General features: G+C 66.0%; 55 protein-coding genes and 1 pseudogene (1 of these 56 running past the window's edge). 21 read left to right on the forward strand and 35 right to left on the reverse strand.

All coding sequences use genetic code 11. The features are described 5' to 3' along the window. The 5 genes and pseudogenes from ASG86_RS02340 to ASG86_RS02360 all read right to left on the reverse strand — a co-directional run. Window positions 1-349 (reverse strand): annotated as a pseudogene (locus ASG86_RS02340) (HNH endonuclease signature motif containing protein); the annotation flags it as partial. Between the two features lie 89 nt (window positions 350-438). Further along, window positions 439-1,638: an N-acetylglucosamine-6-phosphate deacetylase gene (locus ASG86_RS02345; protein WP_056329732.1), complete on the reverse strand. Its 1,200-nt coding sequence runs from the start codon at window positions 1,636-1,638 to the stop codon at window positions 439-441. A gap of 3 nt (window positions 1,639-1,641) precedes the next feature. Then, window positions 1,642-2,442: a copper homeostasis protein CutC gene (locus tag ASG86_RS02350; RefSeq protein ID WP_056329735.1), complete on the reverse strand. Its 801-nt coding sequence runs from the start codon at window positions 2,440-2,442 to the stop codon at window positions 1,642-1,644. Continuing rightward, complete coding sequence (gene nagB, locus ASG86_RS02355) at window positions 2,427-3,206, reverse strand: glucosamine-6-phosphate deaminase (protein ID WP_056329738.1); 780 nt, start codon at window positions 3,204-3,206, stop codon at window positions 2,427-2,429. Before nagB ends, ASG86_RS02350 begins: the two co-directional genes overlap by 16 nt. Window positions 3,207-3,256: 50 nt before the next feature. Next, entirely contained in the window at window positions 3,257-4,507 is a 1,251-nt protein-coding gene (locus ASG86_RS02360; protein ID WP_056329740.1) for a PTS transporter subunit EIIC, read from the reverse strand. 230 nt (window positions 4,508-4,737) lie between these two features. Between ASG86_RS02360 and ASG86_RS02365 the strand changes: the two genes are divergently transcribed. Then, entirely contained in the window at window positions 4,738-4,968 is a 231-nt protein-coding gene (locus ASG86_RS02365; RefSeq protein ID WP_050053469.1) for a glucose PTS transporter subunit EIIB, read from the forward strand. Beyond that, window positions 4,968-5,426 (forward strand): PTS sugar transporter subunit IIA, encoded by a 459-nt coding sequence (locus ASG86_RS02370; RefSeq protein ID WP_056329743.1) that lies wholly within the window; start codon window positions 4,968-4,970, stop codon window positions 5,424-5,426. Before ASG86_RS02365 ends, ASG86_RS02370 begins: the two co-directional genes overlap by 1 nt. 9 nt (window positions 5,427-5,435) lie before the next feature. Here the strand turns inward: ASG86_RS02370 and ASG86_RS02375 are convergent, their stop codons facing one another. Together ASG86_RS02375 and ASG86_RS02380 are read right to left on the reverse strand one after the other, a co-directional pair. After that, window positions 5,436-6,188 (reverse strand): GntR family transcriptional regulator, encoded by a 753-nt coding sequence (locus ASG86_RS02375; RefSeq protein ID WP_056329746.1) that lies wholly within the window; start codon window positions 6,186-6,188, stop codon window positions 5,436-5,438. Window positions 6,189-6,298: 110 nt separating this feature from the next. Further along, a complete protein-coding gene (locus ASG86_RS02380; RefSeq protein WP_056329749.1) occupies window positions 6,299-7,597 on the reverse strand; it encodes an MFS transporter in 1,299 nt (432 codons plus the stop codon). Between the two features lie 168 nt (window positions 7,598-7,765). On the opposite strand from ASG86_RS02380, the gene ASG86_RS02385 reads away from it, so the two are divergent. Next, complete coding sequence (locus ASG86_RS02385) at window positions 7,766-8,650, forward strand: IclR family transcriptional regulator (RefSeq protein ID WP_235565067.1); 885 nt, start codon at window positions 7,766-7,768, stop codon at window positions 8,648-8,650. 121 nt (window positions 8,651-8,771) lie between these two features. Next, entirely contained in the window at window positions 8,772-9,650 is an 879-nt protein-coding gene (locus ASG86_RS02390; RefSeq protein WP_235565068.1) for a hypothetical protein, read from the forward strand. Window positions 9,651-9,734: 84 nt separating this feature from the next. Here the strand turns inward: ASG86_RS02390 and ASG86_RS02395 are convergent, their stop codons facing one another. The 3 genes from ASG86_RS02395 to ASG86_RS02405 form a co-directional block, all read right to left on the reverse strand. After that, a complete protein-coding gene (locus ASG86_RS02395) occupies window positions 9,735-10,331 on the reverse strand; it encodes an AAA family ATPase (protein ID WP_056329754.1) in 597 nt (198 codons plus the stop codon). Between the two features lie 158 nt (window positions 10,332-10,489). Then, complete coding sequence (locus ASG86_RS02400) at window positions 10,490-11,980, reverse strand: SLC13 family permease (RefSeq protein WP_442854284.1); 1,491 nt, start codon at window positions 11,978-11,980, stop codon at window positions 10,490-10,492. 10 nt (window positions 11,981-11,990) lie between these two features. Further along, window positions 11,991-13,109 carry a PrpF domain-containing protein gene (locus ASG86_RS02405; protein WP_056329757.1) on the reverse strand — a complete coding sequence of 373 codons (1,119 nt, stop codon included), beginning with the start codon at window positions 13,107-13,109 and terminating at the stop codon, window positions 11,991-11,993. A gap of 239 nt (window positions 13,110-13,348) precedes the next feature. Here ASG86_RS02405 and ASG86_RS02410 point away from each other — a divergent pair, with 239 nt between their 5' ends. From ASG86_RS02410 to ASG86_RS02420, 3 genes are all read left to right on the forward strand, one after another. Next, window positions 13,349-14,287, forward strand: a complete 939-nt coding sequence (locus ASG86_RS02410) for a LysR family transcriptional regulator (RefSeq protein ID WP_056329760.1) — start codon at window positions 13,349-13,351, stop codon at window positions 14,285-14,287. Window positions 14,288-14,357: 70 nt separating this feature from the next. Continuing rightward, the gene (locus ASG86_RS02415; protein WP_056329763.1) at window positions 14,358-14,621 is read left to right on the forward strand and encodes a hypothetical protein; all 264 of its coding nucleotides are present in this window, start codon (window positions 14,358-14,360) and stop codon (window positions 14,619-14,621) included. 3 nt (window positions 14,622-14,624) lie between these two features. After that, window positions 14,625-15,557, forward strand: a complete 933-nt coding sequence (locus tag ASG86_RS02420) for a threonine/serine dehydratase (protein WP_056329766.1) — start codon at window positions 14,625-14,627, stop codon at window positions 15,555-15,557. Window positions 15,558-15,624: 67 nt separating this feature from the next. Here ASG86_RS02420 and ASG86_RS02425 read toward each other — a convergent pair whose 3' ends face one another. Then, window positions 15,625-15,975 carry a hypothetical protein gene (locus tag ASG86_RS02425; RefSeq protein WP_056329769.1) on the reverse strand — a complete coding sequence of 117 codons (351 nt, stop codon included), beginning with the start codon at window positions 15,973-15,975 and terminating at the stop codon, window positions 15,625-15,627. Window positions 15,976-16,131: 156 nt separating this feature from the next. Here ASG86_RS02425 and ASG86_RS02430 point away from each other — a divergent pair, with 156 nt between their 5' ends. After that, the gene (locus ASG86_RS02430; protein ID WP_056329772.1) at window positions 16,132-17,049 is read left to right on the forward strand and encodes an SMP-30/gluconolactonase/LRE family protein; all 918 of its coding nucleotides are present in this window, start codon (window positions 16,132-16,134) and stop codon (window positions 17,047-17,049) included. 76 nt (window positions 17,050-17,125) lie between these two features. On the opposite strand, the gene ASG86_RS02435 is transcribed toward ASG86_RS02430, so the two are convergent. From ASG86_RS02435 to hisC, 3 genes are all read right to left on the reverse strand, one after another. Continuing rightward, window positions 17,126-17,767, reverse strand: a complete 642-nt coding sequence (locus ASG86_RS02435) for an NADPH-dependent F420 reductase (protein ID WP_056329775.1) — start codon at window positions 17,765-17,767, stop codon at window positions 17,126-17,128. Window positions 17,768-17,837: 70 nt separating this feature from the next. After that, window positions 17,838-18,512 carry a YitT family protein gene (locus ASG86_RS02440; RefSeq protein WP_056329776.1) on the reverse strand — a complete coding sequence of 225 codons (675 nt, stop codon included), beginning with the start codon at window positions 18,510-18,512 and terminating at the stop codon, window positions 17,838-17,840. Beyond that, window positions 18,509-19,627: a histidinol-phosphate transaminase gene (hisC, locus tag ASG86_RS02445; RefSeq protein ID WP_156386107.1), complete on the reverse strand. Its 1,119-nt coding sequence runs from the start codon at window positions 19,625-19,627 to the stop codon at window positions 18,509-18,511. The genes ASG86_RS02440 and hisC overlap by 4 nt, the downstream gene beginning before the upstream one ends. Window positions 19,628-19,710: 83 nt before the next feature. On the opposite strand from hisC, the gene ASG86_RS02450 reads away from it, so the two are divergent. Continuing rightward, on the forward strand, window positions 19,711-20,190 hold the full coding sequence (locus ASG86_RS02450; protein WP_056329779.1) for an Lrp/AsnC family transcriptional regulator: 480 nt from the start codon (window positions 19,711-19,713) through the stop codon (window positions 20,188-20,190). 416 nt (window positions 20,191-20,606) lie between these two features. Further along, on the forward strand, window positions 20,607-22,583 hold the full coding sequence (locus ASG86_RS02455; RefSeq protein WP_082566644.1) for a rhamnogalacturonan lyase: 1,977 nt from the start codon (window positions 20,607-20,609) through the stop codon (window positions 22,581-22,583). A gap of 226 nt (window positions 22,584-22,809) precedes the next feature. Here the strand turns inward: ASG86_RS02455 and ASG86_RS02460 are convergent, their stop codons facing one another. The 6 genes from ASG86_RS02460 to ASG86_RS02480 form a co-directional block, all read right to left on the reverse strand. Then, on the reverse strand, window positions 22,810-23,643 hold the full coding sequence (locus tag ASG86_RS02460; RefSeq protein ID WP_056329785.1) for a hypothetical protein: 834 nt from the start codon (window positions 23,641-23,643) through the stop codon (window positions 22,810-22,812). Between the two features lie 62 nt (window positions 23,644-23,705). Continuing rightward, complete coding sequence (locus ASG86_RS02465) at window positions 23,706-24,527, reverse strand: hypothetical protein (protein WP_235565069.1); 822 nt, start codon at window positions 24,525-24,527, stop codon at window positions 23,706-23,708. Window positions 24,528-25,188: 661 nt separating this feature from the next. Beyond that, a complete protein-coding gene (locus ASG86_RS02470; RefSeq protein WP_056329791.1) occupies window positions 25,189-26,181 on the reverse strand; it encodes an SRPBCC family protein in 993 nt (330 codons plus the stop codon). Window positions 26,182-26,359: 178 nt separating this feature from the next. After that, on the reverse strand, window positions 26,360-29,002 hold the full coding sequence (locus tag ASG86_RS02475) for an exo-rhamnogalacturonan lyase family protein (RefSeq protein WP_056329794.1): 2,643 nt from the start codon (window positions 29,000-29,002) through the stop codon (window positions 26,360-26,362). Between the two features lie 138 nt (window positions 29,003-29,140). After that, on the reverse strand, window positions 29,141-29,290 hold the full coding sequence (locus ASG86_RS20715) for a hypothetical protein (RefSeq protein WP_200946107.1): 150 nt from the start codon (window positions 29,288-29,290) through the stop codon (window positions 29,141-29,143). A gap of 244 nt (window positions 29,291-29,534) precedes the next feature. Next, entirely contained in the window at window positions 29,535-30,011 is a 477-nt protein-coding gene (locus ASG86_RS02480; RefSeq protein WP_056329797.1) for a sensor histidine kinase, read from the reverse strand. Between the two features lie 169 nt (window positions 30,012-30,180). Here ASG86_RS02480 and ASG86_RS02485 point away from each other — a divergent pair, with 169 nt between their 5' ends. Then, window positions 30,181-30,933, forward strand: a complete 753-nt coding sequence (locus tag ASG86_RS02485) for a ZIP family metal transporter (protein WP_056329798.1) — start codon at window positions 30,181-30,183, stop codon at window positions 30,931-30,933. Between the two features lie 98 nt (window positions 30,934-31,031). Here the strand turns inward: ASG86_RS02485 and ASG86_RS02490 are convergent, their stop codons facing one another. Together ASG86_RS02490 and ASG86_RS02495 are read right to left on the reverse strand one after the other, a co-directional pair. Next, a complete protein-coding gene (locus tag ASG86_RS02490) occupies window positions 31,032-31,733 on the reverse strand; it encodes an ABC transporter ATP-binding protein (protein WP_056329801.1) in 702 nt (233 codons plus the stop codon). A 27-nt stretch (window positions 31,734-31,760) separates the two neighbouring features. Next, complete coding sequence (locus ASG86_RS02495; RefSeq protein WP_056329803.1) at window positions 31,761-32,864, reverse strand: ABC transporter permease; 1,104 nt, start codon at window positions 32,862-32,864, stop codon at window positions 31,761-31,763. A 166-nt stretch (window positions 32,865-33,030) separates the two neighbouring features. Here ASG86_RS02495 and ASG86_RS02500 point away from each other — a divergent pair, with 166 nt between their 5' ends. Genes ASG86_RS02500 through ASG86_RS02510 form a run of 3 tightly spaced genes read left to right on the forward strand, consistent with a single transcriptional unit; the run spans window position 33,031 to window position 36,671 of the window. Beyond that, window positions 33,031-34,350 carry a sensor histidine kinase gene (locus tag ASG86_RS02500; protein ID WP_200946109.1) on the forward strand — a complete coding sequence of 440 codons (1,320 nt, stop codon included), beginning with the start codon at window positions 33,031-33,033 and terminating at the stop codon, window positions 34,348-34,350. Beyond that, window positions 34,343-35,002, forward strand: coding sequence for a response regulator (locus ASG86_RS02505; protein WP_056329806.1), 660 nt, complete (start codon window positions 34,343-34,345; stop codon window positions 35,000-35,002). The genes ASG86_RS02500 and ASG86_RS02505 overlap by 8 nt, the downstream gene beginning before the upstream one ends. A 55-nt stretch (window positions 35,003-35,057) precedes the next feature. Further along, a complete protein-coding gene (locus ASG86_RS02510) occupies window positions 35,058-36,671 on the forward strand; it encodes an AMP-binding protein (RefSeq protein ID WP_056329809.1) in 1,614 nt (537 codons plus the stop codon). Window positions 36,672-36,763: 92 nt separating this feature from the next. On the opposite strand, the gene ASG86_RS02515 is transcribed toward ASG86_RS02510, so the two are convergent. Further along, window positions 36,764-37,957 (reverse strand): rhamnogalacturonan acetylesterase, encoded by a 1,194-nt coding sequence (locus tag ASG86_RS02515; protein ID WP_235565070.1) that lies wholly within the window; start codon window positions 37,955-37,957, stop codon window positions 36,764-36,766. 281 nt (window positions 37,958-38,238) lie between these two features. Between ASG86_RS02515 and ASG86_RS02520 the strand changes: the two genes are divergently transcribed. After that, on the forward strand, window positions 38,239-38,421 hold the full coding sequence (locus ASG86_RS02520; RefSeq protein ID WP_056329812.1) for a hypothetical protein: 183 nt from the start codon (window positions 38,239-38,241) through the stop codon (window positions 38,419-38,421). A gap of 200 nt (window positions 38,422-38,621) precedes the next feature. Here the strand turns inward: ASG86_RS02520 and ASG86_RS02525 are convergent, their stop codons facing one another. Together ASG86_RS02525 and ASG86_RS02530 are read right to left on the reverse strand one after the other, a co-directional pair. Further along, the gene (locus ASG86_RS02525) at window positions 38,622-38,924 is read right to left on the reverse strand and encodes an antibiotic biosynthesis monooxygenase family protein (RefSeq protein WP_056329813.1); all 303 of its coding nucleotides are present in this window, start codon (window positions 38,922-38,924) and stop codon (window positions 38,622-38,624) included. A 37-nt stretch (window positions 38,925-38,961) separates the two neighbouring features. Next, window positions 38,962-39,480 (reverse strand): GNAT family N-acetyltransferase, encoded by a 519-nt coding sequence (locus tag ASG86_RS02530; RefSeq protein ID WP_056329817.1) that lies wholly within the window; start codon window positions 39,478-39,480, stop codon window positions 38,962-38,964. Between the two features lie 124 nt (window positions 39,481-39,604). On the opposite strand from ASG86_RS02530, the gene ASG86_RS02535 reads away from it, so the two are divergent. Further along, window positions 39,605-40,849, forward strand: coding sequence for a GAF domain-containing sensor histidine kinase (locus tag ASG86_RS02535; RefSeq protein ID WP_056329819.1), 1,245 nt, complete (start codon window positions 39,605-39,607; stop codon window positions 40,847-40,849). A gap of 68 nt (window positions 40,850-40,917) precedes the next feature. On the opposite strand, the gene katG is transcribed toward ASG86_RS02535, so the two are convergent. After that, entirely contained in the window at window positions 40,918-43,212 is a 2,295-nt protein-coding gene (gene katG, locus ASG86_RS02540; protein WP_056329822.1) for a catalase/peroxidase HPI, read from the reverse strand. Between the two features lie 157 nt (window positions 43,213-43,369). Here katG and ASG86_RS21100 point away from each other — a divergent pair, with 157 nt between their 5' ends. Continuing rightward, window positions 43,370-43,504 carry a hypothetical protein gene (locus ASG86_RS21100; protein ID WP_268760560.1) on the forward strand — a complete coding sequence of 45 codons (135 nt, stop codon included), beginning with the start codon at window positions 43,370-43,372 and terminating at the stop codon, window positions 43,502-43,504. Window positions 43,505-43,600: 96 nt separating this feature from the next. After that, on the forward strand, window positions 43,601-44,689 hold the full coding sequence (locus ASG86_RS02545; RefSeq protein ID WP_056329825.1) for an SDR family oxidoreductase: 1,089 nt from the start codon (window positions 43,601-43,603) through the stop codon (window positions 44,687-44,689). 27 nt (window positions 44,690-44,716) lie between these two features. Here the strand turns inward: ASG86_RS02545 and ASG86_RS02550 are convergent, their stop codons facing one another. The 3 genes from ASG86_RS02550 to ASG86_RS02560 form a co-directional block, all read right to left on the reverse strand. Continuing rightward, on the reverse strand, window positions 44,717-45,043 hold the full coding sequence (locus ASG86_RS02550; RefSeq protein WP_056329826.1) for a DMT family transporter: 327 nt from the start codon (window positions 45,041-45,043) through the stop codon (window positions 44,717-44,719). Then, entirely contained in the window at window positions 45,040-45,396 is a 357-nt protein-coding gene (locus ASG86_RS02555) for a DMT family transporter (RefSeq protein WP_056329830.1), read from the reverse strand. Before ASG86_RS02555 ends, ASG86_RS02550 begins: the two co-directional genes overlap by 4 nt. A gap of 113 nt (window positions 45,397-45,509) precedes the next feature. Then, window positions 45,510-46,148, reverse strand: a complete 639-nt coding sequence (locus ASG86_RS02560) for an isochorismatase family protein (protein ID WP_056329831.1) — start codon at window positions 46,146-46,148, stop codon at window positions 45,510-45,512. Between the two features lie 137 nt (window positions 46,149-46,285). Here ASG86_RS02560 and ASG86_RS02565 point away from each other — a divergent pair, with 137 nt between their 5' ends. Next, window positions 46,286-47,254 carry a GlxA family transcriptional regulator gene (locus ASG86_RS02565; RefSeq protein WP_056329834.1) on the forward strand — a complete coding sequence of 323 codons (969 nt, stop codon included), beginning with the start codon at window positions 46,286-46,288 and terminating at the stop codon, window positions 47,252-47,254. Here the strand turns inward: ASG86_RS02565 and ASG86_RS02570 are convergent. From ASG86_RS02570 to ASG86_RS02595, 6 genes are read right to left on the reverse strand one after another with little or no spacing between them, the layout of a single operon-like run. Further along, window positions 47,203-48,351, reverse strand: coding sequence for an amidohydrolase (locus tag ASG86_RS02570; protein ID WP_156386108.1), 1,149 nt, complete (start codon window positions 48,349-48,351; stop codon window positions 47,203-47,205). The genes ASG86_RS02565 and ASG86_RS02570 overlap by 52 nt on opposite strands. Further along, entirely contained in the window at window positions 48,348-49,472 is a 1,125-nt protein-coding gene (locus ASG86_RS02575; RefSeq protein WP_200946111.1) for a mandelate racemase/muconate lactonizing enzyme family protein, read from the reverse strand. Before ASG86_RS02575 ends, ASG86_RS02570 begins: the two co-directional genes overlap by 4 nt. Window positions 49,473-49,517: 45 nt before the next feature. Further along, on the reverse strand, window positions 49,518-50,327 hold the full coding sequence (locus ASG86_RS02580) for an amino acid ABC transporter ATP-binding protein (protein WP_056329842.1): 810 nt from the start codon (window positions 50,325-50,327) through the stop codon (window positions 49,518-49,520). Next, entirely contained in the window at window positions 50,324-51,325 is a 1,002-nt protein-coding gene (locus ASG86_RS02585; protein WP_056329844.1) for an amino acid ABC transporter permease, read from the reverse strand. The genes ASG86_RS02580 and ASG86_RS02585 overlap by 4 nt, the downstream gene beginning before the upstream one ends. Then, on the reverse strand, window positions 51,322-52,263 hold the full coding sequence (locus tag ASG86_RS02590) for an ABC transporter substrate-binding protein (RefSeq protein ID WP_056329847.1): 942 nt from the start codon (window positions 52,261-52,263) through the stop codon (window positions 51,322-51,324). Before ASG86_RS02590 ends, ASG86_RS02585 begins: the two co-directional genes overlap by 4 nt. Window positions 52,264-52,286: 23 nt before the next feature. After that, window positions 52,287-53,153 (reverse strand): hypothetical protein, encoded by an 867-nt coding sequence (locus ASG86_RS02595; RefSeq protein ID WP_056329850.1) that lies wholly within the window; start codon window positions 53,151-53,153, stop codon window positions 52,287-52,289. 104 nt (window positions 53,154-53,257) lie between these two features. On the opposite strand from ASG86_RS02595, the gene ASG86_RS02600 reads away from it, so the two are divergent. Both ASG86_RS02600 and ASG86_RS02605 read left to right on the forward strand, forming a co-directional pair. After that, window positions 53,258-54,856 (forward strand): PucR family transcriptional regulator, encoded by a 1,599-nt coding sequence (locus tag ASG86_RS02600; protein WP_056329852.1) that lies wholly within the window; start codon window positions 53,258-53,260, stop codon window positions 54,854-54,856. 217 nt (window positions 54,857-55,073) lie between these two features. Then, window positions 55,074-55,298, forward strand: partial view of an ABC transporter ATP-binding protein gene (locus ASG86_RS02605; RefSeq protein ID WP_056329855.1) — the start only. The gene runs 1,509 nt beyond the window's last position; only the first 225 of its 1,734 coding nucleotides appear in the window; its start codon is at window positions 55,074-55,076; the stop codon falls past the right edge of the window.

Consider the following 55,298-nt stretch of genomic DNA (forward strand, 5'->3'; position numbering starts at 1 on the left):
CCCCGGCGGCGCCGGAGCTGACGGTCAGGACCCCGGCAATTTCCTCCACCGCCGACATCTCGGCGTAGGTGCGTTCCTGTACCGGGGCGTCCGGGGCAAGCATTGCGTGCTGGAACCCAACCGCCTCCGCAGCGTCGCGTGCCTTCATCGCGGCGAGCTGCGCCTCCAAACGGGACACAACCTCCAGCCGTTCCAGCCGGAGTTCGTACCGCCGCTGCAACACATCCACACCGGCACCAACACCAACCCCGGCAGCCAGGAAAGCGTCCTCAGCAGCCAGCGCATCAAGGGCGGCAACGGAGGCATGAACACCCTCCAAAACCACCTCACAACCGCTGCCGATTCCCATGGAAACATCATCCATCGAGGGGCCGACAATTACGGTTTCCAGGCATCAAGCCGCGGCCAGAACGACCGGGACTTGCCGTATCGGGGCACTCAGTTTGGCGCGGTGGCCCAAGCACCCTTTCGCAACACCCCGGCCAGGTTCAGTTCCTGATCAACCAGGACCACATCGGCGGGCATCCCAGGCCGCAGATCGCCTGCCCTAGCTGAAAGACCAAGCACGGCGGCGGGGACGGCGGTCGCGGACGTCACCGCATCCCGCAGGGAAACGCCAGCAGCAACGGTGGCCCGGACAACGTCCAGCAAAGCGCTGGTCCCGCCGGCGATGGCCCCCGTGCCATCCACGCGCGCCACGCCTCCGCTGACTGTCACGGAGAGGGAACCCAGCCGGTACCGCCCGTCGTCCAGGCCGGTGGCGGCCATGGCGTCGGTCACCAGGGCGATGTTCTCCGCACCCACAAGGTCGAACACCAGCTTCACAATTTCCGGGGCCAGGTGCACGCCATCAGCAATCAGTTCCACCACTGCTTTTCCAGCTTTTGCCGCGCTGAGGCTCGCCGAGACAGGGCCGGGGGAGCGGTGGTGCAGGGGAGGCATGGCATTGAATAAGTGCGTTACCGTCGGGCGGTTCCTCCCGGTGGAATTGCCGGCCGAGTCCAAAGCGGCCGCCGCGCGCGCCAGGAAGGCTGCCGAGGTCGTATGGTCCGCCGCGGTGTGGCCCAGCGAAGGAATGATGCCGCGGGCGGTGAGCAGGTCAGCAAGTTCGGAGGCGCCGGGCAGCTCGGCCGCCAAGGTCATGGAGGCCAAGGTTGGCCCTGCCGCGGCCAGCATGCGGGCCACCACATCCGGGTCGGGGTCCAGCAGCAGCGCGGGATTGTGGGCTCCGCACTGCTGGCCCGAGAGGAAAGGACCCTCCAGGTGCGATCCGGCAATCAGCCCCAGTCCTGCCAGCTCCCGCAACACCCCAAGGTTCCGGACCAGGTCCCCTGGCTCTCCGGTGACCAGGCTGCCCACCAGTGTGGTGGTTCCACGGCTGTGCAGGTAGCGTGCAGCCCGCTCGGCGCCGTCGCGATCGCCCTCCGAGAAATCCGAACCATACGCGCCATGGCAGTGCACGTCCACCAGGCCGGGTATCAGGACGCGGCCGGCGGGTGCGTCCGGCGGAACTACCCCGGGAAAGTCCCGCGCAGGGCCCGCGAAGGTGACCAGGCCGCCGTCGGCCGCCACCACCCCGTCCGCAATATCCAGCGACGCGGTGACGATACGCCCGCGAAGAAACAGTTCATTGCCCATCGTTTACTGTCCTTCATTCGTCGGTTGCATCAGCGGTACGGCGGCCACGGCGGCTGCCATGCGGGCGGCCAAGCCTTGGTCCGCGGCGCCAGCCCGGTCCCCGCCCCCGTGCCGGGGCCGCGCCGAGGTGTGTACGGCATGGACTCCCACTTCAAGGAGCGACGGTACCAGCGCCAGGGTGACACCCCCGCCTGCCATGATCTGGACCGAAGGAGCGCTCCGGCGTCCCTGCTGCACAATCCTGCCCAGCATCTCCAAGCCCGCGGCGCAGTTGGGGCCACCACCACTGGTGAGGACCCGGTCCACCCCGGCCTCCTCCAGCCGGGAGAGCGCCTCGGCGGGGTCCAGGCCGGCGGCCAGGGCTGCGTCGAACGCGCGGTGGAACGTGACTTCGGCGTCCGGCCTCACGGCCCGCGCTGCTGCCACGACGCGCCGGATAGCCTGGACATCCGGGCCGCCGTCGGATGCCAGGACACCAACCACCACGCCCGCCGCTCCGGCACCCAAAGCCGCAGCGGCATCGCGCTCAATGACATCGAGCTCGCCGGGTGAATAGGTGAAGTTGCCCGGCCGCGGACGCACCAGGACATGGACGGGAAGGCCCAGCCCGCACGCCTGCTCGATGGTGCCGATGCTTGGCGTGATGCCCTCCGTCTCCGCCAGGGCGGCGCAGAGTTCAACCCTGGCCGCGCCCACGGCGGCGGCCAGCCGGACGCCGTCGGCGTTTTCCACGGCAAGTTCCAGCTGCGGGCGGCGGACAGCAACCACCGGCGTGCCCTGGCCCGTGCTCAAAGCCCCTGCCACGCCGGCTTCCGTCCGAACGTATCCGTGTAGTAGTCCCGGTGGGCCAGCCGCGAGGCTGCGGCCTCGTCCACCAGGACCGAGACGTGCGGGTGCAGCTGGAGCGCGGATGCGGGGCAGTTGGCGGCGACTGGGCCCTCGACGGCGGCCGCGATGGCTTCCGCCTTGGCCTCGCCCATGGCGAGCAGCAGCAGGTGCCGGGCCTCGCGGATGGTGCCCAGCCCCTGGGTCAGGACGTGGTCCGGCACGGCGTCCGCGGAGTCGAAGAAGCGGGCGTTGTCCTGGCGCGTCTGGCGGGTAAGGGTCTTGATCCGGGTGCGCGAGCCGAGCGAGGACATCGGTTCGTTGAAGCCCACATGCCCGTCCGTGCCGATGCCAAGGATCTGGAGATCCACCCCTCCTGCAGCTGCAATCCGCGCCTCGTACTGCTCCGCCTCGGCCTGCAGGTCCTCCGCTATGCCGTCCAGGCCATGCACCGCGTCGGCGCCGAAGTCCACGCTTGCCGTGAATTCCTCCCGGATGACCGAGTGGTATGACTGCGGATGCCCGGCGGACAGTCCCACGTACTCGTCCAGCAGGAACGCCCGGGCCTCTGCGAAGCTCAGGCCGCCGCTGCGGTGCCGTTGGATGAGTTCCTGGTAGGTGCCCAGTGGTGTGGACCCGGTGGCCAGTCCCAGGACGGACGGGCCGCGACGGACCTGGTCCTCGATGGCGTCCGCGGCCGCGCGGGCGACGTCGGCAGGGGTGGGCAGAATGATGATTTCCATGCGGTCTTGGTGCTTCCGGTTGCAGTTGCGGGAGGTAAGGACGGAGGCCGCTACTTCGCGGCCTCTGTCTCCACAGTGACTTCGTCGTCCTCACGGCCAGGGGTTCGCAGGTTCCAGCGCTTGATGACGAAGGAGAAGAGGAAGTAGTAGATCACTGCGTAGCCCAGTCCTATGGGGATGAGCAGCCAGCCGTTCTGTGATTTGCCGAAGTTGAGGACAAAGTCGATCAGGCCTGCTGAAAACGTGAACCCGTGATGGATTCCCAGCGCGTTGACCAGGGCCATGGACGTTCCGGTCAGGGCGGCGTGGACGATGTAGAGCGGGAAGGCCACGAACATAAAGGAGTACTCAAGCGGTTCGGTGATGCCGGTGAAAAAAGCGGTCAACGCGGTGGAGAGCATGATGCCGCCGACGATCTTCTTCTGCGAGGGCTTGGCGTGGCGCCAAATGGCAAGTGCTGCTGCAGGCAGGCCGAACATCATGATGGGGAAGAAACCGGTCATGAAGATGCCCGCGCTGGGGTCCCCGGCGAAGAAGCGGTTGAGGTCACCGCGGACCAGGTGGCCCGAGGCGTCGGTGTAGTCACCGATGAGGAACCAGACGCCGGAGTTCAGGATGTGGTGCAGTCCTGCGGGAATCAGCATGCGGTTGGCGAAGCCGTAGATGCCTCCGCCGGCCACAGCGTTGCTGGCCACTGCCTGGCCCACCGCGGAAAGGCCGGCGTTGAACAGCGGGTAGGCCAGGGCAAGGAGGACGCCGGCGACCAGGCTGGAGACGGAGGTCAGGATTGGCACCAATCGGCGGCCGCTGAAGAAGCCAAGGAAGTCCGGCAGTTTTGTGCGGTAGAACCGCTGCCACAGCGTTGCGGAGAGCAGACCCACCACAATGCCGGCCAGGACGCCGTAGTTGATCATCGCTTGCTTGCCGGCCGGGTCAACCTGTCCGGCCAGGACCAGCGGGGACATGGCCTTGAAGACCCCGTCGATCACCATGTAGCCAACGACGGCGGCCAAAGCAGTGGAACCATCGGCCTTCTTGGCCCAGCCGATGGCGATGCCGACTGCAAAAATGAGCGGCAGCCAAGTGAAAACGGCATTGCCGGCTGCGGAGATGACGGCGGCGCCACCTTCAAATCCAGGGATGGCGCCGAGCAGGTCGGCCTGGCCAATGCGCAGCAGGATGCCTGCGGCGGGGAGAACAGCGATGGGCAGCATCAGGGTGCGGCCCAGGCGCTGCAGTGTGGCAAACGCCTTGTTTGGCTTCTTTTCGGAAGCCAGGGCGGCGGTCTCGGATGTTGACATGGTTGCACCTCTGCGGGTTCTGGTGGGGCTTGTAAAGGAGGGGTTCCAGCCGGTACTGTCTGGTTATGACCAGTTTAGTGTGATCCATCCCACGAGCGCCTGTCAAGGCAATGGGAAATCCTGCCGGGCCATTCAAAAGGCCGGTGGTGGAAGCCATAATTGGTCGCACTTGGGCCGCCGGCCCGGTGAGGAAGCAGTGCTCCGAGTGGGCACCGTCAGAAAGGGCAACCATGTCCAAAGCAGAAAAGATCATTGAAGGACTGGGCGGAGCCGGCAACATCGTGGAGATTGAAGCCTGCATTACCCGCCTTCGCACTGAGGTTAAAGATGGTTCCCTCGTGAACGAGGCCTCCTTGAAGGCGGCCGGAGCCCACGGCGTGCTGGCCTCCGGCACGGCTGTCCAGGTCATCGTTGGCCCCGAGGCCGACACCTTGGCCGAAGACATCGAGGACCTCCTCTAGTGGCGCAGCCCCTGGTGGTCCTGGCGCCCATCGCCGGCACCGTGATTCCCCTTGCCGAGGTCCCGGACCCTGTTTTCGCCGGCCAGATGGTGGGTTCCGGCGCGGCAGTGGAACCGCCCGTAGGCGAGATGTTCGACGTCGTGTCTCCGGTGGCGGGAAAGGTGATCAAGCTGCTGCCGCATGCCTTTGTAGTGGTTGAGTCCTCAGGGCGCGGTGTGCTCACCCATGTGGGCATCGACACGGTCAAGCTCAAAGGCGAAGGCTTTAAGCTGCTGATTGCCCAGGGAGACACTGTGGACGCCGGCGCTGCCGTGATGCGCGTCGATCCCACCGCCGCCCTCGCGGCCGGTTACTCGATGGTGAGTCCCGTCGTCGTCCTCGACACCAAGCCGGACACGGCAACCTTGGTCGGAGCCGGCACTGTCACCGCCGGGCAGCAGCTGTTCTCGCTCGATTAGGGCTGAGCGCTAGAGCCGGACTTCCATGTTCAGGGAGTAGCGGTCGGAGCGGTACCACGAGCGTGAATGCTCGATGGCAAGGGGCCCTGAATAGGACACCCGGTCGAAGGCCAGCACCGGCGCCCCTGTGCCGGTTCCGAGGAGCGCCCCCACGTCCGCGGGGGCGCCCTCGGACCTCACGCTCTGCCGGGCCCTGTCGATCTGGTGCCCGAACTGCGCGGCGAGGGCTTTGTAAACCGAGCCTGTCAGGTCGATATCCAGAAGTCCGCGGGCATGCTCAGGGTTGTACCAGGCGTCATCCACGCTGACCGGCCGGCCGTCTGCAAGTCGGAGGCGCTTCAGATGGATGGCCTCGGAGCCCGGTGGCAGGCTGAGCGCTTCGGCCGTATCCGTGGGGGCAGCGCCGGCTTCGGCCACCAGCACCACCGTGCTGGGCACGTGTCCCATCGCCTCCATTTCCTGCGTGAACGAGGCAAGGTGCAGTGTTGACTGCACGGGGGAATCCGCCACAAACGTGCCCTTGGCCGGAACCCGCACCAGGTGCCCCTCGTTGACCAGGCGGCCGATTGCAGCGCGGACGGTTATGCGGCTGACGCCGTAGGAGTCCATGAGCGTTCGCTCGCTGGGAAGCCGGGCTCCGGGGTCCAGTTCCTCTTTGGCGAGCTTGAGTATGATCAGCCGCAGTTGCTCGTGCTTGGGGACCTGGGTGTTATTGATGGCTGCGGCCGCTGCTCCCGCGGTGCTCCTTGATGTGGCGGACAATTGACGCCCCTCCTGCTGCTGGATAAGTCCGGTCCGGACCACCTGCTTGGATTATTCCACAGGCGCGGGCCGTGGGGAGCCGCCCGCCCACCTTTGTTGCGGGCCGGGCGTCAGCCCACCAGCTCCGCGTCCTGGGCAATGGCGGGCCGGCGTACTGCCCTGGCGCGCAGGGCGAGCATGAGCATGGCGCCCAGCAGTGCCGGCGCCGCGAATGCGATGGCGGCTACGGGGACGCCGCCCCCGAAGCCGACCAGCAGGGCGCCGTAGGTTGGGCCTGCGATGGCCCCGATGCGTCCCACGGCCAGCGCCCAGCCAAGGCCGGTGGCCCGGGTGGCGGCAGGGTAGAACTGTGCGATGTAGTCGTTAATCATGTTTTGCGTCCCCAGCCCGCCAAAACCTGCGACGGCGGCGAGTATGGTCATGAGCGCGGCCGGCGGGTTGGTGGACATCAGGAGCAGGGCCGCCGCTGCACTGACGAAGCCCACCACGACCAGCGGCCGAGGCCCGAACTTCTGGCTGGCAACAGATGCAAGGACAGTGCCGACCACGGCACCCACCGAGTACGCCAGCAGGAATGACACGGAGGATCCGACGCCGAACCCGGCGGTGCGCATGATCTGCGGCAGCCACGTGCTGACGCCAAAGATGGTCAGCAGGCTCAGGACGGTGATGGCCCACAGCAGGACAGTGGTTCCGGCGGTGCCATTGGCGAAGAGGGCGCGGGTGGGGGAGACGCGAACGGCAGCGGCCGGGACATCCAGGGTACGGGGCAGCCCGTAAGCGGCCTCGATCCGGTCTGCCTCGGATGTGCGGAGCTGGGTCCGCAGGAACGAGGGCGACTCCGGCAGCAGGAGCCAGGCGAAGGGAACGATCAGCAGGCCTGCAGCTCCGATCGCGTATACCGGGCGGAACCCGCTGGACTCCAGGACAGCCAGGGACGTCAGCGAGGCGGCAACCGTGCCCGTCGCCGGCCCCGTGAGCACGGCGCCCAGGACCAGCGACTTCTTCCCGGGCGGGGCGAACTCATTGGTGAGGGCCACCGCCGTCGGCAAAAGGCCGCCCACGCCGAAGCAGGCGATGAAGCGGAACGCTGCGAAGAGTTCCCAGCCCGGTGCCATGGCGCAGGCAAGCATGGCCAGCGAAAACAGCGCCAGCGCGCCTACAAAGATCCGACGGCGGCCCAGCCGGTCCGTCAGAGTACCCACGATCAGTGAGCCGAGCAGCATTCCCACCAGCGCCAGGGATCCCACCGCCCCGGCCCCGGCAGGCGTGACATTGAAGGGTGGCTGTCCGATCAGGGCGGGCAGGGTTGCACCGTAGACATAGAGGTCGTAGCCGTCGGCAAGCAGGCCAAGCCAGCACAGCACGAAGATTCCGGCCAGGGATTTGCTGGGGGCATCGGAGTTCATCATTGATTCCAATCGGGTCAAGGGACGCTGGCTGGATGCCTGCGGGACGTCCTTCAGCTTCGCCCCACGGTACTTGCCCTGTGGCCGGTCTTTTCACTGGGTGAAAATCCTCTTTGTGGCGGAGCCCACATTGTCCAAGCTTGATGGAGGCAACAGATGGAGGCGGACATGGCCGGAGCAGGCAGGCAAACAGCAGCCGCGCCCAGCGACGCTGCGCCTGCACTTCCCGGCACGCCCGTGCTGGTGCGGGCCCTGAGCCTGCTGGCCCAGTTTACGGAACAGCGCCGGGCCCTGAGCCTGTCCGAACTGTCCCGCCAGGCCGGCCTTGCCCCGGCAACGGCGCTGCGGCTGGTGAGGCACCTGACCGAGTGGGGTGCACTGGAGCGCCTCGAGGACGGCCGCTACGTGGTGGGGTTACGCCTCTGGGAAATCGCCTCGCTTTCACCGCGGGGCCACGGGGTGCGGCAGATCGCCCTGCCGTACCTTGAGGACCTTTACGAGGTCACGCGGCATCATGTGCTGCTGGCCGTCCGCGAAGGCACGGACGCAGTCCTGATCGACAGGCTCTCCTCGCGTACCGCGACTGAGGTGGCTTACCGGGTTGGAGGCCGAATGCCTTTGCCCACCACCGCCGTCGGGCAGGTCCTGCTTGCCTCCGCCGGCCCGGAACTGCTGCAGGAACTGCTTGCCCAGCACACGGAATCGCACGCGGTCGCGGGCGGAGTTCCGGATTCCGGCAGCCTTCCTGCGGCCCGGCTTCGCGGCGTCCTGGCAAACGTCAGGCAATCCGGCGTCGCGGTGGTCCGCCGGGACCGTCCGTCCCGCACTGTCTCCGTTGCCACACCCATTCACGGGGCGGACGGCGGCGTGGTGGCTGCGCTGTCCATCGTGGTCCCGGATGCCCAGACGCCGGCCCATGAGCTGGTACCGCTGGTCCGCGCCGCCGCGCGTGCCATCTCCCGGAGCCTTGGGTACCAGGCGAAAGCCAGCGGAGCCTGGCGGCACACGCAGCCGCACCCGCAGCCTCTGGAGCCGGGGCACTTCCCCGCCTGAGCCGCAGTCAACTGCGGGTGACCCCGCCGGATTTGAAATCATTCCGTTATTTCCGTCCCCGCCCTTCACCCTTTACGCTTAGAACTACTAAGCATGCTGTCGATTCTGGAGGGTAATCCTGATGCGAAAAGTTTCTGCGCTTGGAGTTGTGACTGCGGCGATGCTGGCTTTGGCAGGCTGTTCCGGAGGAGGCGGCGGTACTGCCACTCCGTCAGGCACGGCAACGACGTCCGCTTCTGCTTCCGCCACACAGACCGCAAACGCCAAGGTGTATTCGGAGGATGAGCTCCGCAACCTCATCTCCGGCAAGAAGGATGCCGATGGGAACGAACTCAAGCTGTACTCCAAGGAACAGGTTGACCAGGGTGGAAACATCGCCAACCTGCTCATGAGCACGGCAACCATCGACCCCAAGGACTGCAAGGACATCGCCACCGCCGGTCTGCTGGACAAGGTGGAAAGCGGTGACGTGGCCGTGGCACTCTCCGAGGGCAACCAGCCGCGCACACTGTCCGCCCAGTCCGGCAGCGAGGGCCCTGACGCCGTCAAGACGCTGAACGACATCAGCGGCAAGATGAACCAGTGCGCCAAGTTCTCGGTCTCGGCCCTGGGCCAGAAGTACGACGTTTCCAGCCAGGAACTGAAGGCGGACACTGACGCTGAAAAGACCTTCGCTACCGTCAGCACCCGCAGCGGCGACAACCAGCAGAAGCTGATGCAGGTTTCCGCTGCCGAAGGCCGCCTGCTGGTGGTTGCCACGAAGAGCGGCACGGACCTGGGCGACCAGGACCAGAAGGAGCTCGAGGAGCTCATTGACGACGTGTTGAAGGCGGCCGAAAGCGGCGCGACGTCGAGCCCCACCTCCACCAGCTCGTCCGGTTCGGCCGGTATGTCCTCGCCGAGCAGCTCGGCTTCGTCCACCGCCTCGTCCACCTCGTCGGCGACGATGTCCTCGGGCAGCGGCTCGTCGTCGTCGGCCTCTCCCACGGCGTCGCGGTAGCGGCACCCACTCCGCAACCTTTGAAAGGGGGCGGGCCGGGACTTTACTGTCCCGGCCCGCCCCCTTTCTGTGTGACTACGGCGCCTACGCGGATAAAGCCGAGTCTGTATCCACGCCCACGGCGGCCAGCCGCGAGAGCAGCTCCGCCAGCAACTGCTCTTTCGGGGCGGAGGCGTCCACCTTCACGAACCCCGCGTACTCCGGCAGATCGCGGTACCCGGCCTGGAATGCGGCGAGATCGTCAAGGCTCTCGGAATCCGTTCCACGCGCAACGATGCGCCGGTGCGCCTCGGCGGGGTCGATATTCAGGTGGATGACGGCGTCCGGCTGCGGCAGGCGGGCCAGCAGCCAGGGCAGGAACCGCCCGCGCGGCAGTCCGCTGGCGGAACGCAGCGCCAGCTGGCAGTGGAGGTGCCGGTCCATCACCACCAGGCCATCGAAGCGGCTGGCGCGCAGGTGTGAGACCAGGGCGTTGCCCACCCTGAGGGCGGTTTCGACGGCGTCAGAGAGTCTGGCGGGCAGGCGCACTCCCAGCCTGGCAGCCACCAGGGACATGACCCGCCGGCCTGCATGGTTGCTCAGGAGCAGGGCCCTGCCGCCCTTCGCCCGCACGGACGACACCAAGGCCTGGGCCGCCGTCGACTTTCCCGATCCGTCGATGCCCGTCAGCACAATGATCACGTGGCCTCCTTCCGCCGTTCCGTTTTAACGCCGGGGGTGGGCGCAACGTCCCGGGTGGGCTGCAATTCACAGGCAGGAGACAGAATCGGACCGAGGAGCGGAAAAGCCAAACGGCCCGCCAGCACATGCTGACGGGCCGCCGGTGGTGAAGAGCCGACTTACATGATGCCGGTGGGTACCAGCAATGCCCAGGCCAGGGCGGGGGCCACCAGCACCACGCCGCCCGCGTAGAACATGAGCTGCTTGTACACGCGCTGCCGGTCGTCGTCGCGGGCGTTGGCTACCACCAGCGCGCCGTCGGTGGAGAAGGGGGAGACGTCGACGACGGTGGCCGCGATGGCCAGCGCGGCCACCGTTCCGGAGGCGCTGAGGGAGCTCGTGGCCAGCAGCGGGCCGGCGAGGGGAATGAACGCGGTCAGCAGTGCCGTGGACGAAGCGAAGGCGGAACCGACGCCGATCACGTAGCACAGGACGAGGGCGATCAGCAACGGCGCACCCAGGGCCAGGGCCTGCTCGGCGAGGGTATCGATGACGCCCACGTGCTCCAGCAGGGATACATAGGTGATCATGCCGGCAACCAGCAGGACGGTGGACCAGGAGATGCCGCCAATGAAGGTTTTGTGCTCCTTGATGTTGATGAAGGCCAGCAGCAACCCGGCGGAGAGGGCAACGAAGCCGATCGGCATGCGGAAGCCCAGGGTGCACACCAGCATCGCGGCAATCAGTGCCAGCGTCAGGATCTGCTGGCCGTGCGGGCGGCCGGCGGGGGACGTGTCGATATCGACGTGCACGCCGCTGGCGCCGTCACGCAGCTTGCCGATCAGTGCGAAGACAACGATCGTCAGCACTGAGAGGATGAGGTTCAGGGCGAAGCTGGCGAGGAACAGGCCGCCCTGGGAGATCGGGAAGTCGTTCTTCACTGCAATGTTGTGAACCAGGACGCCGGCCACGGATAGCGGGGAGAAGCCGCCGGCGTGTGCGCCGTTGATGATGAAGGCGCCCATGACCACCGGGTGGATGCGCGATTCGTACGCGAATCCGATCGCGGCCGGTGCCAGCAGTGCGATGGCGGCGGGGGAGAATGTTCCGAGCGAGGTCAAGGCGGCGGCGATCAGGAAGAACACCCACGGCAGCAGCAGGGTCTTGCCGCGGACCATCCGGACGCAGCCCTTGACGATGATGTCGATGGTGCCGTTCCGCTGGGCCATGCTGAAGAAGTACGTGACGCCGATGATGGTCAGCACGATGCTGGCGGGGAACTCTTCGAGGATCTGCTTATCGGACATCCCCAGCATGAAATATCCGACGCCGAATGACGCCACGAGCCCCATCACGCCAATGTTCAGCGGCCATTTGGTGGCCACGACGAACATCACCACGAGGATCACCAGCGGGATGATCTGGACAGCGGTCATGGTCGGCTCCGGGTCCGTGACGGCTCCCTGGTTGAAGATGCCGCCGACAACGAGGGCAATCACACCCAGGATGGCCAGGCCGGCCACCACCCACAGCAGGATACGACGACGCCGGGAGGAAGCGCGCGCGGGGCGCTTATCCAGCGTTTCGGGTACAGGCGCTGCTTTGGGCTCCGCGCCTTGGGTTGATACGTCTTTGGTCTGCGTTTCTTCTTTTTGGGCAGTCTCAGTCATGACAGTCTCCTCAGAGGGTAGCGCCCACGAGGGCTGCAGCGGCGGCGCTGCCGGAGACCTCGGGGAGATGGATGATGGTGGTGGCGATGGTGCGGGCCGTGCGATCGACGCCGACGAGCAGGCTTCCGTCGTGGTCCTCGGTCCACGTTTCGATCACCCCGGCAGGGGTGCGGAGACGCAGTGTCGCGCCCAGGTGGCGGCCGGTGATGGCGTGCAATACAGTTCCGGGCGTCCGGGCAGCCAGGGTCAGGGCGATGCTCCCGGTGATGGCCAGTGCGGGGTGCGGCTTGCCCATTGAAAGCATCATGACGTTCACATCGCTGGCCGGGTCCCGGTCAGTGGGAGGTCCGACGACGGCGAGCTTGGGGATGGCGCGGGCCGCACCGGCGATGGTGGGAGTCAGTCCCATCCGCACGGCTGCCTGCCGCCGGATCTGTTCCAGGACCTCGAGTTGTTGTTCGATGCCGGTCTGCCAGGTTTCGTAGCGGGACGGGTCCAGGCCGAGTTCAGAAGCCTGGACGATCACCACCGGGGCTCCGGCATCCACCATCGACACCGTCCAACGCGTCCCGCCGGCTGTAATGGTGTCGGTTGCGGCGCCGGTGGGAAGCAGGGCTCCGGTGGTCTTCCCAGCCGGATCCTGGAAACCCAGCCCCACCAGGTGGCCGGGAAACGGCACGCCAGGCATGTGCGCCGACGGTACGTCCGGCAGTTCTCCGGACGGAGTGGCCACGCGCTGGACGATGACCTGGCCGGTGTTCGTGTTCCGGGTGACAACGCGGGTGACGTCGCCTTCCGGAACCACCCATCCCTTCTCGATGGCGTACAGGCCAACCACTGCTGAGCAGTTTCCGCAGTTGCTGCCCCAGTCCACGGTGGCCTCTTCGATGCCCACCTGGGCGAAGGTGAACTCGATGTCCACGCCGTCCCCGGCCGGCCGATGCAGGATCACAGCCTTGCTGGTGGTGGACGTGGCTCCACCCACGCCGTCTATTTGCCGGGAGTCGGGGCTGCCGTACAGCCGCGGCAGCAGCACATCCAGGCTGGCGCCGCCTTCCTGAAGGTGCCCGGCCTCGAACACCCAGCATTTGCTGGTGCCCCCGCGCATCCATTCCGCTTCAAACTTCATTGCTTCCCACATCTCCTTGTGCCTGGTTTTCGTTGTGGCGCCTGAATCGAGAATGAGCCAGATCACAACTGAAGACAATGTGCAATAGTTGAAGAGGGATGTAGTGTTGCTTCAATCAGTTGCAGTAAAAGGCGTCGCGAGCAGTAAAACCTACGCCTGGTGCTGTGGAAGTTCCGCAGCAGTCAGGTTTTCATCGAGCAATTGCAGTTGGTGAATTAAATCCGCGGAAGGGTTAAGAGTTGCTTCACGATGAAGAGGACTATTTGTTCGACATCCGGCGGCTCGCCCTGCTGCTGGAGGTGGTGGAGCAGGGATCCATCACCGCGGCAGCCGAGCTGAAGATGTACAGTCCGTCAGCCGTGTCCCAGCAGCTCCGGAAGCTGGAGCAGGAGGTGGGCCAGCCACTGTTGAACCGCCGCTCGCGTGGGGTGGTTCCCACCGAGGCAGGACAGATGCTGGCCGGCCATGCACGCAAGATCGTGCGCCAGATGCGGGCAGCGCAGTCCGACCTGAACCAGCTGGCAGGACTGAACCGCGGCTCCCTGACGGTAGGTACCTTTCCAACGCTGGCGGGATCCTTCCTGCCCCTCGTCATCCGCGCCTTCAAGAAGCGCTACCCGGCCATCGGCCTGTCCCTGCGCAGCGCCCGGTTCGACGAACTCGTAGCGGACCTCGAATCCGGGGTCACCGGGCTGTGCCTGCTCTGGGACTACCCCTGGAATCCGTTCCACGATGACGCCATCCGCGTCACGGAAGTCTTCCGTGAGAGCACCGTTGTCCTGGTGGCCCGGGGGCACCGGCTGGCGGACCGGGAGGAGGTCAGCATGGAGGACCTCCGCACCGAATCCTGGATTGTGCGGGCGGAGGCGCACCCGGTGGTGGAGGTGCTTCAGCGCTCCGCCCACGACGCCGGGTTCGAGCCGGTGATTGCCTTCCAGGCGAACGACTACCAGGAGGCGCAGGCGATGGTGAGTGTGGGGATGGGGGTGGCAATGGTCCCCAAGACTGCGGTGGCACTGCAGCATCCCGATGTGCGGGTATTGAGCCTGGGTGAGGCTGCGCCGCTGCGGCGGGTATTGCTGGCGCAGCGGCAGGACAAGGTGTACGCCCCGGCTGAGGTCGCCTTCCACTCAACGCTGCTGGAAATCGCGCGGGAACGGGCCGGCGACTATCTGTAGACCGTAGGCTGGAGGCCGGGCGGGGTTATCCGGCCGGTTGCACAGCAGTTCCCAGGTGAAAGGCAGGACCATGACCGTTTCCAGCGACGATCCCCAGAACACCGCAGACCTTCGCGGACCGGGCGACCCGGACGAGGCCAGGAACGAAGCGAAGGAGGCGCCGCAGGCCGGCATGCACCCGGAGCAGCCCGGTGCGTCGAACATCCGGGAGGAACAGCAGGCGCATGCTGCCGGAACCGTCCCGGCGTCGTATGTGGGCGGCGAGGAAGCAGCCCGGGAGCCCGAGCCGGAAGACGCACTTAAGGAGACGGGTACCTGGGATGACGAAGTCTGACGGATGATCACCCGCGCTGACGTCGACCAGGCCGCACAGCGGACCGCGGGCCTCATCCGCAGGACCCCCGTCATGGAGGCGGACCCGGGCGCGTTCAATGGCCCGGTCTGGTTCAAATGCGAATTCATGCAGCACACGGGCACGTTCAAGGCCCGCGGTGCGCTCAACCGGATCCTGGCCAGCAAGGAGCGGGGTGAATTGCGGGCGGACGTGGGCGTTGTTGTGGCGTCGGGCGGAAACGCTGGCCTGGCCAACGCCTATGCGGCCAGGCAGCTCGGCGTGCCCGCAACCGTGTTCGTTCCTCAAACCGCGCCGGCAGTCAAAGTCAGCAAACTGAAGGCGATCGGCGCCACGGTGGTCCAGGGCGGTGCGGAGTATGCGGCCGCCTACCAGGCCGCTGTGGTGCACGCGGAGACCACCGGCGCCATCTACTGCCATGCCTATGATCAGCCGGAAATCGCCGCGGGTGCCGGGACGGTTGGCTCCGAGTTACTGGAACAGGTGCCGGCTGTGGACACGGTCCTGGTGGCCGTGGGCGGTGGCGGGCTGATGGCGGGAGTTGCTGCCGCCGTCGAAGGCTTTGCCAAAGTAGTGGCCGTTGAGCCCAAAACCGCCCCCACCCTGCATGCTGCGCTGGCGGCGGGGAATCCGGTGGATGTCCCGGTCTCCGGCATCGCCGCCGACTCCCTGGGTGCCCGGCGCGTTGGCGACATCGGGTTCTCCGTCGCGGTCCGCTGCGGCGTCGAAAGCGTCCTGGTCTCCGATGAACAGATCATTGCCGCACGTTCGGCGCTGTGGAACGACTACCGGATCGTGGTGGAGCACGGCGCCGCAGCTGCCTACGCGGCACTGACCTGCGGCGCCTACGTGCCGCGGAAGGATGAACGCGTTGCGGTCATCCTGTGCGGCGCCAACACGGATCCGGCCACGCTCTAGGCCCGGACACGAAAAAAGGACCGGCCGCCTGTCCGCAGGCGGCCGGTCCCCTTTGTACGCGGGTTGTTTAGCCGCCGGCCTGGCCGCAGAACTTGCTGTACGTGCTGCCTGCCTCCTGGTAGCGCGACTGGAGATCGGCCAGCTTGTCCTTGTCCGGGTTTTCCTTGGCCTGCTCGTCCGTGTACGCAAGGATCGAGGCCAGGGCGGGCTTGAGATCGTCCGAGGCGACCGCGTGGATGGGGCGGATCTGGTTTGCGAGGTTGTTCATGCCCGTCTTGCCGGCGTTGTTGGCGGGGTTCGACACAACGGCCTGGATCCGCTCGCAGGTTTCAGCGGTGGACAGTTGGTGCGTGGCGGAGCAGGCCGTGGCGGAAGCAACGAGGCCGGCGGCAAACAGGGCTGTGGCGAATTTCTTCATGGGTCCCTCAGTAGTGGTCAGAGGTTTCGATTGTAAGCAGATTGGGTAGCCCCATGCCTTCGCAAGCCCAATACGGGCGCTTAAACTGGCAGCACCAATCGTGCGGAGCTTCCGCAGATGGGCCCCGCGCGCATCGACCCAGACTAAGGAACCAGCATGCGCCAAACAGTACGCCGCCGTGCCGCCGCCGGGCTCGTGGCCTCATTTTCATTGCTTCTTCCCACGGCCCTTCCGGCGCTGGCCGCGCCGGATCCCAGGGAGATAGTGCTCGACGGCGCCACCTCCGCCGAGGGCATCGCGGCAGGGGAGGGCAAGACTTTCTATGCAGGTGAACTCACCACCGGCGACATCTTCCGCGGCGATATCCGCAAGGGCACCGCAAGCCGCTTCATCGACGCGCCCGCAGGTCGCGCGGCCGCCGGGATGAAAGCCGACACCTGCAACGATCTGCTGTTCGTGGCGGGCGCCGCAACGGGCAAGGCCTTCGTCTACGACACCCGGACGGGCGAGCCCGTTGCCGATTTCAACCTGGGCAAAGGGTTCATCAATGACGTCACGCTCACCAGTGCCGGAGCCTGGTTCACCAATTCAGCGGCGGCGGAACTCTACTTCCTGCCGGTGGACGACCACGGCCACCTGGGCAAGGTGAAGACCCTCAAGCTGAGCGGCCCGGCGGCAGAGCTCAGGCAGGGGTTCAACCTGAACGGCATTGCCGCGTCCGAGGACGGCAAGGTACTCATTGTGGCCCACTCCATGAACGGAGCCTTGTACACGGTCAATCCCAAGACCGGGGAAAGCGCCGCAATCAAGGGCGTCAGCGTGCCGTTTGTGGACGGCATCCTGGTGCGCGGCGACAACGTCTGGGCGGTCCAGAACCAGCTGAACCAGATAACGCGCCTTGATCTTTCCAGTGACCTGTCCTCCGCCGAGGTCAGGAACACCATCAAGAGCGACGCCTTCAATATCCCCACCACCGTGGCCCTGTTCGGGGAGGGCACTCTCGCTGCGGTCAATGCCCAGTTCAACCAGCCGCCCAGCCCGTTCGAAGTGGTGCTGGTACCGGCCTGGAAGTAGTGCCTCGACACAAGACTGGCCGGCAGTAGGAACTGCCGGCCAGTCTGGGTGGGGCGAAAGCTATGGATGGGATGGATCAGACGGTCCGCGGCGCCTTGGCCAGGTTGTCCTTCAGCTCCAGGGCGTTCTGCCGCTTTACGTAGGCAGGGCGGTCCCGCTCCACGCGCCAGCTCTCGGACAGCGGCCCCACGTCCACGGTGTCGAAGCCGAATTCGTCGTAGAGGCGGGTGACCAGGTCCGCTGCTTCCGGGTAGTTGCTGGAAGTGGCCAGGGCGCGCCGGTTTTCGGTGCCGGCCGGAGTTCCGTCGGTGGTGATGTCCTTGGCCATGATGTGGTTGAAGCCCTTGGCCACCTTGGACTGGGGCAGGTGCTCCTGCAGCAGGCCCGAGGTGGTGGCTTCGCCATTGTCCAGGGCGGGAATCCTGCCGTCCCGCTCCCAGTAGTAGTTGTTGGTGTCGATCACAATCTTGCCGGCCAGCGGTTCCGCCGGAACGTCCTTGTAGTTCTTCAGCGGCACCGTGACCACGGCGAAGTCCCCGGCCGCTGCCGCTTCAGCTGCCGTGGCCGCGCGGGCTTTGGGGCCCAGCTCGGACACCAGGTCCTGAAGGGTTTCCGGGCCGCGGGAGTTGCTGATGACTACGTCGTAGCCCAGTTCCACGGCCTTCCGTGCAACCTGGCTGCCAATATGTCCTGCACCGATAATTCCGATTGTTGTCATATGGGCCCCAACGCAGGTCCCCGCGCAGATATTTCAGCCCGCTGCGGGGAATAAACGGCCGGCCGGCTGCCTACTTTCCCAGGTAACGGCCGGGCCGGTGGTTCAGGGCAAGGATGAGGTTCAGGAGGGTGGCGCCGGCCGCGGACAGCAGCACCATCAGCGGCGCCACGAGGATAAGCGATGCCAGGACGATGGCCACGTCCAGCACCATCTGCACATACCCCGCCCGCCACTTCAGTTTTTCCTGCAGCAGCAGAGCCAGGATGTTGAAGCCGCCCAGGCTGGACTGGTGCCGGAACAGGATCAGGAGGCCGACGCCGGCGAGCAGGTTTCCGCCCAGCACGCCGTACGCCGGGTCAATCTGCAGGGCCCCCAGGGCCGCGGGGTGCAGGCTGGCCATCGCCGAGACCAGGGCAATGGCGGCGCCGGTGCGGAGGGCGAAGTTCCAGCCCTTCTTCCACACCGCCAGGGCGAAGAACGGCAGGTTCACCGTAAAGAAGATGACGCCGAAAGGCAGCGCGACCGAATAGCTGAGCAGCAGCGCCAGGGCTGCGGTGCCTCCAGTCACGGCCCCGCTGGACTTGAGCAGGAACAGCCCTAGAGACGCGGCGAACGTGCCAGTCAGGATGCCCAGGACGTCCTCAACCACGGAATGACGGACGGCCGACGGCGGCGCTGAAGGTGCCGCCGTCGGCCCTTCCACATGCCGGGCGGGGGCAGCAGGGGTTTCTGTGGAGGTACTCACCGGGCTGTGCCCGCCTCACCATGGAACCGCCCGCGATCGGACAGGACGGCAAGGACACGGTTGTTGGTGGCTTCATCTGCCAAGGTGATGCGCACCCCGTCGACGGCGTAACCGCGCACCAAGATATCGGCGTCGGCCAGCGCTTCCAGGATCCGCACGCGCAAATCGTCCTCAGCACGCAGCCAGTAGAAGTTGGCCTGGCTGTCCGGCACATCCCAGCCGTAGCTTCGCAGCGCCTCGATGACCCGGGTGCGTTCCCGGGCTACCGCCTCGGTCCGTTCAAGGACCTCGTCCCCGGCTGCAAGCGAGGCAACCGCGGCCGCCTGCGCCATTCTGTTGACGCCGAAGGGGACGGCGGTTCGGCGGAGGCCTTCGGCGATGTCCGGGCGGGCTATGGCGTAGCCAATCCGCAGGCCTGCCAGCCCGTAGGCCTTGGAGAAGGTCCGCAGGATGCACAGGTTGGGGTAGCGGCGGTAGAAATCGAGCGAGTCAACGCCTGGCCCGCGCTGGAACTCGATGTAGGCCTCGTCCAGCACTACCAGCACGCGTGCCGGAACCGAGCGGAGGAACTCCTCAAGCGCAGCTTCACTGATGGACACGCCGGTGGGGTTGTTGGGTGAGCAGAGGATCACCAGGCGGGTTCGGTCGGTGATCGCGGCGGCCATGGCGTCGAGGTCGTGGTGCTCGTTGGCCAGCAGCGGCACAGGGACCGAGACGGCGCCCGCCACGGCCACCAGGATGGGGTAGGCCTCGAAGGACCGCCATGCATACACCACCTCGTCGCCGTGGCCGCAGACGGCGGAAATGATCTGCTGCAGCACACCCGAGCTTCCCGGGCCGGCGGCAATTTCGTCAGGGCTGACACCGAAGTGCCCGGCAATGGCTTCACGTGCCTCCACCGCACCCATGCTGGGGTACCGGTGGATCCTCCCGGCCTCGGCCGAGATGGCTTCGATGACGGACGGCAGGGGAACGAAGTGGCTTTCATTCGAGGCCAGGGCGGCGGTCAGGTCAGACTGCGCGCTCTTGCCGGCCACATAAGCGGGAAGCTCGGCGACGGCGGCGCGGACCTCGGGTGCCGCGGCTGCGGGAAGGGTGCTGGTCATGGACAGCATGGTGCGCGGATTCAGGACGTTTGCGCAACACAACGGTTTGACGGAGGACAGATCAAGCCTTGGGAACAGGCCGGGGTGGCAAAATGCTTAGTATGCACCTCATCGATGCTCTTGATGCAGAGATCCTCCTCACACTCGACCGGGACCCGCAGGCCACCGTCCTGTCCCTCTCGAGGACGCTGGGCGTGGCACGCAATACTGTGCACGCCCGGCTCCGCCGGCTGGCCACCGACGGGAGCCTGGCGCCCTTCAGCCAGCGGGTGCGGACGGAAGCGTTGGGCCTGCCGCTGCTGGCCTTCATTTCAATCTCGATCAGCCAGTCCTCCAGCGACATTGCCGTGGCGGCGCTGCAGACTATTCCGGAGATCATCGAGATGCATGCCACCACCGGTGACGCCGACCTGCTCGCCAAGGTGGCCGCGAAGGACCCTGCCGACCTTCACCGCATCACCAACGCGATGCTGGCGATTGACGGCGTCGTCCGTACCAGCACCGCCATGTCCCTGGTGGAGGTCATGCCCACCCGCACCCTGCCGCTGCTGCAGGCGGCAACCCGCAAATAGCGGACCAACGCCCGCTCACCTTTGGCGCGTTTCCTGGCAACGCCCGCTCACCTTTGACCCGTTTTGAGGCAACGCCCGCTCACCTTTGACCCGTTTTGAGGCAACGCCCGCTCACTCCAGGGGTTGAGAGTGAGCGGGCGATTGGGCAATAGACGTCAAAAGTGAGCGGGCGTCCAAGGGGCGTAGAAGCAAACGCAATAGAACAAATTCTCCCAATAACTTTCGGTCAAACTGTTGACGGACTTTGTCAGGCGCTGATAAACCTGAAGGGCAGAAAGCGTTTCCTCACAGACCAAATCCCTCGAAATTACTCCCGTGGGCATGCTTGGCCAAACGAATGAAACGTTACAAAACTGTCGTGCGGCAGACTCAGCTGCCGCCGCATCAAAGGAGATGTTCTTTTGGCACACCGCTCAATGTGTTCCCCGAAGTCCCCAGCGGGCAGGGCCTGGAAGGCTGCGCCCGCCGCAGCCGTGGCCACTTTCACCGCAGCGGCGCTCGCTTTCACCGGTGTCCCGTTCGCCGCTGCTGATCCAGGCCAGCCAACCCCGGCAGTGTCCGGACCCACGCGCCAGGTGGAAAACCTGGACCGCGCCCCGGTGGCAGTGCTCACGGACCAGGGCGTCACCCTGGGCTGGCGGATGCTGGGCCTGGACAAGGACAGCGTGGGCTTCCATGTAATCCGCGACGGCGTCCAGATCACCGACGAGCCCATCCGCAGCAGCACCACCTATGTGGACCCGGCGGGAACGGCGGCCTCGAAGTACGTCATCAAGACGGTGGGCAACGGCAACGGGCAGGACAAGCTCAGTGCCGAGTTCAGCCCGCTGGCACAGAACTACCTGCCCATCAAACTGGACAAGCCGGCCGATGGCGTCAGCAAGGACGGCAAGCCGTACACCTACACGGCCAACGATTCGACCGTGGCGGACCTGGACGGCGATGGCGCCTACGAAATCATCCAGCTGTGGAACCCTTCCAACGCGCAGGACAACTCCAAATCCGGCTACACCGGCAACGTATACGTGGACGCCTACAAGATGGACGGCACCAAGCTGTGGCGCATCGACCTGGGCCGCAATATCCGCGCCGGGGCCCACTACACCCAAATGCTGGCCTATGACTTTGACGGCGACGGCAAGGGGGAAGTGGCCTTCAAGACCGCCGACGGCACCACCGATGCGGCAGGAACGGTCATTGGCGATGCCGCCGCAGACTACCGCACCAGCGCCGGCTACATCCTCTCCGGGCCGGAATACCTCACGGTATTCAACGGCGCCAGCGGCACCATCATGGACACCGTTCCCTACGACCCGCCCCGCGGAAGTGTTGCCGCCTGGGGCGACAGCTACGGCAACCGCGTGGACCGTTTCCTGGCAGGCGTTGCCTACCTCGACGGCGAGCACCCGTCCCTGATGTTCAGCCGCGGCTACTACACCCGCACCGTCCTGGTCACCTACGACCTGGTCAACGGCAAGCTGGTCAAGCGGTGGAAGTTCGATTCCGACGTTGCCGGCGCCGAGTACAAAGGCCAGGGCAACCACAACCTCTCCGTAGCGGACGTGGACCAGGACGGCAAGGACGAGTTCGTCTTCGGCTCCATGACCATCGACGACGACGGCACCCCGCTGTACAACACCAAGCTCGGCCATGGCGACGCCATCCACACCGGCGACCTTGATCCGTCACGCCCGGGCCTGGAGACGTTCGCCGTCCACGAGAGCATGTCCGCCAGCGGCAACCGCGGCGCCACGTTCCGCGATGCCGCAACGGGCGAGGTTCTGTGGAGCATTCCCGCGGTCAAGGACACGGGCCGCGGCGCCACCGGCGACATCGACCCCCGCTTTCCCGGCTCGGAAAGCTGGGCCGTGGGTGGCGACGCCGCCTGGAACTCGCCCGTCGGGTTCCTGATGTCTGCCAAGGGCGAGCGGATTGCGGACAAGATCCCCGCCGCCAACTTCATGGCGTGGTGGGACGGCGACCTGCTGCGGGAAGTTGTAGACCACGACTTCAACGCCGAGGCAGGCATGGGCGTACCCACCATCTCCAAGTGGAACTGGGAGACCGAAACCAGCGACAGGTTGCTGACGGCCACCGGTGCCCGCACCAACAACCACACCAAGGGCAACCCCTCGCTGCAGGCGGACCTGCTGGGCGACTGGCGCGAGGAATTGGTGTTCCCGTCCGCGGACAGCACCGAGCTTCGGGTTTACACCACCACCTCGCCCACCGAGGTCCGGCTCCGCACCCTGATGCACGATCCCATGTACCGGACCGCGGTTGCCCGCGAAACGGTGGGCTACAACCAGCCCCCGCACCCGAGCTTCTTCATCGGCCAGGGCATGCAGACCCCTGCCATGCCGGCAGTCTTCTACGCCGGAAACGCCAAGTAGGCCCAGTCCAACTATCGCGGGACGGCTGGCAGCAATGACAACGACCGTGGCCAACCGCCACGGTCGTTGTCATTGTCTCGACGGTTCTCGGTGGCAACGAAGGCCCAAGGACTCTGTGTTGGGCGGACAGCCAGTGACAGGAGCGGAATCGTTTGCCTGCTCCTACATCTCCATTTCGAAGATCTCCTCTCTGACGGTTTTCATCAACGTCCCGTAGGTGCAGCAGTTAGTGCGAACTCTTCACCTCGTCGACAAACTGCTGCGCGATCTGCGACATCAGGTTCAGCGCCTCTTCCTCAGTTATCGCCAGCCCTGTGTTTGCGCCCATGTCGAGAGACACCGTTCCGGCCAGGACGCGGAGCCCGACCCCAGCAGTGTTCCCGCTAATGGATTCCTTGGTGACGTAGGCCTTCTCCCCGATGTCCGGACCAGGGAGAAGCTGGATCGTCATCTTCTGGGGCCCGGTGGCTCCGGACACCGTCTGGTCGAACGTGGCGCAGCGGACCATCAGCTCCGGGCTGTAATCAAAGTCGGCCCTGGCAAGAGTCTCCCGGGGAGCGCTTCGGACATCGAAAAGGATCATGCCGGTTCCATGGGCGCCAACGTTGAAAATCTCGGCAAGTGCGAAGCCCATGGAGGGATCCAGTTGCGCCTCGTGCTGCCACGACCTGTGGAAGACGTTGCACTCACCCGGCTCGGTCGGACCCAGTATCGAGGATGCTGATGCAGACGTTGGCGGCTGGGTCATCAACACGTAAGACTTGCGGGCCATGGCTGTGTCTTCGGCCCTTCCGCCGTGCGGCTCCAGCACTTTGCTGCTGATTGCCATGAGCTCCTGGTCTGTGAAGACCTTCGGCGGCGTGGCGGTGGCCTCAGCCGACGGCGAGGCGGTACTGCTTGCAGCCGTTGTGGTGCTGCTGCCGCTGTTGGATGCGGCGCCACCAGATTGCCCGGCTCCGCACGACGTGAGGATCAGCGCTCCGGCAGCCAGCATGAGGGCTCTGCCAACCCGGCTGGCAGGCAGGAGCTTCCGCACGGATTTTCCGGCTTCTGGATGCATCAGAGTGTTCCTCAGGATTCGTTTCTTCAAAGAGCCTGGCGGGGCGGCGAGCACGGGCTGGCTCAGAAGTTGATCCCCTTGACCAGGGTGATCAACTGTTCCTTGACCTGCTCTTCGGTGGGCCCGGCTGGTGAAATCAGGATCTCGGCGACGAAGATGGCCATGTTCTGGCCGCGGGCCACCATCAGTGACATGTAGGTGACCGGTACATCGCTTGGCGGCCGGAGGGCTTTTGGTCCGCCCGGATCTGACCGGATAACCAGGATGGCTTTGTCGCCGACACCTTCGATGCTTTGGCCATCAGGCGGCAGAACTCGTGAGAGCGCAGAGGCACCGCCCTGATGGAGCTCGATGGCGAATTTGAGCGAGTCCGGCCCAGGTGTGCCCAGAGCCCCAAATAGGTACCGGCAGTTGCCCTCACCCGGAAGAACCTGCGGCTGGGTTGTGGCACCAAACGCCTGCTTGAGTGCGTCGGCGCTGACCAGGGCGCAAACGGGGCTGTCTGTCTCAGTCTGGGGACCGACAGGTGGCGCGGCCGGAACATGAAGTTCAGCGCCGTTGCCCCACCCGCCCTCGACAAGGGCCTGGGCAAGTGCTCGCGCTGTGGCGTCACCGTCCGGTACCGGGAAATCCGGCGTTATTGGTGGTGCGTCGACGATGCGCAGGTCGAGGGACTCGTTGCCCCGGACTGCCTTCAGGACAGTGTTGGCCGACGCCCCTCCGGGCTCGCCGCGGAACCACCCCGTCCACTGCATGCAAGCGAAGTCCCCGATGCCCTCCACTGCTGAGCAGTCCGGAGTATTTTTCGTTTCCGCAATCTGCGGCGCCGAGGCGGGCGATGTCAACGAGACGGAAAGAGCCCGGCTTTTGCTCGATTTACTCATGTAGCTGCAGACGTACGCGGGGCTCCCTGCCGGCTTGCCCCCCGTTCCCATCTGGGCCAGGCCAGGATCGATCTTCGCGGCGATGACCGGCGTGATGATGTCACAGGCCGGGCTGCCCGACCCGGGTGAGGGAGGCTCGGTTGGTCTAGTTGAGGGGGACTGCGTTGGTTCAGATGAGGGTGATCTTGTTGGGGACGAGGGCGTGCCCCCTTGCGTGCAGCCGCCAAGGAAAAGGGCCAGTGCCGCGGAAAGCATAAGAACTCTCCGCGGGGCAAGCTTCCGGTGAACGCGCATTGCTTCCCTCTCATCCTCCAAAAGCTGCCCTCGAAGGGTGCCCCCGATGCGCTGATGCTATGGCTGTGAAGGACGTGTCAAAAGAGGCTAAGGACCCGCTGAGGAGCAGGCGCGCAGAAGTGGACTCTGATCGCACTGCGCGCCGTGAAGGTAGGTGTCTTCGTAGGCGCGATCCTGAGCCCTGGCCTCGTGGGCGGCGCTCCCTTCTATGAGCTGGACCTCGGGTGCATGATCCGCATCTGGCCGATCATCTTGAATTCGTCATCCAGGACGGGGCAGTCATCACAAGCGCCGACAGCTAAGCGATAACGGCAAAGCGCCGCCCGCCTTGGGGGAAGGCGGGCGGCGCTAGTTTTGCGGGTGGCCGTCAGTGGCCGCCGAGGTTGCCACCGACGGGCGGCAGGCCGCCGTCGTTGCGGTCGTCCCCGCGCCGTTCGCCGGCGCTCAGGTTCTCACCCTCCAGCGTTTCATCGGACTCACCCGTGGTGTCCACCAGGCCGTTGGTCTGGTCGAACGTGTGGCCGATCCTGCCGTCATCCAGGTCTGCGAGGGAGCCGCTGGAGCCTGCAGCCGAGGTCGTACCGGGCGTTGTGGTGTCAGCCGTCCCCGTGCCCGGGTAGGCGCTGCCGGTGGTGGCGCCGGTGGTGAGGGGCTCGGCCGGGACTGCTGTGGTCGTGTCCGTCGTCAGCGGGGTGACGGTGGCCGGCTCGCCGGAAGCTACCGGCGTTACCGTTTCATCGGCGGCCGCTGTTTCTCCCTTGTTGCCGCTGGCAGCCATGGCGGCTGCTGCGCCGGCCGCTGCTGCAATGCCCACGCCGGCAGCAACCTTGCCGGAGACACCGGCCTTGCCGGAATCACCGCGGGATGCACCTGCGTGCTCGACACCGGGCGTGCCCACGGTGGCGCCGGGGTTGACGGAACCGCGCCAGGCACCGCTGGCATAGCCTTCATCCTCGATGAATTCCTTGAACTTCTGCAGGTCCGACTCCGCCTGCCGGTCCACGACGTTGAGCTTGTCGCCCACCTTTTCGATGACGCCTTCGGGCTCGTATTCGAGGGTCAGCTTGATGGAGGTCTGGCCGCCGCCCACGTCTTCGAACTCAACGGCACCGGCGTTCGTGGCACCTTCGGTAGCGGCCCAGGCGACCTTGCGGTCCGGAACCTGCTCCAAAATCTTGGCTTCCCACTGCCTGCGGACGCCAGCAATCTCGGCCACCCACTCCAGGCGGTCATCACTGAGCTGGGTCACGCTCTTGACGCCGCCCATGAAGTGCGGGAACTCCTCGAACTGCGTCCACTGGTTGTAAGCGGTGCTCACCGGTACGTTGACCAGAATGCGTTTTTCGACCTTCGTGCTCATAACGTCTCCTTCGCTTTGCTACCGGGAACTGATGAGTAGGAAAAATCATCAGCATGCTTACCAACATACCTTTTGGGTGCTGATGTTTCCAGAGCCTCACTTCAGCGGGTATGGGAAAACCACGACGGCGGCACCTTAGTGGGTGCCGCCGCCGCGGTCTTGTAAGGGGCTGGAAGCGTCAGTCCAGGTACTGGCCCACCAGCGCCAGGTTCTGGATGACTGCCAGCCCGAACTGGGCGGTGTCATTGGTGGAGACGGTGGGCGCTTCATCCACCGGCAGCAGCACGTGCGGCGGCTCGATCCTGCGGAGCGTGAAGGCGGATTCGTGGTTCAGGTGCTCGCCGCCCTCGGCAAAGCTCTGCCACGCCCGGGCTGCCAGGTCAGGGTCATTCAGCTTCGCCGCCGCGTAGGCCGTCAACCGGCTGTGTGCCTGGGTGAGGTAGATGCCGTCGAGCGGCTGGCCCACGGCGTCCACCTGTTCCTCTTTGCTTGCCAGGAAGAGGCGGCAGTACTGCAGCCACGCCCGCTCGAACTCCGGATCGTCCACCAGGTCCACCAGTTCGCTGCAGATCTCCACCAGGCCGAACACAGCGCTGAGGTGGGAAACCGAGATCATTTCCCGGCCCGTATCGAACCGGCCCTTGTCCAGGTGGTACAGCGCTTCCCCCGTGAGGAAGCCGTACTTGAGTGCGCCGATGTCCGCCATGGTGCCCAGCAGCCGGTCCCGGGACCGCGGGTTGCCGGTACGTTCCCAGTCCGTCAGCCACGTGGCGGCGAGCGAGCCCCAATCCGTCCCAAGGCCCACGCCGAGTGCTTCGCGGTTGGGGCGGTAGGTGGCCGCGTCGGGCCGGACCTTGCGGACCGGGTCAAGGCCCAGGAAGTTCTGGTCGCTGTCAACCAGCTCGGTAAGCAGGTCCCCGGTGCGCTCGTCCGCGGTCAGGTAATAGTAAAAGCGGCGGTAGGCGGGCGTGCTGATCCGCAACTGCTTGGCGCTGCAGCCCCAATGCTGGACATTGTGCCGGGAACCCAGGCCCTTCCAGGGGCCCAGGTGGTAGACGTCCACCTCGCCCGTGTGCCGGGTCATCGCCTCGGCGAGGCGGAAGATGTCCGCCCGGCCGGAGCGCAGGTAGGAATACCAGAGCCACAGATCCGGGGAGAGCTCCGAGTTGTCCCACGCGTAGCCGCCCACGTCATAACGCCACACGTGCCGATCAAAGTCGTAGGTGTGCATCACGTCGCCGTAGTTCCAGAAACCGTACCAGCGCCGCTGTTCCACCTGGCCGGCATAGAAATCGAACAGGAAGTCCAGCCGGTCCTCCAGCCGTGCCCGCGCCGGGGTGCTGCGGTCCACCGGATCCCAGTCGCCGAAGACGCCCGCCGCGTGCAGGTATTCCGGCGTGGCCTGCAGGAGGGCGGGGGTGGAGGCGGCCGCAGCGTCGGCGGCGAGGTTTTCGGTGGTGGGGGTCGCGTCGTAGGCGAACAGGGTCAGCTCATGCGTCCGGGCGATTCCGGTGGGGCTGCCGAAGCCCGGCTCATAGTCCTCATATGTGATCTCCAGGCCTTCGAGCTGCTCCTCGAACGTGTCCTGGCCCAGGCCGTCATGGTAAAAACGCAGGTCCATCGGCTGCGCCTCGGGGGAGTAAAGCCAGGCGGTCAGCGATGCTTCGTCCGTGCCGGCGCCGCGGATGTCCAGCTGGCCCGGGTGGGACTGCCAGAAATCCTTGATCCCCACACCCAGGCCGCCGCGGGTATCGCTCAGGGAGCAGAAGCCGCCGGCGCGGGTGCCCCCGGAGATCCCCACCCACCCGTGGCCGGCGGCGGTGCGCTTGCGCAGCTCGAATCCATCAGCGCTCAGCTGGCTGAGGGTGTAGTCGCCCCAGCTGGGGATCAGGTGCAGGCGGTTTGAGACTTCCGGATTCCAGCTGTCCGCCGGGGGAGTGGGGCGGCCGGCGATCTGGGCGTCCCGCACCTCCGCGCCGGGATCCCGCCGCAAGCCGGTAAGGCCGCGGACCGCTTCGGTAAGGAATCCTCCATCGGCGCCCGCGATCCGGATGTGCCGGTCATGCAGGTCAGCCTCAAGCGGCACGGTAAAGCGGACGCCCAGCCCGGCCAGGAAATCGCGGTCCGCGTCACCGTCCCAGATGAACGAATGCACCAACCGGACGCTGCGGGCGTTGGCGTGGAAGTAGAAGCGGACCACAAATGGCAGCCAGCCCCGCTTTCCACTCCCCGGCACGTCCGGGCGGTGGTGGCCTTCGATCCGCACCACGGCACGCACGGGGCCGCTTTGTTCCAGCACGACGGCGTTGACCCCGCCAGTGAAGGCAGCCCGGCCAACCGTCCCCGCGCCCTCGGACACGCTGTCCTGCAGCAGGCTGACCAGCCGGGCGTCGCGGGCCACTTCCCGCCCGTCCCGGGAAAGGCTGCTGAACAGGGTGGACCCGCTGCGCTTGATCACCATCTGCAGGACGCCGGTGTCCACGGTGAGAGCGTCGGCACTCTCGTTGATCGTGACGGACGCACCGCGCGGGGACGGGCGGCCGGCGATGAAAGCCGTACCGCCGTCGGCCGTCACGTGGTAGCTGGCCGACGGCGTATCCGTGGCCGGGAGCGCGACGCCCGCCCACTTCAGGGAGCCGTCCGGCCATGTTGCCAATGGCCAGGCCTGGCTGGAAACCGGTGTGCCGCTGCTGTCGGCAACAGCCAGGGCCTCCGCGCCGGGCACGGTCCCGCGCGGGAACGGCATGCCCCACGTGGTCCCGCCGCTGATTTCCGCCGGTGCCTGTCCGTCGATCCACCTGATGAGGGTGCTGTCCGTCATGTCATCCAATTCCACTGGTGATTGCTGCGCAAAGAAGTCCCAACCGAAATGGGAAAGCGCTTTCTCGATTTGAACTACAACGTAGTAGACCAGTGGCGCGGGTGCAAGGGGGTGGTGGCAGGCAGAAGCCGGAAGGGGTTACTTTTTGGCGTCCCCGTCGTCGTCCGGTCCCTCGGCCGGGTCCTGCGTGTGGACGCGGATATCGCCCGGGTCCGCGTCGGGATCGCCCTCGGCCGGTGATTCGGCATGGATCCGGTCGTCGTGGTCCCTTGAACGATTTTCAGTCATGACTGCTCCTCGTGGCGGTGTTCGCGGTCCCCTCATTGAGCGCCCCGGTCCCTGACCTGTCAAGGACTTCCAGGGCCGTAGGTCGCGGCCGGGCTTGCTGTGCCGGGCTGGTACGGCTGTGAGATTAAGCGCCGCCAAGCTCTCCCGCTAGTTTCCACGAAGATTCCATCAGGCGTACGGATGCCCGCCGTCCCAGCAACGGCGGGCATCCGAGTCTATTGAGCCGGCCTGGTGGGCCGGAGGGTCAGTCAAGCGGCAGTGTCACCGTCACGCTGGTGCCTTGCCCTGGCGTGGAACTGATGTCCATCGCACCGCCGGCTTCCTGCACGGCCACCGCCATGAGCCGCAAGCCGTACCCGTGGTGCCGCCCGCACGTGGCCAGATTGCTGTCAAAGCCTGTGCCGTCGTCGGCCACGATCAAGCGGATGCCGTGGTCCACGGCTGCCAGCTGGATGTTCAGTGTGGACGCGGACGAGAACTTGAACGCATTGCTGAGGACCTCGCGGGCGGACTGGTACAGGAGGGACGCGCAGTCCGCCGGGATCTCGATGCCCCAGTGCGGAGTATCCCAGTGGACCGCGGTCCCGCGCTGCCGCAGGGGTGCGGTGAGCCGGTCGATGCATCCGGCGAGCCCCAACGTGTGGAAGTCCAGCGGCTGTTTGTCCGTCAGCACGCCTCCCACGGTTGTGACTTCGTTGTCCAACGCCGTTCTGCTTCCCATGACGTCCTGCTCCCCACAAGCTGGTTGTGTCCTATGGCTTCAGCGTGGACCTGTAAGGTCTAGGGATCGCAAGGTTTGCCTCAAGATCGCATCAATTCTGCGCGCGGATGGTGACGGGGTGCACTGCCGGCCTTTGTTTCAGTTCCGCCGCACTGGGGACGGAAGACGTATGCCTGCTTGGTTGATGTCACTTGTTTGGGGCACCGGTGCCGGTGCGGCCCTGGTCCTGGGAGCTGCCGTGTCCTGGCGGTGGTCCATCCCGTCCAAAGTTGTTTCCACCATCATGGCCTTCGGCGCCGGCGTGCTGATCTCGGCGCTTGCCTTTGAGCTGGTGGACGAGGCCGTGAAGGGCGGCGGACTGTGGCCCACGGTGGCGGGCTTCCTGGCCGGGGCAGTGGTGTACGTGGGCGCCAATATGCTTCTGGCGCGGGCCGGCGCCAAGCACCGCAAGCGGTCCGGAGACCAGCAGCCGTCCGAGAAGGACGATCCCGGCAGCGGCACGGCGATAGCCGTAGGCGCCCTGCTGGACGGCGTTCCGGAATCAGTGGTTCTGGGTGTCGGCCTGTTGGCCGGGGGAGCGGTGAGTCCTGCCATGCTGGCGGCTGTCTTCATCTCCAACGTCCCCGAGGGCCTGTCCGGTACGGCCGGCATGAAGAAGGCCGGACGGAGCAGGGGCTATGTGTTCGGGCTCTGGGGCGGCATCGCGGTCCTCAGCGGTCTGGCGGCGCTGCTGGGATACGTGGCGCTGGAAAACGCACCGGAAGAACTGGTCGCGTTCATCACCTCCGTTGCGGCCGGCGGCATCCTGGCCATGCTGGCGGACACCATGATTCCCGAAGCCTTCGAAGAGCACCACAACCTCACCGGGCTGACCGCTTCCGTGGGGTTCCTGACCGCGTTTACGATTCACCATCTGGGGTAGGGAACCGGGCCTAAGTAAATGGCACGACGGCGGGGTGCGGCGCAGTGCCGCACCCCGCCGTCGCGCTTTGCTGCAGGGCGTACGCCTGCCGGACGCCCTTACGCCCCGGCAAGGACGGGTGCCGTCAACCGGCCGTCCCGCATGGTGGCCACGGCGTCCGTCAGCGGCACGAACTCAGTATCATGCGTGACCATTACCGTTGCCACCCCGAACTCCGTGGTCACCTGGCGCAGCAGGGCAATGATCGAGGCGCTGCGCTCGTGGTCCAGCGCCGCGGTCGGCTCGTCCACCAGCAGCACCTTGGGACTGCCCATCAGTGCCCGGGCGATGTTCACCCGCTGCCGCTGCCCGCCGGAAAGCTGGTGCGGCAGCTTCCGGGCGCTCGCGGAGAGGCCCACCACCTCCAGAAGTTCTGCTGCCCTGGTCCGTGCCGCCTTGGCAGGCTTCCCACGCAGGTGTTCGCTGATGATGAGTTGTTCGACGGCGGTGAGCGAGGGCAGCAGGTTGGGCTGCTGGAAGATGATGCCCACTTTGCCGCGGCGCAGGGCGGTGAGCTCCCTGTCCTTGAGGGCCGCGGTGTCGGTGCCATCGATGATGACCTGTCCGCGGGTGGGGCGGACCAGGGTGGCGGCCACGGCCAGGAGGCTGGACTTGCCGGAGCCTGAGGGGCCTACGAGTGCCACGAGCTGGCCCGCGCGGGCGGTCAGGCTGACCCGGTCCAGGGCCGTGGTGGTTCCGCTGCCGTCCGGATATTCGAGGGTGACGTTGACCAGGCTGAGGGGCGCGGGAATGGAGGACATAAGGGTGTTCCTTTCGGGAGGGAGGAGTTAGTTGCCGCCGAGCGCCAGGAGCGCATCGACCTTGGTCACGCGGCGGACGGCCAGGGCGGCACCCGCCAGGCCCAGGGCAACAATCCCGACGACGGGAAGCACCGTGGTGCCCGCGTTCAGCAGGAAAGGGGCAGCCTGGGCGGCCAGGGAACCGGCGGCCACGCCCACGGCCCCACCCGCTCCAGCGCCCGCGACGAGGACGATCGCGGCCTGGGTCATGGCGTCGCGCAGGATGTAGGAACCCGGAGCGCCCATGGCTTTCAGCACGGCGATGTCCCGGGTGCGCTGGATGGTCCAGACGGTCAGGAAGGCCACGATCACCAGGGACGAGATCCCGTACAGGAAGGCCTGCATCAGGGTCAGTGAGCCGTTCTCGCTCTTGAAGGAACCCAGTGCCTGGAACGATCCCGTACGGGACTCGCTGACCGTATGCGCGGTTGTATTGGCCGCGGCCTCGTCCACCCTGGCCCCGTCCGCGTAGGTGACCGCGACGACGGTAGCCAGCTGGCCGCCGTCGGACACGTGCGCCGCTTTGGCCCAGGCGGGCAGCGCCGTCCACACCACGCTGGTATGGGCATACCACTGGTCCGGCACCACGGCGGCGACCGAAAGCTCCACGCCTCCAAAGGACACCCTGTCCCCCTGGCCCACGGACAGGGCCTCCGCAACGGTTGTGCCCAGCACGGCGGTGCCGGTGGATACCTCGATGGGCGCCAGCGAACTGCCCGGTGAAACACCGAAAACTGCCACGTTGGCCGTTCCTGAACCACCGGCCGTCTGGGCCCGGGTCTGGGTGATGCCCACCGGCTCGGCGGACTCGACGCCGGGCTGGTTCCTCCACGTCTCCACCTGGGCGGCGGTCACGGAGCTTTCCGTGTAGGACGCCTTGGGTGCGGCTGGCCCCGGTGCCCCGAAAACGATGGTGTCCACCGGTTTGGTGCCGGCCGCACCCAACCTGCCTATGGCGGATGTCGACTGCTCGGCCAGTCCCGCGGTCAGGCCGGACAGCATGACCAGCAGGAGGGTGATCAGGGCTACGACGCCGCCCATCATGGCGAACCGGCCTTTGGCGAAGCGGATATCGCGGATTGCCAGGAACACGTTGTTTCTTCTCTCAGCAGGGGTGGTTTTTTCTGTCCTTCCACTCTCCCGGGAACGGCATGGAGTGGCATCGCGGGGACGGTTGATCCGCACGCGTGGAAGGGTGGAGCCGGGAGTCAACCTTTCGGTTGATCCCCGGTGGATGGTCCAGGCATAAGCTGAGGGAATGCCTGCCACGCCCCTGCCGCAAACCCCGGAAAAGGCCGTAGGCATCCCGGCGAAGGGGCCGTTGGCTGCACTGGAGAATGCCTCGTCGGCAGCAATCCTCCGGGTCCTGCGGGTAACCCTGCACACGGGGTTCGCCGTGCTGCTGGCTGTGGCACTGGTCCGGATGCTGATGGCCGGAGGATCGCTGCGCTGGTTGTGGGCGGGCACCGCCGTCGTCCTGGCTGCTGTGTACCTGGCCGGAACGGTCCTCGAAAAACGCCATGCCGAAGCCCGCAGCGGCTTCAACCCCCGCCGCTACGGGCTGCTGTGGCTGGGCCTGGTCACGGGACTGTGGGCGTTCCTGCTCGCAGGCAGCGCCGACTTCGCCTGGCTGGCCTTCCCCATCTTTTTCCTGCACCTTCACCTGCTGCCCCGGCGGGCCGCGCTGCCGGCGATCGCGCTGATGACCGTCGCGGTGGTCGCATCCCAGTGGGCTGCGAGCGGTGCTCCCGTGCCGCACGCCGCGGCCGTCGTAGGGCCCGTTCTGGGCGCGGTCTTCTCGGTGATCACCGGGCTTGCGTACGCCGCCCTGTACAGGGAAGCGGAGAACCAGCGGCGTGCGGCGGACGAACTGCGCCGCACCCGGGAGGAACTGGCCAGGTCCCAGCATGAGGCCGGGGTGCTGGCGGAGCGGGAGCGGCTGGCCCGGGAAATCCACGACACCCTGGCGCAGGGGCTGTCCAGCATCGTTCTCCTGGGGCGGGCGGCGGAGAAGTCGCTCACGGACGGTGATACTGCCACGGCTTCCGAGCGGTTGGCGCTGGTGCAGCAGACCGCCGCGGACAACCTTGCGGAGGCGCGCAGCTTTGTCCGCGGCCTGTCCTCGCCGCAGCTGGAGGGGACCACCCTGGTGGAGGCCCTGCGCCGGCTGTGCGGGACCACGGAGACCGGCGCCGCGGCTGCGGGAGTTGCGCTGCGGTGCCGGCTCGAGGTGGACGGCGAGCCGCAGGAGCTGCCCCAAGCGGTCCGCGTCACCCTGCTGCGGGCGGCCCAGGCCAGCCTCGCGAACGTCCGTGAACACGCCCGGGCCGCCAACGCCGTCGTCACCCTTGCCTTCCTGGGCAGCGAGGTGACCATGGACATTTACGACGACGGTGTGGGCTTTGATCCCGCCGCCGCGGCAGGTGCCGGGGACGCAGCGGACGGCAGCGGGTTCGGGCTGCGCTCGCTGCGGGAGCGCGTCAATGCGCTCAACGGCTCGCTGGCAGTTGAATCCGCGCCGGGAGAGGGCGCTGTGGTGGCCATCCGGTTGCCGCTGGACGGTGGACCGCATGGGTGAAGTCCGCGTCCTGCTGGTGGACGACCATCCCGTGGTCCGTGCCGGACTGCGGGCCATGCTCACCGGATTCGAGGGCATCTCCATAGCCGCCGAGGCCGCCGACGGCGCGGCTGCGCTGAAGGAACTGGCACGGCTGCGGACACTTGGCGAGGCGCCGGATGTGGTCCTCATGGACCTGCAGCTGGGGGACGGGATGGACGGGGTCACGGCCACCGCACAGATCCGGAAGCTCGCCGCGCCGCCGCCGGTGCTCATCCTGACCACGTACGACACCGACGCGGACATCCTGGCCGCGGTGGAGGCCGGGGCCAGCGGCTACATGCTCAAGGACGCGCCGCCGGATCAGCTGCGGCAGGCCGTCCTGCAGGCCGCGGCGGGTGGCACCGCCTTGGCGCCTCGGGCCGCTGCCCTGCTGATGGAGCGGATCAGCAACCCCGGCACCTCCCTCACCCCGCGCGAGGTGCAGCTGCTGGAACTGCTGGCCACCGGCCTGTCCAACCGCGCCATCGCCAGGCAGGTCTTCATCTCGGAGGCCACGGTGAAGACCCACCTGGTGCACATTTACGGCAAGCTTGGCGTGGACAACCGCACGGCCGCCATCGCCGCGGCCACGCAGCGGCGGATCATCCGGGCGCCGGGTTCCAAGGGCTGACTGTGCAGTAGGTTTATTCCACTGCCCTCAGCTCGCATTGTTCAAAGGAGAATGAATGTCCCGTCCGGTTCCAGCCGTTGATGCCCTTCTTGCCACTTACGGTGCTCCTGATGCCTGCGCCGCCGAGCTCCTGTGCGACAGCCACGATCCCAACAAAGTTGCCTTCACGGTGGTCGCCGCCGACCTCTCCGCGGAGGACATCACCTACGGCGAGCTCCGGGAGCGCTCGGAACGGGGAGCGGCTGCCTTGGCAGAGCTGGGGGTTGGCCCTGGAGATGCGGTGGCCACCCTGATGCGAAAGTCCGCCGACCTTGTGGTCATGCTCCTGGCCATTTGGCGGCGCGGGGCTGTCCATGTGCCGCTGTTCACTGCCTTCGCGTGGCCGGCCATCGAACTTCGCCTCACCGCGTCCGGAGCAAAGGTTGTGATTACTGACGCGGACCAGCGGGCGAAGATCCAGGAAACCACTGCCGCCGTGGTGGTTGCCGGTGCAGAAGCCTCCAGTCCGGACCTGGCGCTCACGACGCTCCTGGCCGGGCAGCAACCCGGAATCGCGGCCGAAGCTGTGGGAGGTGACGGGGACCTGGTGCTGATCTTTACGTCCGGCACCACGGGTGCTCCCAAGGGTGTGCCGGTGCCCGTCCGGGCGCTGGCCGCGTTCCGCCAGTACGTCGAAGTGGGCCTGGACGTCAGTGAAGAGGACGTCTTCTGGAATGCCGCAGATCCCGGCTGGGCATATGGCCTGTACTACGGGATCCTGGGGCCCATGGCGGCAGGGCGTCGCAACCTGTTGCTGCGGCCGGGGTTTTCGCCGGAACTCAGCTTTAAGGTGTTGGAGGCGTTTTCGGTCACCAACTTCGCGGCTGCTCCCACGGTGTACCGCACCATGCGCGCAAAAACCGACGCCGGAACGGGACCCTTCCGGCTGCGGCGGGCCTCCTCCGCCGGCGAACCGCTGACCCCCGAAGTGATCAGCTGGGCCCGTGAGGTGCTGGGCGTTCCCGTCCGGGACCACTACGGACAGACCGAACACGGCATGATGATCATCAATGCCTGGCATGACGAGGTCAGGACGGAGCTCAGGCCCGGATCCATGGGCCGGCCCCTGCCGGGGTGGAGCTGCGCTGTCCTCAAGGACAACGCCGACGAGCCGGCCGCGCCGGGCGAACTGGGCCGCGTCGCCGTCAACGTGGCCGAAAGCCCCATGATGTGGTTCAGGGGGTACCGGGACGCCCCGGACAAGACGGCCGAAAGGTTCAGCGCGGACGCCAAGTGGTACCTGACCGGTGACGCGGGCATGGTGGACGCGGACGGCTACTACTTCTTCTCTTCCCGGGATGACGACGTGATCATCATGGCCGGATACCGGATTGGCCCTTTCGACGTTGAGAGCGTCCTTGCCACCCACCCGGCGGTCCTGGAAACTGCCGTGGTGGGCGCCCCCGACGAACTGCGCGGAGAAGTCCTGGAGGCCTATGTCGTGCTGGCGGAAGGGACCAACGGCAGTGACGCCTTAGTGGCCGAACTCCAGACCATGGTCAAGACGCAGTTCGCCGCGCACGCCTACCCGCGCCGCATCCACTTCGTGTCGGACCTGCCCAAGACGCCGTCGGGGAAGCTGCAGCGCTACATCCTGAGGCAGCAGCGGGCCGCGGAGGCGGGCAGCTAGAGGACAGGAAGAGGACGACGGCGCTGCCTGGCACCGTGGTTCTGAAGCCATGGGTGCCGCACACCGCCGTCGTCCTTCCTTTTGCGGTCCCGTCAGGCCGCCCCGCCCAGCAGGCCCTGCCTGGTGAGGTCGGCGGTGACCAAGCGGGCCAGTTCCGCTGCACCTGCCCGGTTGGGGTGCAGGGTGTCGCCGGTCATGAACAGGGCCAATGTTCTTTCCGGCCCGATCTCCGTGAAGTAGGCGGAGGACAGGACGTTCAGGTCCACCAGCGGCACCTCTTCCTCCTGTGCCAGGTCCACTGTGGAGTGCCGGTACCAGCGGTTGATTGAAGTGTGGATCCCGTCCACGAAGTCGGTGGCCCGGCCCTGAGGTGTGACCAGGACGGGGGTGGCGCCGGTGGCGGCCACCTGGCGGACCATGTCGCGCATGATCTCCTTGAACTCGGTTTCGGTGGTGGCGTTCTTCGCGGCGGTGTCGTTGATACCCATTTCGAGGAGGAACAGGTCGCCCGGCTTGATGTACTGCAGGATGGCCTCGAGTTGGCCGTCGTTGCGGAAGCCGCGGGCAATCTGGCCTCCTGTGGCCATGTTCCGGATATCGAAGGCCTCCCGGTCCACGAACTGCGGGAGCATCTGGCCCCAGCCGCCCTGGACGCTTGTTTCCAAGGGGTAGTAGTTGGCCACGGTGGAGTCGCCGCCCACCCAGATGGTGGGGTCCATCTCCGGGTGGCGGGACACCTTTTCAATCTCCAGCGAGCTCAAGGTGAAGGCCGTTCCCACTTTGCCCTCGGTGGCCAGCAGGTTCAGCTGGCCGTCCGTCACCGGGATCTCAAAGGAATCCGTGGCGCCGTTGCCGGTGAGGTTCATGGCCTGGAAGACCCCTTCAGCCGCGATGCTTGCCCGGGACGTGTCGCCCAGGGTGACTGTGACTTTGTACAGACCCTCCTTCAGATCCACGTTAAAAGTGTTGGTGCTCTTGGTTCCAAACTCCAGGAAACGGACTGCATCGCTGCCGGCGCCGCTGCCCTTTGCCGGGACGTTGACCATGTGTTCAGGGGCGTTGAAACCGTAGCGTTTGTCCGGGCTGTACGCGTCCGCTGCGCTGACCCCGGTATAGCCCTGCTCTACGGGACCGCCGCCGAAGTCGAAGCGATAGTTGCTGGGCTCGGCATTGGCTGCGGGAGCGGACACCGTGAGTCCTGCGCCTGCGGCCAGCGCGGCTACAGCAAGGGAACAAGCCAGGGGCCTGTGGACCCGTGATCGGAAGGTGGGCAGTTTTGCCGTCACGTTCATCTCCTTTGATGGGCGTGGATTGAATCCACGCATGGTTGTATCGATTCAAAAAATTCGGTGGGTAGGTCGATCCCTAAAGCCTGGCGTGTGGGGTGGGCATGATGCCGCTGTTACAAACTTTGTAACAGCGCTAAACGTTCGAAGTCAAGATAATTTGGGAGATTGGTGTGAGGTTTTGATGGTTCCTGTTCGCCGGCAAAAGTGATGCCCCCTTTACCGGCGCCTTTTGCCGTTGGGGCTGTTAGCGTGGAGGCCCAGTCACAGAAGGAGGAGCGATGTCCATCAACTCACCTGATTCACTGCCCGAGGATGAGCCGCAGGAAGGGTCCACGGCCGGCAAAGGGAATGCCAACGGCGGGATCCCCGGGGGTAAGGACGGCGTAGGGATTTCCGATGGTGCCGAGCCCAACACCTTCGAACCCGAGGAAGATCCTGATGCCACGGCGGGGCCTGCTTGATTGAGGATCCTTGAAGAACTCCTTGAGGCCCCTCTCAAGGTTGGCTCAAGATTGGCCGAAGGTGCCCAAATTGGCACTTTGACCAACCTACTGACCGGTAGTTTGTAACTGCTTGCCCGCCATTTCCCCCGGCAGGGAAGCAAGAAGCCCCCGCGCTGGAGCTAGACTCGCGCGGGGGCTTCCCCCATGTTCCGGCCGCGTCAGTGGTTCGGCAAACTCACGCGCTCGAAGTGCTCCACGGTCGGGAACGGCTCATAGAACCTGTGCAGCAGGGTCCGCCACTGCTGGTACTCGGGAGAGCCGCGGAAGCCGAGCGTGTGGTCCTCCAGCTTCTCCCACTCGACCAGCAGCAGGTAGGTGCCAGGGGATTCGATCGAGCGGGACAGCGACAACGACATGAAGCCCGGCATCGAGGCAATGATGGGGCGGGCCTGGCGGAACGCGGCCTCGAATTGCTCCTCGCGGCCAGGGATGACGGGAAGCAGCGCATGTTCAGTAATCACCGGGCAAGTCTGGCAGACCGGTGGGGAATACGCCTGGCTACACGTTATCGATCCAGTAGCGGCGCTTGCCGTTGCGCGTGTCCTCATACTGGCCACCGTTTTTCTCGATGGTTGCCCGCGATCCGGCGTTGTCCTCGTCGCAGGTCAGGAGAACCCGTTCGATCCCGAGTGACCGCGCCACGGGAAGCGCGTCCGCAAGGGCTTGCGCTGCATGGCCCCGCCGCCTGGCAGTGGGCCTGACGCTGTAGCCGATGTGCCCGCCTTCGTTGAGGAGGTAGTCGGTCAACTCATGCCTGATGGCCAGCGAGCCCACGAACCTGCCGCCGTCGACAATCCAAAGGTAGGTGCAGGGCACAAAGCGGGGCTTGCGCACGGTTTCGGGCAGGGCGTCCTTGACCAGGGCATCGACGAAGCGGCCAAACACCTTGGCGTCCTTGAGATCGTCCAGGGACCAGCCGTCGGCACCCGCACCGTCCTGGCGGGCACCCGCAAACTCCGCGGCTGCTTCAAGCCAGGAACGGTGGAAACTGACGTTTGGGGCAATGAGTTGGGCCATCACAAGATCCTACGGTGCCGGGCGCACCTGCCGGCCGCGCCGGGCGAGCGCGTTCGGCGGGAAACAGCCATTGGCCTGTACTATCGCCCGGGACCCTAATTCGGGGTCTGGAAGGGGACGATCAATGGCGCGCACTCTCGTGGCACCTACAGCCCTCGGGGATCCGATCGGGCGGGACCAGCTACTGCAGGAATACGGTTTGGCATCGCCAACCGGGGAGGGCCTGCTTGTCGCCGGCGCCGAGCAGTCAATGGAACCCCTTCAAAACCTCGTTGCGCTGGCCGCCAAACTCTGCGGGGTTCCTTACGGAGTGATCAATGTTGTCACGTCCGACGAGCAGCGCCAGGTGGCCGCCGTCGGTTTTGAAGCCGCAGTCTGTTCGCGGCAGGACTCCATGTGCGCCAAAGTCTTCCTCGCCGGTGAAACGACTGTTGTTACGGACGCCTCGCTGGATCCCCGCTTCGCGGCTAATCCGTTTGTCACCGGGGAGATCGCCGCCGTGCGGTTTTACGCCTCGGTACCGTTGGAAACCGCATCAGGATTCGTGCTCGGCTCCTTGTGTGTATTTTCCGATTCGCGGGCGGTGCCTGATGCGGACCAGCTGGACATGCTGGAAATCCTGGCCCGCCAGGCGGTGCAACTGCTTGAGCTGCAGCGCCGGACACTGCAGCTGAACAGCGCCCTCCACGAAGTGCGGGAAAGCAACGCCAAGCTGGCAGAGTTTGCAGGCCGCGTCAGCCACGACCTCCGTGGGCCGCTTACCACCATCCTGGGCTATGTGGAGATGGGTGAGGATGACCCCGGGGTGGACAGCACCCACCCGGCCGCTGAGTATTTTCAGCTCATCGGCGCCAGCGGCCACCGGATGCTTGCCATGCTCCAGGACGTCCTGAAGTACTCAAGTGTCGGCGGAGCCATCCAGCGGCAGCGTGCATCACTCCAGACTGTGGCGGGCGAAGTGGCGCATGATTTGGGCCTGTCGTTTGGACCTGGCTCGGTCCTGGACAGCGATGACTTGAAGCTGCAGGTTGATCCTGGCCAACTCCGCATCCTGCTGCAGAACCTGGTGGCCAATGCAATCAATTACCCGAGCCCGGACCGGGAGCTTGAGGTGCGGATCAGCGGCATGTCCAACTATCACGGGACCACGGTGTTGGTGGCAGACAATGGCAAGGGGATTGCCCCGGAGGACCGGCAGCGCGTGCTGGAACCCCTGGTCCGGCTGCACCGGGAGGGCGACGGACAAGGTTCGGGCCTGGGCCTGGCCACCTGCCGGCGGATTGCGGAAGCCCATGGGGGAGAGCTGAGCCTGAAGGAGACGCCTGGCGGCGGCACCACCGTGGTGATCAGCTTTCCCGCTGAACACTAGGCGCTTAAAGGGCTCCGGGCCGACTGCAGTTGCAGCCGGCCCGGACACACCGGTTCAGTTCACCTTGGTCACTTCAGGTCGAAGCGGTCCAGTTCCATGACCTTGGTCCAGGCGGCCACGAAGTCGTTGACGAACTTCTCCCTGGCGTCCTCGCTGGCGTAGACCTCGGCAAGGGCCCGCAACTGTGAGTTGGAGCCGAACACCAGGTCCACCGGGGTGGCCGTCCACTTCAGTTCACCGGTGGCGACGTCGGTGATCTCGTAGACGTTCTCCTCCGACTCGGATGCCTTCCACTTGGTACCGGGCGAGAGCAGGTTGACGAAGAAGTCGTTCGTCAGGACCTGGGGCTTGTCCGTCAGCACGCCGTGGTTGGAACCGCCCACGTTGGTGCCCAGGGCACGCATGCCGCCCACCAGCGCCGTCATCTCCGGTGCGGACAGGTCCAGCATGTAGGCCTTGTCCAGCAGGAGGGTTTCGGGCGGGAGCTTCGAGCCGGGCCGCAGGTAGTTGCGGAACCCGTCTGCCCGCGGCTGCAGGTACTGGAAGGATTCGACGTCGGTCTGCTCCTGGGCGGCATCGGTGCGTCCCGGGCGGAACGGCACGGTGACGGGGAAGCCGGCGTCGGCAGCGGCCTTTTCCACCGCGGCGGCACCGCCGAGGACGATCAGGTCAGCGAGGGAGACCTTCTTGCCGCCCGTCTGCGCGGCGTTGAATTCCTCCTGCACGCGCTCAAGGGCCTGAAGGACGGTGGCCAGCTGCTCCGGCTCGCTCGCTTCCCAGCTGCGCTGCGGCTCGAGCCGGATCCGGGCGCCGTTGGCACCGCCACGCCGGTCCGTCTTGCGGTACGTGGCAGCCGAGGCCCAGGCCGTGCCTGCCAGTTGCGGGATGGTCAGGCCGGAGTCCAGGAGTTTGGCCTTCAGGGAGGCAATGTCCTGCTCGTCGATCAGTTCATGGTCGACGGCGGGAACGGGATCCTGCCACAGCTGCGCCTCGGGAACCCAGGGACCCAGCATGTGCGGGCCAACCGGGCCCATGTCACGGTGCAGCAGTTTGTACCAGGCCTTGCCGAAGGCCAGTGCGAACTCGTCCGGGTTCTTGAGGAAGCGGCGTCCGATTTCCTCGTAGACGGGGTCGAAGCGCAGCGACAGGTCCGTGGTCAGCATGGTGGGGCGGTGCTTCTTGGCGGGATCGTGGGCGTCCGGGATGATCTCGGGGGCGTCCTTGGCAACCCACTGGTGGGCGCCGCCGGGGCTCTTGACCAGTTCCCATTCGTACTCGAACAGGATCTCCAGGAAGCGGTTGCTCCACTGGGTGGGCTTGTCAGTCCAGGTGACCTCAAGGCCCGAGGTAATGGTGTCCCCACCCTTGCCGCTGCCGTAGGTGCTGAGCCAGCCCAAGCCTTGTGCCTCAAGGTTGGCGCCCTCCGGTTCGGGACCCACATGAGCATCGGCGGGGCCGGCGCCATGGGTCTTGCCGAAGGTGTGGCCGCCGGCGATCAGCGCGAAGGTCTCTTCGTCGTTCATCGCCATGCGCTTGAACGTCTCGCGGATGAAGGCGGCAGCAGCCACGGGGTCCGGGTTGCCCATGGGGCCTTCGGGGTTGACGTAGATCAGGCCCATCTCGGTGGAACCGACGTCTTCGGACATCTGGCCTTCGCCCACGTAGCGCTCGTCGCCGAGCCAGGCGTCTTCAGGGCCCCAGAAGATCTGCTCGGGCTCCCACACGTCCTCGCGGCCAAAGGCGAAGCCGAAGGTCTCGAAGCCCATCGATTCCAGGGCAACGTTGCCGGCGAGGACCAGCAGGTCGGCCCAGGAGAGCTTCTGGCCGTACTTCTGCTTAACCGGCCACAGCAGCCGCCGGGCCTTGTCCAGGTTGGCGTTGTCCGGCCAGCTGTTCAGCGGCGCGAACCGCTGGCCGCCGTCGCCCGCTCCACCGCGGCCGTCGTGGACGCGGTAGGTGCCGGCGGCGTGCCAGCTCATGCGGATCATGAGGCCGCCGTAGTGGCCGAAGTCCGCCGGCCACCAATCCTGGGAGGTGGTCAGGACCTCGGTGATGTCACGCTTGAGGGCCTCGACGTCGAGCTTCTGGAATTCCTCGCGGTAGCTGAACGATGGGTCCAGCGGATTGCTCGCCTTGCCGTGTGCGTGCAGCACGGAGAGATCCAGCTGGTTGGGCCACCAGTCCTGGTTGGTCCGCGGCCGGTGCCCCTTGGGCTGCGGGGAATCGATCGCCGGGTTTTCACTTTCGCTGCCCTGGGCCGTGGCGCTGCCATGGGCCACCGGGCACCCGCCCTCTGCCTTGCTGTCCAGGCCTTGGGCGCTACCCGGCGTGGGGACTGGAGGGTGTTCCTGGCGGTCAGTCATGTGCTTCCTTCCATCGGGTCGAGGCCGTGGAGCGGACTCGGGGGGCCGGTTCAACCTTCCCATTTGAACATAGGCGGGCCGCCCGGGGGAGGTCCTCTTTGTCCGGAAAATCTGCAGGAACTTGTCCGGGAAAACTGCAGGAACAATAGGAAACGCATTGCGTCGAGCGCTTCCCCTGCCCGTCGACCTGTGGATGGCGCTGCCCGGGGACTCGGACAACCCCGCCCTGCCGCCGGTCACCGCGCTCGCCGAACGCGTCTGGCCTGGCGCTTTCGGAGCGGCCACCGCATAGGTGCGGAATATCTGCCTAAGGCTGCAGCTTGTCGCTAGGGGGCCGTCGTCGGAACTAACATCCCGGCCCAACCAAGCACCCACGAGAAGGAGCACTATGACCATTGGCGGAGGAACAGCAGGCAACGGACGGACGGCCCTCGTCGTCGGAGCCACCGGAATCGCGGGGTCTGCTTTGGTGGATACCTTGGTGGGCCAAGGCTTGGAGGTCCTTGCCTTGTCCCGCAGGTCCGGAGCCGAGCGCCCCGGCGTCAGGTGGCTCTCCGCCGACCTGACCTCGGCTGCCTCCCTGGCCGCCGTGCTTGGTCCGGAGAACCCCTCCCACGTCTACTTCACCGCATGGTCACGGCGGGACACTGAGGAAGAGAACATTGCCGTCAATGCCGGCATGGTGCGTGACCTCCTCGCAGCCCTCCGGGGAAAGGAAGTGGCCCACGTCGCGCTGATGACCGGCCTTAAGCACTATCTCGGACCGTTCGAGGCGTACGCCGCCGGGGAAATGCCGGACACGCCGTTCCACGAGGAGGAACCGCGCCTTCCGGTGCGGAACTTTTATTACGCCCAGGAGGACGAGCTCTGGGCGGCAGCGGCGCAGCAGGGATTCACCTGGTCGGTGCACCGCGCGCACACGGTGATCGGGCATGCGGTGGGCAATGCCATGAACATGGGCCTCACGCTTGCCACGCAGGCCACCCTGTGCCGGGAAAGCGGCGAGCCGTTCGTTTTCCCGGGATCAGAAACACAATGGAACGGGCTGACCGACATGACGGATGCCGGTCTGCTGGCCGAGCACATGCTGTGGGCCTCCACCACTCCCGAAGCCGCCAACGAAGCCTTCAACATCGTCAACGGCGATGTGTTCCGCTGGCGGTGGATGTGGCCGAAACTCGCAGCTTACTTCGGCGTGGAGTGGGAGGGATACCAAGGCCAGCCCCGTCCCCTGGAGCTGTCCATGGCGGGCCGTGAAGACGAGTGGCGGCAGCTTGCTGCCAAGTACAACCTCAGCGAACCGGAGCTGGACCGGGTGGCGTCCTGGTGGCACACGGACGGTGACCTGGGGCGGGGCATTGAGGTGGTGACGGACATGGGGAAGAGCCGTGATGCCGGGTTCACGGGGTACCGGCGGACCCTGGACTCGTTCACGGCACTCTTTGACCGCTACCGGGCGGAGAACCTGATCCCCTGATTGTGGTGCTCGGAGCAATTGAGCACATCACGCTTTGTGCACCGCGCCCAGTTCGATGAGCAGGACGCCGCCGATGATGAGGCCGAGGCCGAGCATCATGACGGGGGTGATGGCCTCCTTGAAGAAGACCCGGCTGGCCAAGGCAGTCAGTGCAACGCCGGCCGCGGCCCAGATGCCGTAGGCAACGCCGAGGCTCATGCCTTGGTCCAGGGTCAGCGTGAGGAGCGTGAACGCCAGGACATAGCCGACGCCGACCGGGACGTACCAGCGCCGCTTACCGGTGGAAGCGACCCGCAGGAGGAGGGTGGCGCTGACTTCAGTGAGGATTGCCGCTGCCAGCAGCAGCCACATCATGAGTTGACCATTTCTTTGGCAGGTTCCTCCGCCGGCTCCTTGTGCGAGCCGAGTTCAACGCAGAGCACGCCGCCAATCACCATGGCGACGCCGATCATCATCACCGGGGTCAGTGCTTCGCCGAAGATGACGGCGGCCAGCAGCACGGTGAGTGTCACGCCCAGCGCAGCCCAGATGCCGTAGGCAGCGCCGAGGCCCAGGCCTTTGCGGAGGACGCCGGCGAGGAAAGCGAAAGACGCCGAATAACCGAGGACAACCACGATGAAGAAAGCAGGATTATCAAGGGCCGCTTTCAAGGAGAGTGACGCTGTCACCTCACTCAGGATGGCGCCGGCAAGGAAAATCCACTTCATCTAAGTCCTTGAAAAGTCGTTTGGGCTGGTTCCCGTGGATGCAACGCCGCGATTGCTGCTGGTGTTCCCGCACTTCCCGCCGGTAAGGACAGGCGGGAAGTGCGGGGCGCTGGCTAGGTTTGCGGGGCCAGTTCCAGTCCGGCCACCGCGGAGCTGCCGAGGTCGCTGCCGGTGAGTGGCTGCTGCGCGGCCAGGGCATTGGCCCAGGTGTTGGTATCGGCTACTGCTGCCCAGTTCGAGTTCAGCAGCGCGAGCAGCGTGGTGTGCACAGTTTTTGCGTCGGCGGAACCTGCGTCATTGGCGAGGTTGATGGCACCCGTGGCATCGGCGAGGACTTCGGTGCTGAAGCCGAGGAACTCTGCCTCCACGGCGGAGGCGAGCACGCAATTGTTGGTCATGTAGCCCACCAAGGTGGCCGTGTCGACGTCGTGCTTCCGAAGCCATTCGGCGAGGTCCGTGCCGGCGTACACCGAGCCGTACTGCTTGATCAGCGTCTTCCATTCACCCGTCCTGCGGCGTTCGATCTCGGGGTGCAGCTCGAAGGCAGGGGTGCCGGGAGCAAACACCGGCGCGCCTTCACCGGCGGAGTGCTGGATCGCAGCGATGGGGATGCCGGCGGCGGTGGCAGCGTCAACCGCTTTCGCAATTGCCGGCAGGGACTCCTGGTGCGGCGGGTACTGGATTTCGAGGGGGCCGCTGAAGTACTGCTGCTGCACATCGATGAGGATGAGGGCGCGGCGGGGGCTGCTCATTGGTCTTGGTTCTCCCTGACGGTTGATTCTGCTGCCGGTTGGCGGACCGTTCCAGTCTTCCCGCTGGGGATGCGCGTCAACAGTGGCACGAAGGCAGATGTACGATGGATTCGGGCCAAAGGTGGGAAGGGGCAAGGATGAGAATCGCGGTGTACGCGTTCGACGGGGTGACGATGTTCCACCTCGCCGTTCCGCAGATGGTTTTCGATGAGGTGTCCCGGCAGGGCCTTGCCGGCTGGACGACGGTTCTTTTTTCCGACCAGGAAGGCGGGATCACCACCGCTGAGGGATACCGGCTGGGGGAGGTGGAAGGGCCGGCGGCCGCAAAGGAAGCGGACATCGTGGTGGTGCCTTCATGGTTCGAGGACGGGCGAATGCTGGGCGATCCGCTGCGGCAGGTGCTTCAGGCGGCACACGGGCGGGGGGCGCCCATCCTGGGTTTGTGCCTTGGCGCGATCCCCATAGCCGACGCCGGCCTGCTCGCCGGGCGTCCGGCCGTCACACACTGGCAGGCCTTCGACTCCCTCTCTGCGCGGCACCCGGATGTCCCGCTGGACCAGTCTGTCCTCTACATCGACCACGGCGATGTGCTGACTTCCGCCGGCACCGCCTCCGCGCTGGACGCCTGCCTGCATGTCGTGCGGGCCCGCCTGGGGGCGGAGGCAGCCAACCAGGTGGCCCGCAACCTGGTCATCGCGCCGCACCGGGAGGGCGGACAGGCGCAGTACATCGAGCATCCGGTGCCGGCGCGCTCAAACGATGACCCGATCTCGCGGCTGCTGGAGTGGAGCTTGGCCCGCCTGGGAGAGCCGCTCACCATCGACCGGCTGGCAGCCCAGGCGCACCTGAGCCGCCGCACGTTTGTCCGCGCCTTTCGGGCTGCTACCGGGACAACGCCGGCGGCCTGGATCCGCGCCCGCCGGCTGGACGCGGCGCGGCGGCTGCTCGAAACCACGGACCTGTCCATCGACCAGATTTCCGCCGACTGCGGTTTCGGCAACGCCGTCACCCTGCGCCAGAACTTCGCGGCCGCCTTTTCCACCACCCCCACGGACTACAGGCGGCGGTTCGACGCGCGGGCTGACCCGGCCCCGGCCGTCACCTGACGGCAGGACGCCAGAAGGACAGCTACGGCACGTTCCATCGCATCGCCGTCGAAGGTCATCTCCGGGTGGTGCAGTCCGGGTTGGACGTTCGCGCCGACTGCCAGCATTGCGGCCTGAAGTGCAGGGTTCCGACGGGTATAGAAGTGGAAATCGTCGGAACCGGACGTCACGATCCTGGGACGCAGGTACCCGCTGCCGAGTGTTGCTGTGATCGACGAAGCCAAGGCCGCCTCGGCCTCCGGACCTATGACTGCAGCAGGCACTTCGTCACGGAAGTCCAGGCGGATGCCGACCCCGGCGGCGGCGGCCACGGAGCGGCACACCTCCACCAGTCCGGTCCGCAGCGTGTCCATGGCCTCGTTCGTTTGGGCCCTCATATCTACTCCGAAGTGCCCGCTGCCGGGGATGACGTTGAGGTTGCTTCCGCCGGCGTGCAGCATCGTCATTTTGGCGGAACTCGGCACCTGCGGATCGATTTTCAGGCGCCGCAGCCCTGCCGAGACTTCAAACGCAAGTTCGACGGCGTTCGCCCCCAGGTGGGGCCGCGCGCCATGGTGGTCTTCACCGGTGATGGTGCCGTTGGCAAAAAGGCAGGCGCCATGGGAGATGGCAGGCGCCAGGCAGGGTGCCGGGAGTTCCTGCTGCGGACGCAGGTGAACTCCGAAGAGGTACTCAAGCCCGTCCGTGACACCGAGTGCCGCCACGCGTTCCGCCCCGTTGCCCGCCTCCTCCGCCGGTTGAAAGATGGCGCGGACAGCACCGTCCATCGGCCCCGCCTGCTCCGCCAGTTCGAGCATGACGGCAGCAACGATCGCCATGTTGGCGTCATGGCCGCACGAGTGGACCACGGTGGGTTTCCCGTCCACCTCCTGCACCAACGCATCCATGTCCGCCCTAAGCCCTATCGTGGGAACGCCCTCCCCGACGTCCACGGTGAACCCGGGGAAGGCGCCGAATTTCCGAGGTTCCAGGCCTGCCCTCGTGAGCAGGCCGGCCAGGTAATCGGAGGTGGCAGATTCCTCCATGCTCGGCTCCGGGTGCTGGTGGAGGTGGTTCCAGATGTCATGAAGACGGCGCCGCGCTGCCTCATTGATCACGCAGTTACCCCGCACTCGCTGACCGTCAGGTCGGCCAGGACATCGAGGTCCACGTCCACCCCCAGCCCCGGACCTTCACCCACTTGCACCTCGGGCAGGACATAGGCCAGGTTGCCTGGTTCCCGGGCGAACTTCACCGGTCCTGAAAGTTCAGTGGACACAATGTTGGGGTGGGACAAGGCCAAATGGAATCCTGCAGCCGAAGCGATGCTGGTTTCCAGCATGGAACCGATCTGGACCTTGAGGCCGCCGAGTTCGGCCTGCGTGGCCAGGCGGTGGCAGGGCATGATCCCACCACTCTTCATCAGTTTGAGGTTGACCATGTCCACTGAACGGTCGCGGACAAACCGGACCAGGTCGGCGGCATCAACCACTGATTCGTCGGCCATGAGGCGGACCCCGGTGGCCTGGCGCAGCAGCTTGAAACCGTCGATATCGTCGGCGTGGAGCGGTTGTTCCACCCAATCGATTCCGTACGGTTCCAGGGCGCGGATCATTTCACGTGCGGTGGCGGGATCGGCCCACCCCTGGTTGACGTCCACCCGGATGGCGAGGTCCATGCCGATCGCTTCCCGGACAGCCCGGACGCGTTCAATATCCAGGCCGTCACCGCCGCCGAGCTTCATCTTGAGGTGGCGGAAGCCCTGACTCTGGGCCTGGACTGCCTGTTCGGCCAGGACCTCCGGGGCAAGGATGCTCATGACCCTGGCGATGGTGGGTTGTTCCGGGCGGCGTCCGCCCAGCAGGCTGTAGATGGGGCGGTTGGCCGCCTTCCCGGCCAGGTCCCAGCAGGCAATGTCGACGGCGGCTTTCGCGGCTCCGCAGCCTTTGAGCGCCTTGTTGAGGTGCTGGTGGACGGCCGTGATGTCGCGGGGGTCCAGTCCCAGCACTGCGGGAACCAGTTCCGTCCGCAGTGCTTCAACCGTTCCGGTGGGCGTCTCTCCGGTGATGTGCCCGTCCGGGACGCTTTCGCCGTAGCCGGTCAGGCCGTCGTCGGTCTCCAAAGTAAGGACGACGCTGGGCATGGAGGCGTAGCTGTCGTAGGAAACCACAAACGGTTCCAGCAGCGGGAGGTCGATAAGGGTGATGGTGGCGCGGGAAATCTTCAAAGGTGGGCTCACAGTTCACGAGGGGGAGGATGGTGCGGAGGGAGGGACTAAGCGGGACTACATCACGCTTTCGAGGAAGGAGATGGTCCGGGGGTTTTGCGGGTTGTCCAGCACGTCTTCGGGAGCGCCGGACTCCACCACCACGCCGCCGTCCATGAACACCACGCTGTCGCCCGCTCCGCGGGCGAAGCCGATCTCATGGGTGACAACGATCATGGTCATACCGTCCGATGCCAGGGTGCGCATGACGTCCAGTACGTCTCCCACCAGTTCGGGGTCAAGGGCGCTGGTTGGCTCGTCGAACAGGAGCAGCTGCGGATCCATGGCCAGCGCGCGAGCGATGGCGACGCGCTGCTGCTGCCCGCCCGAAAGCTGTGCCGGGTAGGCCTTGGCGAGGTGGGCCAGCCCTACGCGGTCCAGTAGTTCCATCCCGCGCCTGACGGCCTCAGCCTTGGCTACCCTCTTGACGCCCACCGGGGCGGCCCAGATGTTCTCCAAGGCAGTCATGTGGGGGAAGAGGTTGAAGCGCTGGAACACCATGCCGATGCCGCGGCGCTGCCTGGCAACCTCGCGGGGGCTCATCTCGAAAATCTTGTCCTGGCGCTGTGCGTACCCGATCAGGTCCCCGCCAACGGAGATCCGGCCGCCGTCGATCCTTTCCAGGTGGTTGATGCACCGGAGGAAGGTGGATTTGCCTGACCCGGAGGGGCCCAGGAGGCACATGACCTCACCGCTGTTGACGGTCAGGGAGATGCCTTTGAGGACCTCGACGCCGCCGTAGTGCTTCCGCACGTTGCTGGCCACGAGGAGCGGCTGCGCGGCCGGGCGCTGGTCAGGATGCCTGGGGGAGGCCAGTGCCTCGGTCATGACTGGTGTCCTTTCGGTGCTTTCGGGGCCATTGCCGGGCCGGCCGGCTGCTTGCCGAGCATGGCCCTGATCCTGGCAAGCGGAGTGGGAGCCTGCTGCCGGGCGTTGCCGCGGCCGTAGTGGCGTTCCAGGTAGTACTGGGGCACGGACAGGACGGAGGTGAGGAAGAGGTACCAGCAACTGACAACAATGAGCAGTTCCACCTGGCGCAGGTTCTGGGAGGAGATCTGGGTGGCCACGGTGTAAAGCTCGAGCACTGCGATGACGGAGAGCAGGGACGTGTTTTTGAGCATCGAGATGGTCTCATTGCCCATCGGCGGGATGATGACCCGCATGGCCTGGGGCAGGACCACCCGGAACAAGGTGAAGGCAGGGGACATTCCCAGGGAGGAGGCGGCTTCGTGCTGGCCGGCATCGACAGAGAGCATTCCGCCGCGGATGATTTCCGCGGAATACGCGGCCTGGTTCAGGGTCATGGCCAGCAGGCCGGCCGTGAAGGCGGGGACCAGGGTGTTCGTGTCCATGGAGAAGACCGTGAAGTCCGTGAAGGGAATGCCCAGCGAAATTTGTGAATAAAGCAGGCCCAGGTAGCCCCAAAAGACCACCTGGATCAGCAGGGGAGTGCCCCGGAAGACCCAGACGTAGAACCAGGCGAAGGCGTTCATGACGGGATTTTTCGATAGGCGCATAACTGCGAGGAACACGCCCAGGACCGTGGACACCACCATGGACACAACGGTGAGGACAATCGTCAGGCCTACGCCCCCGAGGATCCGGGGATGGAACAGGTAGCTGCCGATGGTGCCATGGTCGATGTTCGGGTTGGTCCAGAGCGATGACGCCAGCGCGGCGGCGCTTACGGCAAGCAGGGCAGCTCCCACCCAGCGCCAGGGGTGCCGGAGCGGAACGGCTACGACGTCGTCCTGGCCGCCTCCGTGGGCGGTCGCGGTTCCGGGGGCAGCAGTTTGCCGGCGCGGGGTTGTGACGGCGGGGTTCATGGCTTGGTACCGCCCAGGTTCAGTCCTGTTTCCTTGACGGTGTAGTCGGAAAGGTTGTATTTGGCCAGGATCTGGTCGTACGTGCCGTCGGCGATGAGTGACTGGAGGGCGGCGAGCAACGCTTTGGAGAGCTCCGCGTCCTTCTTGAGCACGCCGATGCCGGTGTAGACCGGGTTGTATCCGGCCGGGTTGGCAGGGTCCTTGACCAGGTCGAAGATCTTGCCGCCGCCGGCGGTCGTGGCGGCGTAGGCTGCCGCTGCCGAATCGACGACGTCGGCGGCGGCTTTTCCTGAACGGACGGCAGTTTGGACGTCCGTCTCCAAGGGGAGTTCGGAAATCCTGATGGGCTGGGATCCCTTGTCCAGGCACTGCTGCTCGTAGGCCCGGAGGATTTCGGCCTGGACGGTGGCCTTCTGCACGGCGACGTCCTTGTCGCAGAGGTCCAGGACCGTGGTGATGTTACCGGGGTTGCCTTCGGGCACCAGGATCGAGAAGCCTGCGTGGAAATAGTCCACGAAGTCCAGGGTCTCCTGGCGCTCGGACGTATCGTTCATCCCGGACATGATGATGTCGTTCTTGCCCGATTGCAGCGAGGGAATAATGCTGTCGAACGCCTGGGTCCGGAGCTCCAGCCGCACGCCCAGCTTGGCTCCGAGGGCCTGGGCAAGGTCGTAGTCGAGGCCCGTGAGCTGCTGGTTATCGTCGAACATCTCCATGGGTGGATAGGGGATGTCGGAGGCGACGTTGATGACGCCTGCGCTCTTGTAGCGTTCGGGAAGGGCGGCAGCGGCTGCGGGGTCTACGGCGCCTCCCGAAAAGGTGTTTGCGTTGCCGGCAGGTGTTGTGCCTGCCGAGCAGGCTGCCAGGCCCGTCACCAGGGCGAGGCCCGCGGCCAGGACGGCTTTACGGCCGGTTACAGCACGGGGTGTGATGCGCATAGGTACTCCTCTTGGGGTGGGGGTTAGGCCTGGTCTGGGGCGGTCAGCCGGTACCAGCCGCCGCGTGTGACGCCGGATGCCCGGCGGCCGGAGGCGAAAGCGCCTTCGAAGATCTCCCGCAGCAGCACGCGCCACTGGGCAGCGGCGCCGGGGTCCGAGCTGCGGAGTGCCACGATGTCTCCCGGAGCGCGGCACCACAGGGTTCCGCCTGATTCCAGGAGGACAGGCAGCGAGTCGGGACCGTATTCGAGAACGCCGGCCAGGTGGGCAGGCGGGAGTTCGATTTCCGCCTGGATCCCGAGTCCCGCGTCCAGGCTCCGTTGCGAGGTCAGGGGCCATACCGCCACGAGGCGGTCGCTTTCGTCGTTGGCGTTGATTTCGTCCTGCATCTCACCGTAGAAGTTGCGGACATACTCTGACGCGTAGGCTCCCAGCTTGGTGAGGTTGAAGCGGGCGTTCCGGCTGACCAGCGGGTCAAAGGTCCAGGTCATGGTGTCGATGCCGCGGGCCAGGGACCATGCCCGCTGGTGTTGTTTGAGGGCGAAACCGACGCCCTTGTCGCCTGTGCCGGGAAGCACTCCGGCAATCAGGGAGTAGGTGGACCGCCCGCCGGGGGAGACGATGCCCACCGCTGCTCCGCAGAGTTGCCCTGCTTGGTTGTACGCGGCGGAGACGTTGCAGCCGGCGTGGGAAATGCTGCGCAGGAGGTCGAAGGGGATGGGTGCTCCGTGCGGGGACATCCCCCAGATGGCAATGAGCAATGCCTCCACGTCCCGGAGCCGGTCGCGGTCGTGTTCGTCCACCACCAGGACACCGGCCCTGGATGCTGCTGCGGTTGCTGATTCTGCGGCCTGGAGGGCGGCCGGGCCGGCATCAAGAGTAAGTGACATGCGTCAACTATCTGCTGTACCGGCCAGCCACAGCTTCGGTGTGCTCAACGAAGGTTGGCGGAGTTTGTTGTGTTTCAGCACTAGAGGTGGAAGTCTTTAGCGTCATGAGCGAGACCACCCACCTCAACGACGGCATCCACCTGGCCCACCTGCTGCGGTTGCTGGAGAACACGGGACTGGTCCTGCATTCAAGGGCGGTGCCGCCCAGGTTGTCCCTGATGAGTCCGTCGCTCTATGACCCGTTCGTTCCGCTTGAAGGGCTGAGCGGGGGTATTTTGCTCGGGATCGGGCTGCACCCCGCGGACGCGGGCACTGCCGGCGTCATCCGTGATGCGGCGGAGGCCGGCTTTGCGGCCGTGGTGCTCAAGAAACTCCGCCAGGACATCGAACCCCTTGCGGAGGTGGCGGACCATGCCGGCATTGCCCTCCTGGTGGTGGACGACGAAGTGGGCTGGCGCCACCTGAATGCGCTGCTGGATTCTGCCCTCAACGCCTCGGCAGATGCCGGCAACCCCATCCAGCCGCTGGGAGTGGGGGACCTTTTCGCGCTGGCAAATGCCATCGCGGCGATGGTGGGCGGGGCAACCACCATCGAGAACCTGCAGGAACAGGTGTTGGCGTACTCCACGCTCGAGGACCAGCCGATCGATGAGGACCGGCGCCGGGGAATCCTGGGCCGGCAGGTTCCGTACCTGCCCGAGAACGCGGGCCAGTACGCGTCGGTGTTCCGTTCCTCCGGGGCAGTCCGGATCGAAGGCGTCCGGCCGGCCATGGACAGGATGGCGATAGCGGTCCGGGCAGGCAAGGAGCCGTTGGGGTCGATCTGGGTTGTTGATGTGCATGGCGATCTGGACGGAGATGCCGAACAGGCCTTGGAGCGCGCCGCGGACATCGCAGCGCTCCACATGCTCCGCGCCCGCAACAGCCATGATCTTGCACGCCAGCAGCGGGCGGAACTCCTGCGCAGGCTGCTCGAAGGAGGTGACGACGCCGTCCTGGTGGCAGAACAGCTGGGGCTGCGGCACTCCGGCCCTTTCGCCGTCGTCGCTTTCCAGCCGGAGGTTGGCCAGGCAGCCGAGACCACACTGGTCCGCGTTGTGGATCTGGTGACCACGCAGTGCGAAGCCCACGGCCAGGGTGCCCAGTGCGTTCAGATGGGCCCCACCATCTATGCAATCTTCCCGGCGGCAGCCACGTCATCCCTGGGCTCGATCGAAACCCTTGTCCGGCGGCTCAACGATCGGGCGAGGGCCTCGCTCGGGGTTGAGCTGCGGGCCGCGGCAGGTCCCGCCGTCCGCGCCGTCTCGGACATCAGCCGTTCACGGCATGACGCTGACCTTGTCCTGCTCATGCTTGCCTCGGACGGCTCCCCGGTCACGTACGCCAGCGCAGGGGAGGTCCGCAGCCGGCTCACCCTCCTGGAGCTGGCCGCGACGTTCCGTGCGGCACCGCACCTTCTGTCCGCTGCCGCACGGAGGATCAAAGAGTACGACGCCGAGTTTGGCACCGGATATGCCCTCACGCTGCGGACATACCTCGACTGCTCCCGCGATTCGGCAAGGACGGCAGCGGCGTTGTCCCTGCACCAGAACACCCTCCGGTACCGCCTCAAGCGCCTGCGCGACCTCTTCGGCGTGGATCTGGATCAGCCTGCGGACACGCTGGTGCTATGGCTCAGCCTGCACGTGCTCGAACTGAACTAGCTGGGCGAGCCGGCCGGAGAGAACGCGCGATACGTGGATTCCGGCAGCCACTGAAGGGCACGCCGGCCCGCCAACGGGCGCTGCAAGGGTCACAACTACGCCCTCGGTGAACCGCACCAACTTCCCCTCCGCGTGCACTGATCGTTCCCAGCCTCCGGACGTACACTGACCTTCGCACCACACGTTTGTGGACACTCCGTCAGGTTGGAGCCCGGCCTTGCTCTGGAAGTTGCTCGTCGAATACCTGCGGCCGCACCGGCCGCTGCTCGCCGCCGTCGTGGTTTTCCAGCTGGCGCAGTCCATCGCGTCGCTGTACCTGCCCACGCTGAACGCGGACATCATTGACCAGGGCGTGGCCAGGGGCGACACCGGCTACATCATGTCCACCGGCAGCTTCATGCTGCTCATCACGCTGGCCCAGATCGTGTGCGCCGTCATCGCC

The sequence above is a fragment of the Arthrobacter sp. Soil764 genome, from assembly GCF_001428075.1.
GTDB lineage: Bacteria > Actinomycetota > Actinomycetes > Actinomycetales > Micrococcaceae > Arthrobacter.

Excerpts from the sequence above, each read along its gene's own strand:
- ASG86_RS02345 (WP_056329732.1), bottom strand. The coding sequence starts at position 1,638 with ATGGGCAATGAACTGTTTCTTCGCGGGCGTATCGTCACCGCGTCGCTG.
- nagB (WP_056329738.1), bottom strand. The coding sequence starts at position 3,206 with ATGGAAATCATCATTCTGCCCACCCCTGCCGACGTCGCCCGCGCGGCC.
- ASG86_RS02360 (WP_056329740.1), bottom strand. The coding sequence starts at position 4,507 with ATGTCAACATCCGAGACCGCCGCCCTGGCTTCCGAAAAGAAGCCAAAC.
- ASG86_RS02365 (WP_050053469.1), top strand. The coding sequence starts at position 4,738 with ATGTCCAAAGCAGAAAAGATCATTGAAGGACTGGGCGGAGCCGGCAAC.
- ASG86_RS02380 (WP_056329749.1), bottom strand. The coding sequence starts at position 7,597 with ATGAACTCCGATGCCCCCAGCAAATCCCTGGCCGGAATCTTCGTGCTG.
- ASG86_RS02385 (WP_235565067.1), top strand. The coding sequence starts at position 7,766 with ATGGCCGGAGCAGGCAGGCAAACAGCAGCCGCGCCCAGCGACGCTGCG.
- ASG86_RS02390 (WP_235565068.1), top strand. The coding sequence starts at position 8,772 with ATGCGAAAAGTTTCTGCGCTTGGAGTTGTGACTGCGGCGATGCTGGCT.
- ASG86_RS02400 (WP_442854284.1), bottom strand. The coding sequence starts at position 11,980 with ATGACTGAGACTGCCCAAAAAGAAGAAACGCAGACCAAAGACGTATCA.
- ASG86_RS02405 (WP_056329757.1), bottom strand. The coding sequence starts at position 13,109 with ATGAAGTTTGAAGCGGAATGGATGCGCGGGGGCACCAGCAAATGCTGG.
- ASG86_RS02415 (WP_056329763.1), top strand. The coding sequence starts at position 14,358 with ATGACCGTTTCCAGCGACGATCCCCAGAACACCGCAGACCTTCGCGGA.
- ASG86_RS02420 (WP_056329766.1), top strand. The coding sequence starts at position 14,625 with ATGATCACCCGCGCTGACGTCGACCAGGCCGCACAGCGGACCGCGGGC.
- ASG86_RS02425 (WP_056329769.1), bottom strand. The coding sequence starts at position 15,975 with ATGAAGAAATTCGCCACAGCCCTGTTTGCCGCCGGCCTCGTTGCTTCC.
- ASG86_RS02430 (WP_056329772.1), top strand. The coding sequence starts at position 16,132 with ATGCGCCAAACAGTACGCCGCCGTGCCGCCGCCGGGCTCGTGGCCTCA.
- ASG86_RS02435 (WP_056329775.1), bottom strand. The coding sequence starts at position 17,767 with ATGACAACAATCGGAATTATCGGTGCAGGACATATTGGCAGCCAGGTT.
- hisC (WP_156386107.1), bottom strand. The coding sequence starts at position 19,627 with ATGCTGTCCATGACCAGCACCCTTCCCGCAGCCGCGGCACCCGAGGTC.
- ASG86_RS02450 (WP_056329779.1), top strand. The coding sequence starts at position 19,711 with ATGCTTAGTATGCACCTCATCGATGCTCTTGATGCAGAGATCCTCCTC.
- ASG86_RS02455 (WP_082566644.1), top strand. The coding sequence starts at position 20,607 with ATGTGTTCCCCGAAGTCCCCAGCGGGCAGGGCCTGGAAGGCTGCGCCC.
- ASG86_RS02460 (WP_056329785.1), bottom strand. The coding sequence starts at position 23,643 with ATGCATCCAGAAGCCGGAAAATCCGTGCGGAAGCTCCTGCCTGCCAGC.
- ASG86_RS02465 (WP_235565069.1), bottom strand. The coding sequence starts at position 24,527 with ATGAGTAAATCGAGCAAAAGCCGGGCTCTTTCCGTCTCGTTGACATCG.
- ASG86_RS02470 (WP_056329791.1), bottom strand. The coding sequence starts at position 26,181 with ATGAGCACGAAGGTCGAAAAACGCATTCTGGTCAACGTACCGGTGAGC.
- ASG86_RS02475 (WP_056329794.1), bottom strand. The coding sequence starts at position 29,002 with ATGACGGACAGCACCCTCATCAGGTGGATCGACGGACAGGCACCGGCG.
- ASG86_RS20715 (WP_200946107.1), bottom strand. The coding sequence starts at position 29,290 with ATGACTGAAAATCGTTCAAGGGACCACGACGACCGGATCCATGCCGAA.
- ASG86_RS02480 (WP_056329797.1), bottom strand. The coding sequence starts at position 30,011 with ATGGGAAGCAGAACGGCGTTGGACAACGAAGTCACAACCGTGGGAGGC.
- ASG86_RS02485 (WP_056329798.1), top strand. The coding sequence starts at position 30,181 with ATGCCTGCTTGGTTGATGTCACTTGTTTGGGGCACCGGTGCCGGTGCG.
- ASG86_RS02490 (WP_056329801.1), bottom strand. The coding sequence starts at position 31,733 with ATGTCCTCCATTCCCGCGCCCCTCAGCCTGGTCAACGTCACCCTCGAA.
- ASG86_RS02500 (WP_200946109.1), top strand. The coding sequence starts at position 33,031 with ATGCCTGCCACGCCCCTGCCGCAAACCCCGGAAAAGGCCGTAGGCATC.
- ASG86_RS02505 (WP_056329806.1), top strand. The coding sequence starts at position 34,343 with ATGGGTGAAGTCCGCGTCCTGCTGGTGGACGACCATCCCGTGGTCCGT.
- ASG86_RS02510 (WP_056329809.1), top strand. The coding sequence starts at position 35,058 with ATGTCCCGTCCGGTTCCAGCCGTTGATGCCCTTCTTGCCACTTACGGT.
- ASG86_RS02520 (WP_056329812.1), top strand. The coding sequence starts at position 38,239 with ATGTCCATCAACTCACCTGATTCACTGCCCGAGGATGAGCCGCAGGAA.
- ASG86_RS02530 (WP_056329817.1), bottom strand. The coding sequence starts at position 39,480 with ATGGCCCAACTCATTGCCCCAAACGTCAGTTTCCACCGTTCCTGGCTT.
- ASG86_RS02535 (WP_056329819.1), top strand. The coding sequence starts at position 39,605 with ATGGCGCGCACTCTCGTGGCACCTACAGCCCTCGGGGATCCGATCGGG.
- katG (WP_056329822.1), bottom strand. The coding sequence starts at position 43,212 with ATGACTGACCGCCAGGAACACCCTCCAGTCCCCACGCCGGGTAGCGCC.
- ASG86_RS02545 (WP_056329825.1), top strand. The coding sequence starts at position 43,601 with ATGACCATTGGCGGAGGAACAGCAGGCAACGGACGGACGGCCCTCGTC.
- ASG86_RS02550 (WP_056329826.1), bottom strand. The coding sequence starts at position 45,043 with ATGATGTGGCTGCTGCTGGCAGCGGCAATCCTCACTGAAGTCAGCGCC.
- ASG86_RS02555 (WP_056329830.1), bottom strand. The coding sequence starts at position 45,396 with ATGAAGTGGATTTTCCTTGCCGGCGCCATCCTGAGTGAGGTGACAGCG.
- ASG86_RS02560 (WP_056329831.1), bottom strand. The coding sequence starts at position 46,148 with ATGAGCAGCCCCCGCCGCGCCCTCATCCTCATCGATGTGCAGCAGCAG.
- ASG86_RS02565 (WP_056329834.1), top strand. The coding sequence starts at position 46,286 with ATGAGAATCGCGGTGTACGCGTTCGACGGGGTGACGATGTTCCACCTC.
- ASG86_RS02580 (WP_056329842.1), bottom strand. The coding sequence starts at position 50,327 with ATGACCGAGGCACTGGCCTCCCCCAGGCATCCTGACCAGCGCCCGGCC.
- ASG86_RS02585 (WP_056329844.1), bottom strand. The coding sequence starts at position 51,325 with ATGAACCCCGCCGTCACAACCCCGCGCCGGCAAACTGCTGCCCCCGGA.
- ASG86_RS02590 (WP_056329847.1), bottom strand. The coding sequence starts at position 52,263 with ATGCGCATCACACCCCGTGCTGTAACCGGCCGTAAAGCCGTCCTGGCC.
- ASG86_RS02595 (WP_056329850.1), bottom strand. The coding sequence starts at position 53,153 with ATGTCACTTACTCTTGATGCCGGCCCGGCCGCCCTCCAGGCCGCAGAA.
- ASG86_RS02600 (WP_056329852.1), top strand. The coding sequence starts at position 53,258 with ATGAGCGAGACCACCCACCTCAACGACGGCATCCACCTGGCCCACCTG.